Genomic DNA, 51,814 nt, shown 5'->3' with positions numbered 1-51,814 from the left:
GTGTTAAAAACCTAACTTGATGGCAATGCAGGTTTCTTTATATATATTTAAAATTTAGTAAAAAGATTGATCAAAATCAGCCAATCATGCTCGATTTTAATCAATCTTTTTTTATTAAATGTAAAGTTGACGAATATATCATTAAATGATATATTCTATTTAATGATATATCGTTTAATGATATACGTGAGGAGGGATAAATAAAATGGCAAGAAATGATTCATTAGAGACGGGAGAGCTTACAGATACTTCTTACTACATTTTATTGTCTTTAGTTGATGCAAAACATGGATATTTGATTATGAAAACAATTGAAACGATGACAAATAATCGTTTTTCTATTGGACCTGCCTCGATGTATACGACAATTAAAAAACTATTATCAGCTGGATTAATTAAATTACTTGATGATGAAGATAAAAAAAAGACATATATAGCAACAGAAGAGGGGATTGAACTTCTAAAGAAAGAAGTCCAGCGCAGACGAGAAATGGTCAAGCATGCGGAAGAAATATTGAAACAAAAAGGAGGCATATAAACATGAAGAAAACAAAATACATTTCTAGTGGCGGAGTAGCGTTTGGCGAAGAAAAAGAAATGAAAAAGCTTGGTGAATATGCAAAAAAAGGATGGATCTTAGAAGGATTTGCTCCGCTTGGCTATAAGTTAAGAAAAGATGAACCTAAAAACATACAATATTCACTCGATTATCAAAATGGTGCAGATGAAGAATACTTTATGTATTTTGAGGAAGCGGGATGGTCTCATGTTTGTTCATCTGCAAATGCAATTCACATATTTTGTGCACCTGTCGGAACAAAACCAATTTATTCGGACAAAACGACTATTATTGAAAAATACGAGCGAGAAAAGAAGCTGATGGGAAAAGTTGCGTTACCACTTCTGATTACTACTGTTATACTCTGTTTACTTAGTATTTTGAGTTCCTACAATTGGATACCTGAAATTGTTGGAAATATAGCTAGTTTTTTAGGGTTTGTCTCATTGGTGATTTTAGTTTTCCCTGGAATGCCGTATATTGCATATTGTTTTAAAGTGAACAAATTACGAAAATAAATGTTTAATTTAAAGTAAGTTAAAGTAGAAATGGCACTTTAAATTCATAAAATATAATATTTTTAAAAGGAAATAACATAACCGTCTTGAAATTATAATGATGGGGAGATGTGTGGTTCATGACACACATCTTTTTTCTATGTAACGATCAGGAATGGGGAGATAAGATGGGATAGAGAAAGAAAAAATCGAAGTACATGATAAGCGGCAGGAGTTTTTAAAAGGAATGAAGCAAATTTTACCGATTGCCTCTGCAAGTGTTGTCGATGGACTCATTTTTGGTATTCTTGCTTCATTAACAATTCCGCTTGTTCTGTTTCATGAAAAGGGAGGATTGTGGAGTCCTGAGTATATAGTTGCAGGGATTGTAGCATTTGGTGTAGGCGTATGGAAAAGACAAGTTGTATTTTCGTTATTAACGGGAGTAATTACACTTGTGTGCTGGAGAATATTTGTAGGGTGGTAATAGGATTGCAATAGTCTGAATATTATGATTGTAACAGGGCAATCCCTATACTATAATGAAAATAAGCAACATGAATACACATTCATTTATTTTAGAACGGGCGTGCCGTTAAAGCGGAGGAATTACGCTTTTATAATGTAGAGAAGGGGGAGTTCGAATTGGAAAAACCATGGCTGCAAAATTATCCAAAGGAAATTCCGCACACGATTTCCTTTGATATGAAGCCTCTTCATGTGTATTTGCAGGAAGCTGCTTCACAATACCCAAAAAAGAAAGCGCTTCATTTTCTGGGGAAAGATATTACGTTCACAGAGCTAGATCGTAAAGTTAGGCAATTTGCCAATTATCTTCGCAAGCTTGGGCTAGAGAAAGGAGACCGAGTTGCGATTATGCTGCCAAACTGTCCGCAAAGTGTTATCGGTTATTACGGAACACTATTAGCTGGCGGTGTTGTCGTGCAAACGAATCCGCTTTATACAGAAAGAGAGCTTGAATACCAACTTCATGATTCAGGTGCGAAAGTTATTCTTTGTCTCGATATCGTATTTCCGAAAGTCAGCAATGTTCAGTCCGCAACGAATATTGAGCATGTCATTGTGACACGCATTGCCGATTATTTACCATTTCCGAAAAATGTATTGTATCCATTTATACAAAAGAAACAAACAAAACTCGTTGTTCATGTAAAAGAAAGTAATAATATTCACGTTTGGAAGTCTATTGAACGTGCAGAGGATACAGCGGTAGATGTACCGTGTGATCCGGAAGAAGACTTAGCTCTCCTGCAATATACAGGCGGGACGACAGGGTTTCCAAAGGGCGTTATGCTTACTCATAAAAATCTTGTGTCCAATACAAGGATGGGAATTCATTGGCTTTATAATTGCCGGGCAGGTGAAGAGGTTCTTCTCGGAGTATTGCCGTTTTTTCATGTATACGGGATGACCGCTGTTATGAATCTGTCAATTATGGAAGCGTATAAAATGGTCCTCATTCCGAAATTCGATATTAAAATGATATTAGAAGCAATTAAAAAACATCGCGTTACGTTATTTCCTGGAGCTCCGACGATTTATATTGCGCTATTAAACTATCCTGAACTTCATAAATATGATGTTTCTTCTATTAGCGCATGTATTAGCGGATCAGCTGCTCTTCCGGTTGAAGTGCAAGAACAGTTTGAACGTGTAACAGGTGGCAAGCTTGTAGAAGGATATGGTTTAACAGAATCGTCTCCAGTTACACATGGTAACTTTTTATGGACAAAGCGAGTGCCCGGAAGTATTGGTGTGCCGTGGCCAAGTACAGATGCGCGTATTCTTTCACTAGAAACAGGTGAACCGCTCTCGGTAGGTGAGGTTGGCGAAATTGCTGTGAAAGGCCCGCAAGTGATGAAAGGCTACTGGAATAAGCCGGAGGAAACAGCAGCGGTGCTGAAAGATGGGTGGCTGTATACGGGTGATGTTGGCTATATGGATGAAGACGGCTTTTTTTATGTGAAAGATCGGAAGAAAGATATGATAGTGGCAAGTGGGTTTAACGTATATCCGCGTGAAGTAGAAGAAGTATTATATGAACATGAAAAGGTGCAAGAAGTTGTTGTTCTTGGTGTGCCTGACCCGTATCGCGGTGAAACGGTAAAAGCGTTCGTTGTTGTGAAAGATAGTGTAATATGTTCAGAAGAAGAATTAAATGCGTTTGCTCGCAAATATTTAGCAGCGTATAAGGTGCCGAAAGTATATGAGTTTCGAAAAGAATTACCGAAAACGACTGTTGGGAAGATTTTGCGTCGTGTGCTAGTTGAGGAGGAATTGCAAAAGCAAGATGATGAGCAAACGGGCTAATGCCCTTTCTTTTTTTGAGTGAATAGCATTGACAATATTTGAAATAGTCAGTATTATTAAAATGTGAATGAATCATCATTCAGTCATCTTCTTGAAGGGGATAGTACTGTGAAAAAGAATCGACCTAAATATAACCAAATTATTGATGCAGCGGTGATTGTCATCGCAGAAAATGGATACCACCAAGCCCAAGTTTCCAAAATAGCAAAACAAGCTGGTGTTGCCGATGGAACGATATATTTATATTTCAAAAATAAAGAAGATATATTGATATCTTTATTCCAGGAGAAGATGGGAGAATTTATCGAAACAATTCGGCAAAAAACAGCAGGAATTGGAAGCGCTGTAGAGAAGTTATTTATGTTGGTAGAAACACACTTCTCTTTACTTTCGCAAAATGACCCTCTTGCTATCGTTACGCAACTAGAACTTCGTCAATCCAACCAAGACTTACGCCTCAAAATTAATGAAGTGCTGAAAGGATACTTGCAAGTCATTGATGAAATTTTAGAAACTGGCATACGACAAGGAGAATTTCGTACGGATTTAAATGTCCGCGTGGCAAGACAAATGATTTTCGGAACAGTAGATGAAGTTGTCACCAACTGGGTAATGAGCGATCATAAATATGATTTGGTCGCAATTTCGAAAACGGTGCATGAGCTATTAGTAGCAGCTTGTGGTTACCGCAATTAATGGGGAGGGAGTACATTTGAATTTCCTATCTGTAACGGTGGAGGATTACATAGCAATTGTAAAGATTAATCATCCGCCAGCAAATGCGATGTCTTCACAAGTTATTAGTGAAGTTGGTGAACTACTTGATGCAGTAGAAACGGATGAGAATGTGCGCGTTGTACTTGTTCATGGGGAAGGCCGTTTTTTCTCAGCGGGAGCGGATATTAAAGAGTTCACTTCTGTTGAAGAAGCAAAGGAGGCAGCGAAATTATCACAACATGGACAAGTGATCTTTGAACGTGTTGAAAAATTCTCAAAGCCAATTATTGCGACAATTCACGGCGCAGCGCTTGGCGGGGGATTAGAACTTGCGATGTCTTGCCATATGCGCTTTGTAAGTGAGACTGCAAAAATCGGTTTGCCGGAGCTAACGTTAGGATTGATTCCAGGATTTGCGGGGACGCAGCGCTTACCGCGTTATGTTGGGAAAGCGAAAGCTTGTGAAATGATGTTAACAAGCGATCCGATTTCAGGTGTGGAAGCAGCTGAGATTGGGCTTGCAAACCGAGCATTCCCTGAAGAAGTATTGTTAGAAGAGGCGCTGAAAGTAGCGAAAAAGATTGCTGGAAAAAGCGCAGCATCTGTCCGCGCTGTATTGGAGCTCTTGCAAACAATGAAGTCTTCTCATTATTATGAAGGAGTCCAACATGAAGCGCAGTTATTTGGTGAAGTGTTCACTAGCGCAGATGGAAGAGAAGGAATAGCAGCGTTCTTAGAAAAACGAAAGCCTTCTTTTAGCGGCAGGTAGTTCTCTGTTTTTTTAATATAAATTAACAGAATATTAGAATTAACCAAATTTTCCTTTTAAAAAAACAAGGGGGTAAATAGAATGAACATCTACGTACTCATGAAACGAACTTTTGATACAGAAGAAAAAATCGCAATTAAAAACGGTGCAATTTACGATGACGAAGCGGAATTCATCATCAACCCTTACGATGAATATGCGATTGAAGAAGCAATTCAAGTAAGAGATGCACAAGGCGGTGAAGTGACAGTCGTTACTGTTGGCGGTGAAGATAGTGAAAAAGAACTTCGTACGGCACTTGCGATGGGCTGTGATAAAGCAGTATTGATCAATATTGAAGATGACGTTGAAAATAGTGATCAATATACAACAGCAAAAGTGCTTGCTGAGTACTTAAAAGAGAAAGATGTTGACTTAATTTTAGCTGGTAACGTAGCGATTGACGGTGCATCTGGACAAGTTGGACCACGTGTAGCGGAAGCGCTGAATATCCCATATGTAACAACAATTACAAAGCTTGAAATTGATGGTACAAACGTAAAAATCGAGCGTGATGTAGAAGGGGATACAGAAGTCATTGAAACATCGTTACCTCTTTTAGCAACAGCGCAGCAAGGTTTAAATGAACCGCGTTATCCATCGCTTCCAGGTATTATGAAAGCGAAGAAAAAGCCGCTAGAAACGTTAGAATTAGATGATTTAGATTTAGATGAAGATGATGTAGAAGCGAAAACAAAAACAATTGAAATCTATTTACCTCCTAAGAAAGATGCTGGAAAAGTGTTACAAGGCGAACTGCAAGATCAAGTAAAAGAACTTGTATCGCTATTGCATACAGAAGCGAAAGTAGTTTAAAAAATACTAGGATATCCAGGAGGGAAAACATATGGCTCGTAAAGTATTAGTAATGGGAGAAGTTCGTGACGGTTCTTTACGTAACGTTTCATTTGAGGCAGTAGCAGCCGCAAAAACAATTGCAGAAGGCGGAGAAGTTGTCGGTCTTTTACTAGGTGAAAGCGTCGCTTCATTCGCACAAGAACTCATTTCTTACGGTGCAGATCGCGTTGTGACAGTTGAAAGCGATAAATTAGCTTCGTATACATCTGATGGATATGCGCAAGCATTTCTAGCAGTGTATGAAGAAGAAAAACCAGAAGGAATTGTGTTTGGACATACAGCATTAGGAAAAGATTTATCACCAAAACTTGCAGCGAAATTAGAGGCAGGTCTTGTTTCTGACGTGACAGCGTTAGAAGTAGCTGGTGGTAATGTTGTGTTCACACGTCCAATTTATTCTGGTAAAGCATTTGAGAAGAAGATTGTAACAGATGGTGTCTTATTTGCGACAATTCGTTCAAATAACATTGCACCGCTTGAAAAAGATGAAGCACGTACAGGCGATGTTTCTTCTATGACAGTCGATGTAAAAGATTTACGTACAGCCATTAAAGATGTTGTTCGTAAAACAGCAGAAGGCGTCGATCTTTCTGAAGCAAAAGTAATTATTGCGGGCGGACGCGGCGTGAAAAGTGAAGATGGTTTTAAACCGTTAAAAGAACTAGCAGATGTGCTTGGCGGAGCAGTTGGTGCGTCCCGCGGAGCTTGTGATGCAGAGTACTGCGACTATTCACTGCAAATTGGGCAAACAGGTAAAGTTGTAACGCCAGATTTATATATTGCATGTGGTATTTCTGGTGCGATTCAACATTTAGCTGGTATGTCTAACTCAAAGATTATTGTAGCAATTAACAAAGATCCAGAAGCGAATATTTTTAAAGTAGCTGACTATGGCATCGTTGGTGACTTATTTGAAGTATTGCCGCTTCTAACAGAAGAATTTAAAAAGTTAAAAGTACATTCTTAAGTTGCGTATAATGAGTTCCTAGTAAGTAATTACCCCTATATAAATAATGAAAAGCGAGAGGTCCCCTGCTTCTCGCTTTTTCGCTCGAAAGAATTTTAGCTAGTATAAAGGTTGAGTTATTTGTTAAAATACTTAACGATACATATTATTCGCCACGTATATAAGATGATGATATACTTTGGTTAGAAAGTTCATAAAGGAGGAAATAACATGGCAATTGTAAACGCAACTGACCAAACTTTCGCAGCTGAAGCAAGCGAAGGTGTTGTATTAGTAGATTTTTGGGCACCTTGGTGCGGCCCTTGTAAAATGATTGCTCCTGTATTAGAAGAAATTGATGCAGAGTTAGGCGATAAAGTAAAAGTAGTAAAAGTAGATGTGGATGAAAATCAAGAAACAGCTCGTAAATTCGAAGTAATGAGCATCCCAGCTCTTTTCGTATTAAAAGATGGTCAAGTGGTTGATCAAGCATTAGGTTACAAACCGAAAGAAGCGTTAGCTGAATTAGTATCTAAACACTTCTAATTCCGAAAGCCCAGCAGATGATGCCGGGCTTTTTATATTGGTTAAAATTACCTTGTGTAAATATGACAACGGATACAAAAATATTGTTGACACTTGTTATCTCTGCTTTTATAATCAAGCTATCAATAATGAAAATCACTATCAATGAGTTCTAGGGGGACGTAATCCATGACGTTAAAGTTAAAAGTATTATCTGCAGCAGCAGTAGCATCTTTACTTTTTGCAGGTTGTGCGAAAGAGGAAACGAAAAAGTCTGAAGCACAAGAGAAAAAGACAGAACAAACTGCTAAAAAGGAAGAAACAAAACAACAAGAAGCAGATTTTGTACAAGCTTACAAAGATGGAGTAGCGGAGCTTGAAAAAGCAAAAGACGGCAAAGAGGTTGACTTTGATAAAGTAACAAAGTTATATAAAGAAAAATTACAACCTCTTGTTCAACAACGTGATGGAGAATTTAGCGAGCAAATTGATCAAACAATTACAGCTGCATTAGAAGCAGGGAAAAAGAAAGAAATGGAACCAATGGTTGTAAAACAACTATTTGATAAATTAATGCAAAAAGAATTCTTCCAATCTATGCGCCATGATTTCAAAGAGGTTGATACAAAATGGGGCAAAAAAGATGAAGTGAAAAAAGAAATGGAAGAAGCACTTGCGTTTTATAAAGGTGTAGAAGGTACAGTTGGAAAGCGTGATACGGCATACGGTACACAAATGGCTTCTACAATTAAAGGCGGCTTTGATGAAATGAACGCAGCAATTGATAAAGACGACAAACTTGCGTTTTCTCTTGGCAAGCAAGTTGTAGATAAAACGTTAATGAAAACATTCTACTTGGCAACGGGCGCTGAGCCGCACGGTTATGCTACAAAAATGGTAGAAGAAGCAAAGAAAGATGAGAAAAATGCAAAAGTTGAGCAAGCTGAGGGATGGGCATTTTATCAAGCTGTCTATCCATATGTGAAAAAAGCAGCTCCTGAAGAAGCAGACTTTATTTTAAAACAATTTGATTTAAAAACAGATGTGAAAACAGTTGATGCAAAAGCGGTAAATAAAGCGTTCGTACGTGGATTTGCAAAAGTTGCATTAGGTGAATATAAAGAGAGCCAAGAAAACTTTGGAAAAGATAAAGGTCCTGTTACAGCATTAGAAGGTGCTTTATTCATTAACATGATTGAAAATGATTTAAAAACAGTACTTGGCGAGCAGCAAACAGCAGAGTTAACAAAAACAGCACAATCTTATTTAGACGCAGTAAAAGCGAAGAAGAAAGAAGATGCAGACAAGTTATTGCCGCAAATTGAATCCACATTAAATAAAGTTGTGGAAACAGCGAAATAAAGTGAAACTTCCATCAGTGGGGGGCTTCATCCCCCACTGATGGAAAGCCTTCACCAATCAGGCTTTTACGGACAGTTATCCCCCACCTATCTTCTTCGCTTTTCTCTGAATCTTGAGGTGGGGGGGGCTTACTGTCCGTTAATGCGGGATAAGATCGAAACGTCTATATTCTTTTGAAGAAACCTTGTCTTGACAAGGTTTCTTCTTTTGCATAGGGTTGTAGAAGGTGGTGAACAAAATGAAAGTATTAATTACTGGAGGAGCGGGGTTTATCGGAAGTCACCTTGCGTTGAAATTATTAGGGCAAGGTAAGCAAGTTGTGCTTCTTGATAATTTTCATTCTTACTATGCAAAGTCTAGAAAGCTTTTTCAATTAGAACAAGTACAGAAAGCTGGAAAGATTCCATTTTATGAGTGTGATATTTTGCAAAAAGATGATGTGAAAGCTGTTATGCAGCAAGAAAAAGTCGATGCGGTGATTCATTTAGCGGGCTTTCCAGGCGTAAGACCATCGCTTGAAATACCAGGGGCTTACGTTGATATTAATATAAAAGGGACAAGTAACGTATTAACTTGTGCCGGAGAAGAAAATGTGAAGCATGTTATTTTTGCATCGTCTTCTTCTGTATATGGGGAGCAGACAGGAGTGCCTTTACGAGAGGAAATGGCAAACGGTAGTGTTCTTTCACCGTATGCTGCATCCAAGTACGGTGCAGAATCTCTTTGTCATGCGTATCAATATATGTACGGATTTCAAATGAATATTTTACGATTCTTTACTGTATATGGACCGTGGGGACGTCCGGATATGGCAGTTGCAAGCTTCATTCGAAAGTTATTAAACGAGGAAGAAATTGTTGTGTACGGAACAGGTACAGGCCGTGATTATACGTATATCGATGATATTACAGAAGGAATTGCTCTTACATTACAATCACATCATAGTGATGTATATAACCTTGGATCTAACGCGCCTATTTTAATGACAGAATTACTCACGCAGTTAGAAACACATTTCCCGTTTATGCGTGTAAGGCAAGAAGCGCATAGAAAAGGGGACGTAACATCAACGTGGGCAGATATTTCAAAAGCGCAAGAACAACTTGGATATAGGCCGCGTGTATCTTTTGCAGAAGGGTTGGAGCGAACCGTTGCTTGGGCGAAACAATATCCGAATATTGTTTAATGTTTTCGGTGTTTTCTTGCTATGTATCTTTTTACTTTTGTCATGGCGGTCGTTTGAAGCATCCTCATTATGGAAACATTTTCAGGATTTATGGAGACAGCCTTATACCATTATGCTTCTCGTTATGATGTATAGCATCGCTTTTTTATTTCGCGCATATGCGTGGAAATTGTACCTCCATCATCGTATTACGATGAAAGAGGCGCTATATGGACTGTTGTACAGTTTATTCATTAATCATGTTTCTCCGCTAAAAGTGGGAGATGCTGTTCGCATTGCTGTGATTACAAAAGAGAAGAAAGTAACATTAGGAGAGGCGACGCAATCTGTCGTTGTACTTCGTATACTAGATTTGTTTATTCTCGGTCTGTTTGGAGCAACGGGAATGTTACTATTATGGAGAAATATTTTGCTTAATGTTCCTGTTATTCTTGCGTGTGTCTGTATAGGAAGCGTGCTGTTATTTCTCTTATATAAGAAAGTACCTCAATTTGCAGAAAAGCAGTGGAAGCAACTGAAAGAGTCACTATTTACTCTACAAGGTGGAATGATTCTCTTTCTTATTATGCTGAGCTGGATTTGCGAGGGCTTTGTAATTTATGAGATCGCTAAGCCTTTATCATTTTTGCAAGCAGTTTGGGTAAATAGCGTGACCATTGCTGGCCAAGTGTTTCAACTAACACCTGGCGGAATTGGTACGTATGAGACCGTTATGATATTTGCATTGCAAGCAGTAGGAGCTAAGCAATCTGATGCATATCAATGGTCGTTAATGAGTCATGGTTTTAAATTTATATTTTCTTATGGTGTGGGCGTAATGCTATTACTATTGTATCCGATGGAATTACGCTCATTTTTCAGTCAGAAAGGAGAAGACGATCGTTGGAAGAAGTAAAGAAAGCGTCAAAATTTGAAAAAGTAGCGGCGCGCTGTTGGAACCTACTAAATGAAGGGAAACCATTTACACCGATTTTTGTATTCGGCACATTTTTGTTGTTTTCTATTTCACAGTTTGGACAACCAGGTTTTGTCCCAGCTTTTTTTAGTAGTTTTTTATTCATTGTTCCGCTGCTCGTTTTATATTATTTGTTTGATTTTCCGTTGTTTTTACGGAATTACTTATGGCTACCGTTCGTTGCCTATTTAATCGTCTTTAAAACGGTACATATACCGTTACTATTATTTGCATTAGGATTATATTTTTTCTTTACAATCCTATTTTGGGGAACGTTATATTATCATTTGCGTATTGGAACGTCTTGGCTAAACTTTACACGCTTTTGGAAACTCGTGTTAAAGAATAGTGATTCTACAAGTGGTAATGCTCAGGAGCAAATGCCAAAATTTTTACTATTGTTATCGCTTTGGTATTATTATTACCTTTTCTTCCAAGAAGGCGGTACGTTAGGTGCAGTAGATTTGAAAACAATTCTTACGTTTTACGGTGCTCTTGCCCTGTATACAATTATCTTACATCGTAATTTATTTGACTGGCAGCCAAAAGCAATTCCAACTTATACGGAAAATGTGCATGAAAATAAAGAAGCGCTGAATGAAAAAGTAGTTGTCATTGTGATTGACGGTATGCGTAAAGATCGTTTTGAAGCAGCGCATACACCGTATTTAGATTCTCTTCGAAAAAAAGGGACGGAGTTTTTAAACATGGAAACGGTGTATCCAGCTCGTACTGTTGTATGTTTCTCATCTATGTTTACAGGGACATATTCGTTTGAGCATGGCATTAAATCGAACATGGTTTGGAAGCATGGTGTGAATGTAGAAAGTATTTTTGATTCGCTTCGAAAAATAGATAAAACAGGAAAAATGCTAGCTGTTGCGCATTTAGTTGATGCGTTTGGTGACGATGTTGAGACATTTACAGCTGTTATGAAAAATGATGTTGTAGATGGGAAGATTATGGAGAAGGCGAAACAAATCATGGATGAACAAGACCCAGATCTTTTTATTGTACAGCTCATTTCAACAGATCAAACGGGGCATAGCCGCGGCGTATTATATGATGAGTATTTACAAAAAATTTATGAAGCAGACCAGCATGTGAAACATTTTATTGAGCATTTAGAGAAAACAGGAAAAGCAGAGAATACGACGTTTATCATTTGTGCTGATCATGGACAGGCAGATGGAATTGGCGGTCATGGTCATTTAGATGAGGGAGAACGTTTTGTGCCATTCTTTATGTACGGTCCCCATATTAAACAAGGTGTGAAAATAGAAGAGAAGAAAAGTCTCGTTTCTATGGCACCAACACTTGCTTATTTATTAGGGGTACCGTATCCATCACATAGCCGTGGTCCTGTGTTAGTGGAAGCGTTAAAGGAGCAGGAAAAGAAATGAAAGTAATTGTGTTTATACCAGCCCTAAATGAAGAAGACTCCATTGCGCATGTTATTCGAAAAGTACCGCGTTATTTTCATCCGAGTATAACAGTAGAAGTTCTTGTCATTGATGACGGTTCAACAGACAGAACGGTAGAAGTTGCAAAAGAAGCAGGAGCGGATCATATCGTTTCGTTTGCAAAAAATGGCGGTTTAGGTGCATCTGTTCGAGCAGGCCTCAAGGAGAGCTATCGATTAGGAGCTGATATTAGTGTGATGATTGATGCGGATGATGAATATCCAGCAGATGAAATTCCAAATGTATTGCAGCCCATATTGGAAGGGAAAGCAGATTATACAATGGGGTCGCGTTTTCGCGGCACCATTAGCGGTATGAAACTGCATAGACGGCTTGGAAACTATTGTTTTACGATGTTGCAATGTATATTACTGCGTAAATGGATTCGTGATGGTCAATCAGGAATGCGTGCTTTTTCACGGCAAGCGATGGAGCACGGAGAAATTGTGCATGATTATAACTATGCACAAGTGATTACACTAAACTTAGTGCGAAAGGGATTTCGCGTTCAAGAAGTACCGATTACGTATAAAGTACGTGAAACAGGGGAGTCGTTTATTTCGTTTCGTAAGTATATGACGCGCGTTTTTCCCGCGATTTGGAAAGAGATGGGACGTCCCGTAGAGAAAGTTAGGGTTGATTATGAAGCGCATGTATTAGTAGGAGAAAAGAAATGCTCATAGTGAGTATTTCTTTTCTTGACATTGAAAGTGATAATTATTATCATCTTTTTTAGGAGGAGCGTTTATGAAAAAAATAATTACTTCATTATTTGTCGGTATTTTCTTACTATTCTCGGTGAATTCAACCGCATTTGCTTATTCGTACGGAAATCCGAACGAAGAAAAGGTTGCAGAGGCATATAAGCAAATGGTCACGAAATTAGATGAAAATCCGCCAAACTTTACAGAAGCTAAGAAAGCGTATGAAAATGTGCGAGAAGAAATTGATCAGCACATGGGTAAAGAACCAACGAAAGCAATTATGAACGATTTTGATAAGAAAAATAAAGAAGATCTTATTGCTGATATGCAAAAAATTCTTGCTCTTAATATTAATCGTCGTTTAACAAATGTTGATGAACAATTTAAAGATTATGATACAAGTAAACGTTTATTAGCAAAAGCATTTGCAACATATGAAGCGGTATCACCAGTTGTTGCACAGCATAATAAAGAGTTAGATACAAAATTAAAAGATGAGTTTAATAAAGCGCTGGAGTCTCTTGGGAATCCAGGATTGTTTGGAGTAGGACAAAAGGAAGCAAATCAAGATGCTTTCAAGAAAAGTAAAGATGTTATTTTAACAAGTTTACAAAAAGAATTTAAAATTAAAGATTTCAAAGTTGGCCATTTTGATGCGAGCGGAAAAGAAGAAGCTTCAAAAAGCGTAGGCAAAACAGAATGGACAGATTTAAGTAAATGGAAAAACTGGGCTCCAATTGTGGTGATTGTACTTATACTTGTTGGAGTTATTGTATACGCAGTACGAAAACGTAAGTAAGAATGAGGAGGAAGAGCGATGCAGTTACAGGCATTTCTCATTACATTTCGTGAAGTATTAGAAGCATTGCTCATTGTTGGAATTATTACTACATATTTAAAACGTACGGATAATAAGCAGTATGTGAAATATGTTTGGGTAGGAGCAGGCCTTGCGGTTGTTGCAAGTTATCTTGTTGCTCTTGTCTTCCAAGTTGTGTTTACGGGCTTTGCCGCAATGGGAAGTGAGATGTATTTAAAAATATCAATTATGTTCATTTCCGCTATTTTGCTTACGCAAATGGTATTTTGGATGGCCGAACATAGTAAGAATATGAAAGCCAACATGGAAAATAAAATGAGCAAATATATTACGGCTGGAAACGTAATTGGAATGGTCGCACACTCCTTCCTTGTTGTGCTGCGAGAAGGCGTTGAAACGGTGTTCTTCTTTGCTGCGATTACAGGTGGAAATATTGAAGCGGCAATGCAAGGCTGGGGAGCAATTACAGGAGTTCTTGTTGCAGCTCTTGTCAGCTACTTATTCTTTAAAAGAACGATGCGTATTTCACTAAAAGTGTTCTTTAAAGTAACGGGAGTATTTATTGTCTTTATTGCAGCGGGACTTCTTGTGCAAGGTATTTCCATGATGCAAGATTTAAAAATACTTGGCAGTGTGATGCCGCACGTATACGATATTACGTGGCTACTTCCAGAGCATCCGATTGATTATGATCATTACTTGCGTGATCACGGTACTGCACCGCTTCTTTCCGGTGATATCGGTATTTTCTTAAAAGCATTTTTAGGATATTCTTCGATGCCATCGCTTGAAGAAATCCTTGCATATATCGGTTATTTTGTTGTCCTTTATATGTTAATTGTCTTTAAAAAGCCTGTTAAAAAAAAGGGAACAGTAGTCGAAGCAAATAAATCAGTAAGCTAAAAGTACAAGGAATATTCCTTGTACTTTTTTTGCAGAAAGGAAATGAGATGAAACGAGTATTATGTATATGGGCAATTCTTCTGTTTTCGAGTGCGATTGTTATTCGATTTTTTTATGCAAGTCCGTTTGCTGCAACGTGGGATGAAGTAGACTTTTCGCTTGCGCTAAAGCAATATGACATATTAGCGATGCAACCTCATTTCCCGGGTTATCCGTTTTTTATTTTAGGGGGAATGATGACGCATCTTTTTATAGAAAACCCTGTGCAATCGTTAGGGATTTTTAATGCGGTTATGGCACTTACTGCGGCTTTTCCAATGTATTGGATTGCACGTCGTTATGTAAGTAAAACGAGTGCCCTTATTGTTGTAGCTACACTGCAAACGAGCGGTTATTTTTCCATTTTAGTAACGCAGCCAATGTCAGAAGGAGCAGCATTAGCAGTGCTATGGTGGTATATGTGGAGTGTAGATCGAGCATTTCGGACGAATGAATTTCGAGCTCAATTTTGGCCGGTCATTTTCTTCGCGGTATTGATGGGAATACGTGTATCCTATGCACCGTTTGGAATAGCGCTTATTGTATTAGTATGGCAGCAGTGGCATGAAGAAAAATGGCGGTTTATTATCATATGCTGCACAGCTGTTCTTTCGCAAATTGTGTGGATTGGAGCACTTATTTGGAATATCGGCGGCTTGGCGGGATTATGGAAAATTTCGTTCGGATTTGTAGAAGGGCATTTTACAGAATGGGGCGGTGCGGTTACAGAAACGAGTGAACCGCTTATATCACGTCTATTTCGTTTGCTTTCCGAGAATATTGTATTTGCAGGAATCGGTGTTCATTCGTACGTTCTTGTAGGTTTCTTTCTTTTCTTTTTCCTTCTTTTTGTTTTACAATGGAAGAACATACGTTGCTATCCGAAATTATTTATAGCACTTGGCAGTGTATATTTTCTTTGGAATTTACTTGGACAAAATATCGATAAGCCGCGGCATTCTTATCCAATTGTAGCGATAGTACTTTTCGTACTTGCTATTTCATGGTTAAAAAGACATGGCGGAATTTTACTGCTGTTATTTGCAACGTTTCAACTTGTTGTTAGTATACCGCTTATGCAAGAACAAAAAGAAGCTGTACCTGCAATGTATCAGTTGGCGTCGTATTTACAAGAAAAACAGCAGCCGTTCATCGTATATACATGGGAAGAGACACGGGTTATGGAATATTTGCATGTACCATATGAACATAAACGTTTTTACACATATGACTATTTTTTACAAGATAAAAAATATCATAAGGATGATACAATATACGTTACGAATCATTTAATTGAAGGGTTTCAAAAACAAGGAATCGATATAAAAGGACAGGTAGAAGAAGTTGCCGTCTTTTGTTCTAACCCGTTATTTGATCCTGTTTATAATAAAATAATTTTATACGAGTGGAAGAAGTAAGAAAGGGGAAGTAGCGTGCACGATCATTTAAAAGAAAAATTAGCAATTTTACCAGATCAGCCTGGTTGTTATTTAATGAAAGACAAACAGGGTATAGTTATTTACGTTGGAAAAGCGAAAGTGTTAAAAAATCGTGTGCGCTCATATTTTACTGGTTCACATGATGGAAAGACACTCCGTCTTGTTGGAGAAATTGTTGACTTTGAATATATTGTCACCTCCTCGAACTTGGAGGCTCTCATTTTAGAGTTAAATTTAATTAAAAAATATGACCCAAAGTATAATATCCAATTAAAAGATGATAAAACATACCCATTTATTAAAATTACAGCTGAAAAAGAGCCGCGTTTGCTTATTACGAGAAATGTAAAAAAGGATAAAGGGAAATATTTTGGCCCATATCCAAATTCACAGTCAGCTCATGAAACGAAAAAGTTGTTAGATCGCATGTATCCGCTTCGGAAATGTACAAATATACCAGATAAAGTTTGTTTGTATTATCATATGGGACAATGCTTAGCGCCTTGTGTACAAGAAGTAACGGATAAACAAAATAAAGAAATTGTCGATGGAATTATTAAGTTTTTAAATGGTGGACATAAAGAAATTCGTTCGGAATTGGAAGCAAAAATGTATGAAGCATCAGAAAAACTAGAGTTTGAACGAGCGAAAGAATTGCGAGATCAAATTGCTCATATGGATGCAATAATGGAAAAGCAGAAGATGATTATGAGCGACTTAGTCGACCGCGATGTGTTTGGTTATGCGGTTGATAAAGGTTGGATGTGCGTGCAAGTATTTTTCGTTCGAAAAGGAAAGTTGATTGAACGGGATGTTTCGATATTTCCGATTTATGATGATCCGGAAGAAGGATTTCTAACGTTTATCGGACAATTTTATGAACAAAATAATCACTTTAAACCGAAAGAAATTGTTGTACCAAGCAGCATTGATCATGAATCGATTGGAAAGTTTTTAGACGTAGAAGCAACGCAGCCAAAACGGGGCCAGAAAAAGGAACTTGTCGACTTAGCGAGTAAGAATGCTACAATTGCACTGCATGAAAAATTTTATTTAATTGAACGCGACGAAGAACGCTCCATTAAGGCGGCCGAAAAATTAGGAGAACAGCTAGGGATAGAAACGCCTCATAGAATTGAAGCATTTGATAATTCTAACATTCAAGGGACAAATCCGGTTTCCGCGATGATTGTATTTAACGATGGAAAACCTGCCAAAAAAGAGTACCGTAAATATAAAATTAAAACGGTGCAAGGACCTGATGATTATGAATCGATGCGTGAAGTTGTGCGCCGTCGTTATACACGTGTTTTAAAAGAAAGCTTACCACTTCCAGATTTAATTGTAATTGATGGTGGGAAAGGTCATCTCGCTGCAGTATGTGATGTGTTGGAAAATGAACTCGGTCTTTCTATTCCAACAGCAGGGCTCGTGAAAGATGATAAACATCGCACGTCACATTTAATAATCGGTGAACCACCGGAACCTGTTTTATTAGAGCGTAACAGCCAAGAATTTTACTTATTACAGCGTATTCAAGATGAAGTGCACCGCTTTGCGATTACATTTCATCGTCAAATTCATGGGAAATCTGTCATTCAATCGGCATTGGATGATATACCAGGAGTCGGAGAAAAACGGAAGAAAACACTTTTAAAACATTTTGGCTCTCTTAAGAAAATGAAAGAAGCGTCTGTTGCAGACATTATAGAAGCTGGAATGCCGCAAAAAATAGCCGAAACTATTCATACGTATTTAACAGGGAAGACATTGTAAGTGGCAATGTCTTCTTTTTTTTGTAATCCAAGAATGTCACAAATAATAGAAAGTGACTGTTTATATTATAGAGAAAGTAAAACTTCCATTTCCTACAAAGGAATAAAAAAAGTCAACTGGACGTCATGTCTAGTTGACTAATGAATGTGCATTATACTTCGACAGGATCTTTTACATCCCATTGCACAAGAAATGTAACAGAGCTAGAGCGCTTTTTCTGTTCTTCGTAAGATTCCGCAATCACACTGCGTTGCTTTTGAATTTGCTCAGCGATAAAACCAGCTTCTAATTGGTAAGAAGAATGTCTTTTTTGTTGCTCACGTTCTTCAATAAGAGCACCTGTTAGTTTAAATTGCATTTCACGACGTTTATGTTCAATGATTGTTAAGTCGCCCCAACCAGCTGTTGTGAAAAATTGGATGATCTCATCAATTGTTTCTAACGGGTATTTTCGTGCTAAATTCCTGCCCGCCCAATATAAAATGGCATCTAGTTCTTTCCCTATTAAATCAGGGAGTAATTCTTCACGAAGCAATTCATAGGCAAACGCATTGATTGAAATATTTTGTAAAGATTCGCTCTCAATTCTTTTTGTACTCACAATATTCCCCACTTTCTATACTGCCAATATTATATACCATTTTATATATATAAACACAGCTATTTCTTTGGGGAAAATCTGATGTAGAGAATGAAAAAAGAATGTAAAAATTATATGCTGATTATGTATACGTTTTCTTGACGCTTCGACAAAAATAGGAGTAAAATGAACATGTTATCAAATTATGCTGAAATATTGCGAATAATTTTTTCAGTTTTTCTTATAACAATAGTGGTAAAATGCTATTGTTATAAAGTAATGCGACAAACAACAGTCAAACATTCGAGGGGGTAATGGGGACATGAAAGGCCGCGAGTATACATTTCGCAAGTGGCACTCGTTACTGGGTGTCATTCCAATTGGCGTCTTTATGACGCAACATTTAGTAATTAACAATTTTGCAACAAGAGGAGCAGAGGCTTTTAATAATGCTGCTCATTTCATGGAAGTGCTTCCATTTCGGTACGCATTAGAAATCTTTGTGATTTTCTTACCGATTTTGTACCATGCTGTATATGGTTTATATATCGCATTTACAGCAAAGAACAATGCAACATCTTACAGCTATTTCCGCAACTGGATGTTCGTTCTGCAACGATTTACTGGAGTAATTACACTTATATTCCTATCTTGGCATATTTGGGAAACTCGCATTCAAGCTGCGCTCGGACAAACGGTAAACTATGATATGATGGCAGATATTTTAAGCAATCCATTTATGTTTGGCTTCTATTTAGTTGGGGTTGTATCAGCTATTTTCCACTTTGCAAATGGATTATGGACATTCTTTATTAGCTGGGGTATCACAGTATCACCACGTTCACAGCGTATTTCTACGTATGTAACATTAGCAATTTTCTTAGCATTATCATACGTAGGAGTGAGCGCGTTATTTGCGTTCATTAATCCGAATCTAGCAAACTTGTAAGGAGTGGGAGAGCATGAAAGGGAAACTTATCGTAGTTGGCGGTGGATTAGCCGGCTTAATGGCAACGATTAAAGCAGCGGAAGCAGGCGTGAATGTAGAACTATTCTCTTTAGTACCAGTGAAACGTTCTCACTCTGTATGCGCACAAGGCGGCATTAACGGTGCTGTAAATACAAAAGGTGAAGGGGATTCTCCGTGGATCCACTTTGACGATACAATTTATGGAGGGGACTTCTTAGCGAACCAACCTCCTGTAAAAGCGATGTGCGATGCAGCACCTGGTATTATTCACTTAATGGATCGCATGGGTGTTATGTTTAACCGTACGGAAGAAGGATTACTAGACTTCCGCCGCTTCGGTGGAACGCAGCATCACCGCACAGCATTCGCTGGTGCAACAACAGGACAGCAATTATTATATGCGTTAGATGAGCAAGTACGCCGTCATGAAGTAGCAGGTCTTGTTACGAAATATGAGGGTTGGGATTTCTTGCGTGCTATTGTAGATGACGAAGGCGTATGCCGCGGAATCGTAGCACAAGATTTACAATCTATGGAGATTAAAAGTTTTCCAGCTGATGCCGTAATTATGGCAACAGGGGGCCCTGGTATCATTTTTGGGAAATCTACTAACTCTATTATTAATACAGGTACGGCAGCATCTGCTGTATATCAACAAGGTGCACATTATGCAAACGGTGAGTTCATCCAAATTCACCCAACAGCAATTCCAGGCGATGATAAATTACGTCTTATGAGTGAGTCTGCACGTGGTGAAGGTGGCCGCGTTTGGACGTATAAAGACGGAAAACCATGGTATTTTCTTGAAGAGAAATATCCTGCATACGGAAACCTTGTACCTCGTGATATTGCAACGCGTGAAATTTTCGATGTGTGCGTTGAGCAAAAACTTGGTATTAACGGCGAAAACATGGTATATCTTGACCTTTCTCATAAAGATCCGAAAGAGCTTGATATTAAACTTGGTGGTATCATTGAAATCTATGAAAAATTCATGGGTGACGATCCACGTAAAGTACCGATGAAAATCTTCCCAGCGGTTCACTACTCAATGGGTGGACTATGGGTGGACTATAAGCAAATGACAAATATTCCAGGATTATTTGCAGCAGGTGAGTGTGATTACTCTATGCACGGTGGTAACCGACTAGGTGCTAACTCATTATTATCAGCGATTTACGGCGGTATGGTAGCGGGACCAAATGCAATTGAATATATGAAAGGTCTTTCAAAATCATCAGATGCTGTTTCATCTTCTGTATATGAGCAAAATGAATTAATCGAAACGGAAAAATTCAACAATATTTTAACGTTAGATGGCAATGAAAATGCATATGTTCTTCATAAAGAGCTTGGAGAATGGATGACAGATAACGTAACAGTAGTTCGTGAGAATAAAAAATTATTAGATACAGATGCGAAAATCGTAGAGTTAATGGAGCGTTATAAACGCATTAACATTAACGATACAGCGAAATGGAGTAACCAAGGTGCTTCGTTTACACGTCAACTGGCAAATATGCTTGAATTAGCTCGTGTTATTACAATTGGTGCATATAACCGTAATGAAAGTCGCGGTGCACATTATAAACCAGAATTCCCAGATCGTGATGATGAGAACTTCTTAAAAACAACAATGGCGAAGTTTGAGGGAGCAGGACAGGCACCAACATTCCATTACGAAGACGTTGATATTTCACTAATCCAACCACGTAAGCGCGATTATTCTTCAAAACACGACGTAGCTGCTAAAGGAGAAGAGAAGGGGGATAAGCAACATGTCTGAGAAAACAATCCGCCTTATTATTACAAGACAAGACGGCCCAAACTCACAGGAGTATGATCAAGAGTTTGAAATTCAATATCGCCCAAATATGAATATTATTTCGGCATTAATGGAAATTCGTCGTAATCCTGTTGATACGAAAGGAAACAAGACAACACCTATTGCTTGGGATATGAACTGTTTAGAAGAAGTGTGCGGTGCATGTTCGATGGTAATCAACGGAAAGCCACGTCAATCATGTACAGCGCTTATTGATAAACTAGAACAACCAATTCGCTTAAAACCGATGAAAACATTCCCGGTTATTCGTGACCTGCAAGTGGATCGTAGTCGTATGTTTAACGCGTTAAAGCGTGTAAAAGCATGGATTCCGATTGATGGTACGTATGACTTAGGTCCAGGGCCGAGAATGCCAGAGAAGAAGCGTCAGTGGGCATATGAATTATCAAAATGTATGACTTGCGGTGTATGTTTAGAGTCATGTCCAAACGTAAACAGCAAATCTGACTTTATCGGTCCAGCACCGCTTTCACAAGCACGCTTATTCAATGCGCATCCAACGGGTGAAATGCATAAAGCGGATCGTTTACGTGCGATCATGGGTGATGGAGGACTTGCAAACTGCGGTAACTCACAAAACTGTGTACAATCTTGTCCAAAAGGAATTCCATTAACGACATCGATTGCTGCATTAAACCGTGATACAACGATTCAATCTTTTAAAGATTTCTTTGGTAGTGACAATAACTATTAATTTAAATTGCCTCTTCAGTTTTGAAGAGGCAATTTTTGTAGTTATATAAAGACAAGTTGAAAACACAACATACCCCCCCTTTTCTCTTAGGGTGGGCGAGAGCATCTAGCCATGAATAGATGCGGTCAAGGCCTTTTCTACCACTGGCGTTGGTAAAACAAAGAGATGAAACGAGTGCAGGTTATTTTTTGTTTTGCATAGCAGTGCATTTTGGTTTTAAATTTCCGAAAAATCAAATAATATTAAAGGGAGTATATGAGAAGGAGATGGGTGTTTGTGAAGAAGGTTCATTATATTGAAAACTTTGAAGAGTGGGCGAGTGCATTTTCATTTTATATTCCTATAAAGGTTCGTTTTTGTGAGACAGATATGTTTGGACATATGAATAACGGTGTTGCATTTACTTATTTTGAAGAAGCTCGTATTGAATTTTTTAAAGAACTCGGTTTTATGCAAGAATGGGTGCATGAATCATCAGAAACGATGATTGTAGTAGCGGATTTACAATGTAATTTTTTGAAACAGGTGTTCTTTGACGAGAACTTAAAAGTGTATGTAAAAGCGGAAAATGTCGGGAATTCGTCTTTAGATTTACACTATATGGTGAAGAACGAGGCGGGAGAGATTTGCTTAGTGGGACGCGGTGCGATGGTACAGGCTTCTAAAAAAACCGGAAAAGGAGTACCTTGGTCAGTAGAATGGAAACAAAGGTTATATTAAAAAAATAAGAGAGTACAAAACTCTCTTATTTTTTGTCTTCCGTTGCTTCTTCTAATGTCAGGTGATGTGTATATAAATATGTAGCATGCGGATTGCCGACAAAACGAAGATGCCATGGCTCATAAGCATATTCTGTAACGTTTGTTTTATCTTTCGGATAACGGATAATAAATCCAAATTCGTGAGCATGCTCCGCTACCCATTTTCCTTCAGGTGTTTCTCCGAATACAGGCTCCAATTGGCAATTTGCCGAATTAGAACTAATATCCATAGCAAGTCCCGTTTGATGCTCGCTTGTTCCTGGAATGGCACTTAACGCATCAGCGGCTTCTTTTCCTTGCCGGTTTACGTATGTGTTATGTAATGATTGTTGTCGTTTATAAGAACGAAATCCAGATACAGCCGTAAGTTCAATTCCTTGTTTTTTTGCTGTTTCAAACATTGTTTCTAGAGCATCCGCTGCGGGCTTACGAAGCAATGATTTTTCTTTATCTTTCGGGTTTAAAAACGGAACATTTGGTTTTGTTAAATCATCTGGTGTATATGAGTCTGGTAGCTTTCGATGCTTATTGACTAACACAAGTAATGAATCAGGATTATTGACAAGGCTAAATTGATCATCTGTTTTTTTAGCTGTCGCACTCGCTTTTGGGAACGGAGGAATCTCTTCTTTTGGATGTTCAGTATGCTTTTTTATTTCAACTGCTTCTGCTTGGTTATTTCTCAAAGGTTTGGAAAGAACATTTATTAAAGAAACAACAATGAGAATAACAATCGAAATTAAAAGGGTCCTTTTTATAATTCTTTTTTTCATCATTTTTGACCGATATATTCCTTTCGTTCTTACTTAAATATCTTTTTACATTATAAATCTATCTTCTATAAAAAGGAACAAAGGAGTCGTGACGTAATGAAAATGAAAAAAATTTGTAAAAAAAAGTCGATTTTTATGTTGTTTTTTTAATTGATACAATAATAATCTTCCCCAATTGCTATTTTTTATGTAATATATATATAAAAGGATATAACAATTAAGTTTCGTTTAAATTTTTAATTGTATCGAACGATTTAGGAGGGAACAAAGATGGATTTAACAACGATTATTGGAATTATTCTTGGGATAATTGCTGTTGTAGTAGGAATGTTTTTAAAGGGGGCTGCCCTTAGCGCTTTATTAAATCCGGCAGCATTTACAATTATATTTATTGGGACAACTGCAGCAATTTGTATTGCTTTTCCGATAAATCAACTAAAAAGAATTCCTAAGTTACTCAAAGTTATTTTTGGTAGGAACAAAAAAGAAATGACGTATGAAGAAATGTTAGATTTATTTGTTCATTGGACGTCAGAAAGTAGAAAGTATGGTATTTTATCTTTAGAACAGCAATTGGATAAAGTGGAAGATGAATTTCTGATGAGGGGTTTGAAATTTGTAATTGATGGTGTAGCATCAGAGGATCTTGAGCAAATATTAGAGTCGGAAATTGAAGCGATAGAAGAGCGACATAGAAAAGGAGCTAGCATTTTCTCACAAGCTGGTACATATGCACCGACACTTGGTGTTTTAGGGGCTGTAATTGGTCTTGTAGCTGCACTTGGGAATTTATCAGATATTGATAAATTAGGTCATGCGATTTCTGGTGCATTTATTGCAACAATTTTTGGTATTTTCTCTGGGTATGTTTTGTGGCATCCATTTGCAAACAAATTAAAACAAAAGTCTGCACAAGAAATTGAAAAGAAACGTTTAATGGTCGAATGTTTATTAATGCTTCAAACTGGCACTTATCCGTTTGTTATGAAGAATCGTATTTTAGGTGCACTCTCTGAAACTGAGCGTAAAAAGCTAGAACAGGGAGCGGAAAAAGATGAGTAGAAGAAAGAAAAAGGAGAAAAAGCATGAAGAGCATATCGATGAAACTTGGTTAATTCCATATGCAGATATGTTGACTTTGTTATTTGCACTATTTATTGTTTTATTTGCAATGAGCAGCATTGATGCAGCAAAGTTTAAACAAATGGCTGTTTCCTTTAAAGATGAACTTTCAGGCGGAACGGGTAAGAAAGAGTTTTTAAGTGATCAAAAACCAAAAGCTGAGAAAGATTTATCTGAAAAACGTCCTGAATCTGAAAAAATCAAACAACAAGCAGAAGCGGAAGTAAAGCAGCAAGAAATGAATGAGTTAAAAGCAGTACAAAAAAATATTGATAAATACATTGAGGAGAAGGGGCTTCAATCTTCATTTAAAACAGAGCTCACAGAACGTGGATTAATGGTAACAATTGAAGATAAAGCACTTTTTGACTCTGGACAAGCTACTGTGAAGTTAGAATCGCTGAATATGGCGCAAGAGATGTCCTCATTATTAGTTGCAGCATCTCCTCGAGAAATTACTGTATCAGGATATACGGATAATGTTCCAATCTCGAATGCGAATTTTGCTTCTAACTGGGAGTTAAGTACGCAGCGTGCCGTTAATTTTATGCAAGCACTGCTCAAAAACAAGCAATTGCTTCCGCAAAAATTTAGTGCGATTGGCTACGGAGAATATCGTCCTGTCGCATCGAATGACACTCCGGAAGGAAGAGCAAAAAATAGACGGGTAGAAGTATTTATTTTACCTCTTATAAAAGATAAAAAATAAAGGATGGCATTGTGCCACCCTTTATTTTTTATCTTCAAATGATTTTAAGTTGTCTCTGCGAATTTTATCTTTATCTGCATCAGATTTTTTAAAGTCATAGTCATATAAAGAACCTTCCCAGTCACCATACATAGGATTTGGGAAAACGATAAATTTCTCACCGAATTGTGCTTTTAACTCTTCTACCTTCTTATTACGATCTTGCGTCGATAATCCATCAAAACCAATGAAGTCTGATAAATTATCACCAAATAATAAGACGATATCATGCGTTTGTGAAACGAGTTCACGACGTTTTTCTTTTCCTTTTTCTTTCGGCTCTTGTAGTAAAATGTGTTCTTTCGTTGCTTGCGGAGCACCGATACGTTCTAAATTTTTAATCGTCGCATCTAATTGATTCGTTTTACGGTTTGAAATGTAGTAAATATCTACACCTTTTGATTCTGCATGTTTTAAGAAGTCAATTGCACCAGGAAGAGCTTCCGCTTCTGCTTTATTAATCCAGTCATCCCACTTATAAGGATAGCCTTTTCCTGTTTTCACAGACATTGCCTGATGTGGACTGTTATCAACAACAGTTTCATCCAAGTCTAGTACAACAGCTGGTTTCTTGCTTGTCCCCTTAGCAAGAGCTGCATCTAGCTTTTGTGTACCGATGTTGTAGCCTTGGTGGTATAATGCTTTTGCTTCACCAGATGTCTGATACCATAAGTCAGCCATCAATTGTTGATCTGTTAGTTGGACTTTTTCTTCTTTTGCTTTTGCTGATGTCTGTTCTGCCGAGTTGCATGCTGTTAAAGTTGTAGATAACAATGCAACAGATAATAGTGTTGTTAATGTTCTCTTTTTCATGGTGTCCTCCTAAAAAATATATATTTTACTTATTAATTATATCACGATAATGTGATAACAAAATAAATAAATGCAATTTTGCATATTGATATACGTATATAATTTAGTATGTGCAATGTTATAATAAAATATGGTAAAAATATACGTATTTTGAATATTATTAAACCGATAGGACTAATTTTAAGGAGAGAAAAGTATGACATTGCAGATTCAACAATTAACCAAGCAGTTTGGTGAAAACGTTGCAGTGAATCATCTAAATCTTACTTTGCCGAAAGGTGAAGTATTAGGACTGCTAGGACGAAACGGTGCAGGAAAAACAACGACCATTAAAATGCTGTTAAGTTTATTAACGCCAAATGGGGGCAGTATTACGTGGGATAAGAAAGAAATCTCAGAGAGTGGTGTAACAATTGGTTATCTTCCTGAAGAGAGAGGTTTGTATACGAAAAGTCGAGTAATTGATCAACTTCGCTATTTTGGAAGATTAGAAGGAATGACAAAAAAAGAAGTAGATGCAGCCATTGATTTTTGGTTAGGAAGATTAGCAATCCCTGAATATAAGTATAAGGTTGCAGGGGAATTGTCGAAAGGGAATCAACAAAAAATCCAATTGATCGCAGCGCTTCTACATGCCCCGGAGTTACTCATTTTAGATGAACCATTTAGTGGATTAGATCCTGTAAATGCTGAAATGCTAGCAAATATTATTGAAGAACAAATTCAAAGAGGGAAAACCATTATTTTATCAAGTCATCGTATGGAACAAGTTGAATCGTTTTGTCAGCATGTGTGTATTTTGAAGCAAGGCGAAGCGGTTGTAGAGGGTCACTTAAGTGATATAAAAAAAGAATACGGATTTCGAAATTTAACAATTGAAGATAACGAAGAAAATAAAAAAGCGTTGGAAACATTACAGATTGTGTATGAGAAACGTCTTGGTTATCTTTATATTAAAGTTCAGGAAGATACAGAAGCCCTATCAATCTTACAAAAATTACAAGACAAAGGTGTGCATTTACGTCAGTTTAAAATGCTGGAACCGACCTTAAATGAAATCTTTGTAGAAAGGGCGAAATAAGAATGCGTAAATTTTTTCATGTGTTTTCATTTTATTTTAGAGAATCATTTCTTTCTAAAAAATCACTGATTACAAGTGGTATTTTATTTTTAGTGGTATTTGGGATTTTTGCTTTTAATCACTTTACTTCTGATAAAGATAAAAATAAAGACAAAGATAAGCTCGCAATCGTAATGGATAGTTCGACGTATATGGTGCAAGAAGAGGTGCTAAATAAAATTCTTCCATCGGCCCAAATACGAGTAGAAAAGAAAGAAAAGTTAGAAACACTTCATAAACAAGTTGAAGAAGGAGAGTTAGACGGTCTTTTTCACGTTATAGAAAAAAATGGAGTTCCCGAAGTAACGTATATGTACAATGGTTTTCCGAGTAAAGAAACATCTACTATTATAGCAAGCTATTTAAAACAGCAATATACACAAGTGATTCTTTCGAACCATAAGGTGCCGTCTGATGTAGCGCAGCAGTTACAAATGGATGTTTCGGTGAAAGAAGAAGCGATAAAAGATCGTGCTTCCTCTTTCGGTATTGCATATGTGTTTATATTTGTACTGTATATGTTTATCATAGCGTTCGGAAATACTATTGCGATGAATATTGCATCCGAAAAATCTTCTCGTGTTATGGAGATTATGCTTTCGAAAGTGAAACCACTGTATATGATGTACGCTAAAATTCTTGCTGTTGTTACAACGGCGTTACTGCAAATTGCTATCCTTGCATGTGGTGTTCTCGTTCCGGTTTTAATTGGATGGATAGATTTAGATAATGCATCTTTATTTGGGCTTCCGATTGATTTTGCGAAGTTAGATGCAAAAGTTATTAGTCTGTTTATTGTATTTTTCATTACTGGCTATTTATTATATGCGATGATGTATGCGGCAGCTGGAGCTGTTGTATCAAAAACAGAAGACTTACAATCCGTATCATTTCCAGTTGCAATTTTAATTATGGCAGCGTTTTTTATAAGCATGAAATCACTATCAGATCCAAACAGTACAATTGTTGTGATTAGTTCATATATTCCTTTCTTTACACCGATGGTTACATTCTCACGGGTTGTAGCTGGAGAAGCTGGTGCTTTAGAAATTAGCACTGCCTTATCGTTATTACTTGCGACAATCTTCCTTTTAAACTTTATTACAAGTCGCATTTACGTAAACGGTGTTATGAGCTATTCCGATAAAGTGAAGTTTAAAGATCTTGCTAAATTTATAAAGCGTCATTAATTTAGGGAAATCCTGATTCTTTCGTAAGTAAATCAGGATTTTTTCTCTGTCTTTAGAATGCTTTTATTTTATATACTGATGGAAGTTTCACTTTATATAACGAAAGAAAGTGGTATATAATAAAAGGTACGTTATTTTTTATGAATGATAGAGAATGGTATAAAGGAGGGGAATACAAGTGGGGATTAGTAGTCGTTTTACGGTGGCTGTTCATATGTTAACATTGCTAGCAGTTGATAAAACTTCACGTTGTACGTCTGAATGGATTGCTGGTAGTGTTAATACAAACCCAGTCGTTATTCGCCGAATTACAGGGATGCTAAAAAAAGCAGGACTTGTTGATGTGCAAGCTGGAAAAGGCGGTACTTCTTTAGCTCAGGATTTAGATGAAGTGACGTTACTTGATGTATACAAAGCGGTTGAAGTTATGGAAGAAGGACATTTATTTTCTTTTCACGATAATCCAAACGTACAATGTCCGGTTGGAGCAAACATTCAAAATGTGTTAGAAATTATATTATTGCAAGCGCAAGAAGCAATGGAAAATGTACTTGCAAATGTAAAAGTAAAACAGCTGGTTACGAATTTAGAAGAAAAAATAAAACAATAAAAAAGAACCTAGCCTTCTATCATGCGAGGTTAGGTTCTTTTTCATTAAGCGTTACGCACTGTGAAGCGTTGACGTAGGAATTGAGGAGTTTCTACTTCGTCTAATAAAGCAACAGCGTAGTTTGGAATAGAAACGCGGCTTTCGCCGTTTTCATCTGTTAATAATTGATCTGTACCTGTTACATATTTGTCTGTGCGTTCCCCTGGTTCGATCATTGCAGCAGGACTTAAATTTGTCCAGTTAAAGTCCGATTGTTTATATACTTCTAATGCATCGCGGTGCGCTAAAGCGATTGGTTTCCAATCTGCAGGAAAGTCTGGTGTATCCACAACTTGTAAGCCAGGGGCTACTTCTAAGCTACCTGCACCTCCAACTGATACAAGACGAGAGACGCCAGCTTGTCTTACCGCTTGTAATAAAGAATGTGTTGCTTCTACAAGTTTCTCCTCTTCACCATGTTTAGGACCAAATGCACTAATTAATACGGCATGATTTGCTGCTTCTTTTGCAATGCTGTTTGCATGGAAGATATCACCTGTTACAACATGTAAATTTTCATGTGTTGTTTCTACGCGAGATGCATCACGCACAATCGCCGTTACTTCGTGCCCGCGTGTTAAAGCTTCCTCAATGATTTGTTTTCCGATGTTACCAGTTGCGCCTACTACTGCAAGTTTCATGTTTATTCTCCTTTTCACTTTGTTTTATATAAAAGTGTATTTATCTGCGAATGAGTTGTAACTATCTTGATTGCAACTTTATGTAACTATTATAGTTACACTATTTCTTCTTTGTCAATACAAAAAACAATTTGGGAAAGGAGAATAAAATATAGAAAAGGCACCGCAAAAAGCAGTGCCTTTATTCATAAGAACTTGGCATGAGCAATATAAGAATGAAATAAGCTAAAAAACCTGTTCCGAAACATAAGATAGCGATTAGCCAAAGAATGCGAATCATACTTGTGCTTACGCCGAAATATTCTCCTAAACCACCGCATATGGCGAGAAACACTTTATCTGTTGAAGATTTACACAATCTTTTTTCTGTCATGAACGCCTCTCCTTTTCATGATTGATCATTTTTTATGTAGAAATGAACAGGAACTATCGAATTATAATGCGCTTTTAGGGAGGAGATGACTGCATTATCCTGCATTAGAGGACAATGCTTCTGGAAGTGAAAATAAATTTTTATAAATACATGCAATTTCTGCTTAATTGTATTCACCACGCCTTGTTTCTATTCATACAATATCTTGACTAAATAAACACCCAACTTACACACATACAGCTCTGGCTTAAGCAAGGAGGGTTATACCAATTGAAGGAAAAAGAATATCAATCTAAACCGTTGCTCACAAAAAGAGAAAGAGAAGTGTTTGAGTTACTCGTTCAAGATAAAACAACAAAAGAAATTGCAAGTGAACTTTTCATTAGTGAAAAGACCGTACGTAACCATATTTCAAATGCAATGCAAAAGCTAGGAGTTAAGGGACGCTCACAAGCAGTTGTCGAGCTCCTTCGTATGGGAGAGCTTGAACTATAAAGGATGAAGCCGGCTTTCATGTAAAGAAAAGCCGGTTATTTTTGTATCTTGCAAATTACTAGGAAAAGGAGGAAAATGAAAAGGTCTATTCATGTACATAAGGTGAACCTTCTATTATTCTATGAATGAGTGCACTGTTTGGAAATGTACAGTTAGATTATGAAAGAGAAAACGGGGCGATTGTTTTGAATAGAGCGATTGGTGTAATTGATTCAGGTGTTGGTGGTTTAACCGTAGCGAAAGAATTAATTCGGCAATTACCGAAAGAGCGAATTATATATTTAGGAGATACAGCACGTTGCCCGTATGGTCCGCGATCTCGTGAAGAAGTAAGACAATTTACATGGGAAATGACAGAGCATTTACTAGCGCAGGATATTAAGATGCTTGTAATTGCTTGTAATACAGCAGCGGCAGTTGTGCTTGAAGAAATGCAAAAGGAATTACCTATTCCGGTTGTAGGTGTTATTCATCCAGGTGCGCGTACGGCACTTAAAGTGACAAATACGTATCATGTGGGTGTAATTGGAACGATTGGAACAGTGAAAAGCGGTGCGTACGAAGAAGCGTTAAAATCGATTAACAACCGCGTATTAGTAGAGAGTTTAGCTTGCCCGCCGTTTGTTGAGCTTGTAGAGAGCGGGAATTTTGAGAGTGAAATGGCGTACGAAGTGGTAAGAGAAACATTGCAACCATTGAAGAACACGGAAATTGATACGTTAATTTTAGGGTGTACGCATTATCCGATTTTAGGACCAGTTATTGGGCGGGTTATGGGCGATTCTGTACAATTGATTAGTTCAGGTGATGAAACAGCTCGTGAAGTAAGTACGATTTTGTATCATAGTAAGATGCTGTATCATATAGAAGAGCAAAGTGATCATCTTTTCTTAACGACAGGGGAAATTGATGTGTTTAAAGAAATTGCTTCAAAGTGGTTTGGACAACCAATTGAGAATGTGAAGCATATCGCTTTATAAGTAGCTATTAGTGAGGAAAAAGCATTTAAAGGCCATCTTTATTCAGATACATACTGAATAAAGGTGGCCTTTTGTTTGACCGAAAATCATAGTTTAAAGATGAATGAAATCAGGATCAGTGCTTTATTGTCCATAAGAGCTCGTAACCTCTGATGGATGTTTCACTTGATAAGTTGCGGAAGAACAGCTGTTAGTTCTTGTTTGATTCGTTTTGCGAATGCTGGATGTTGACCTGAGGTAGATATACTTACAATATACTCATTATTTCGAATAACAGCAGGTGTGTGAAAAGATGATTGTGTGCCGTCACTTACGATATTAACCCACTGGAAATCATGCGCTACTTGTTTGACCCTCATATTTACATCGTGATGATTTGTTGCGGCATAAATGAGATGAGCATCTTTTATGTCTTCATCTGTAAATGCTTTTTGTTTCCATGTAATATAGGAGAGTTTCTTCATTTCCTCGCAAATGTCCGGACTCACGACGGTGACAAGGGCTCCTGTATCCTGTAATCCGTACGCTTTTCGGTATGCAATTTTGCCGCCTCCGATAATGACAACACGCTTGCCTTGTAGATTACATATAAGGGGATATAAGTTACACATGTACATATTCCTCCATTCGTTCTAATAATGCGGACTTCATATAGGGATCAAATTGAAGGCAGTTACATGTTGTAACGTTCGTATATGTGTGTGCATGGCGCTCAATTTTCCGAAGTAATAATCCGGTAAAGAGAAGGTACGGCATGACATATACGTGTTGAGCCGCTGCTGCTATACGATCAAGTTCTTCGGTAAAAGAAGGTGCTCCTTTTGTTAAAAAAGAGCAGGAAACTGGTATGCCGATTTTCCGCTCAACTGCTGCTCCGATTTGTTGCAATTCATGTATAGGCTGAGAATCACTACTACCTCGGCCGACGAGTAGAATTTCGCTATCTTGTATAGGTATAGCTTGACGTAATCTTTTGATTACAAGTTCAATCATGAGCGGGTGTGTACTAAATGGTGGTACAACTGAAAATGTAATGTGCGGATAGCGCTTTTTCATTTGATCAATTTCGAAAGGAACGTCACGTTTATAATGAGCCGCTGCAAATAATAAAACAGGGACAAGTAAAACTTCAGTTGCTCCATCTAAAATTGCTTCTGTAATCGCATCTTGGACAGTTGGTATTGTGAGTTCAAGAAAGCCGATTTTTTGAATACTTTCACTTCGCTCTTTTATAACGGACTGGACAAAGTGGATGAATTGTTCGTTGCCTTCTTGTAGTCGACTGCCGTGCCCGATATAAACAATTCCTTTCATTGTGCCGTCACTTCTTTCTCGTTAAAAATCGCTTGTAATTCATAATCGATGTTTTGGAATCCGACTTTATTTGCGTACTGTAAAGTTAGTTCATCTGTATACGAGAATGGTAAATTGACAATATGCATGAAACCAAGGCGTTTAACCTCTGCTATAAATGTATCAATTGCGGCGCGCCCTTCAAATACAATGCTATCCCATGTGAATTCAGAGAGCATACGTGTATGAATTTCATCAAAACGATGATCTATTTTATATTCATGTGTCATTATATAAGAACCAGGGCCGATTTTTTCTTGAATAACAGCAATTCGGTTTATATTTCGTCCTAGATACACAGTTGGCTTTGTAGAAAACCTTGCTTGTTCACTGAAGAGTCCGTATTTCATAAGTGCTTCCTCGGCAGCATGATTCATATGCTGGAGAACTCCTTGTAAGGAACGAATATCTTTCCGATGCTGTGCGCATGATTGTAACAAGATTGCTACGCTTTCGGCTGAACAGAAAACGAGACGCTGGGCATCAAATATTTCACGGAGTTGTTCCTGTGTTAACGTGTAATCTCGTTTTTTGAAAGTTGGAATTTGATAAGTTTCTGCTCCGGCTTCTTGTAATTTTTGCTCTGCTTTACTTGTTTTATTTGATGAAGAGGCGAGCAAAACTTTTTTTCCGTGTAATGGCTTATGTTCTTTCCAAGCGATTTGTTTACGTAATGATACGACATCCCCAACAATTGTCATGGAAGGATTGGAAATGTGTTCCTTTTTGACGCTATCAACAATTGTGGAGAGCGTACCTGTAACAACTCGCTGTCTTCCGGTTGTACCCCATTCGATGACTGCTACTGGTGTATCTTTTTTCTTTCCAGTTTGCAGTAAGTTTTCGCAAATGGTCGGTAAGTTTTTAATACCCATGTAAAAGGCGACAGTATCACTATTTAAGAGTGAGTTGTAGTTGACATGATCCTGAATCGGTCCCTTTGTATGACCAGTTAGTAATGTCACGCTATTACTGTAATCGCGATGAGTGAGAGGGATGCCGGCATACGCGCTTGCGGCGATGCTAGATGTAATACCTGGTACAATCTCATATGGAATGTTTTCTGCTGCTAAAGCAGCTGCTTCTTCACCAACTCGGCCAAAAATGGAGGGATCTCCTCCTTTTAAGCGGACAACAGTCTTACCTTCTTTGGCAAATTGAAGTAAATGCGTGTTAATCATTTCTTGGCGCATCACATGATTTGTTGGCATTTTTCCACAATAGACAAGTTCGCATGTGGACTTTGTATAGCGAAGTAAATTTTGATTCAATAAGCGGTCATATAAAACAATATCTGCCTTTTGTAAGCACTCGATTGCTTTTTTTGTAATAAGCCCTTCATCACCAGGTCCTGCACCAACTAAATATACGTATCCGTTCATCTCTACACCTCATCTGTTTTTACTGGAAAGGAAGCCGAGAAGGGGCTTCCTTGTGTAAGTTACATGTATATATAAATATCGCCATCAATAATTTGTACTTCGTACGTTTGAATACAGCCATCATCAGGTTTTTGTACTTCACCTGTTCGTAATGAAATTTTCCAATCGTGCAGCGGACAAAAGACAAATTCGCCAGAAACAATTCCTTCCGCTAATGGGCCATTTTTATGAGGACATCGATTTTCTACAGCGCGAATGTCGCCGTTTGCTAGGCGAAATAAGGCAATAGACATGTCCTTTATGCGAACTTCCTTACCGATTTGTACAGGAAGATCCGCGGCAGGCATAATTTTTACTTTTTCTTTCGTTAGTAACATATGAATCGCTCCTTATTTTACACTCTCTACTTCATACATCGTTTTTAGTGATTGTGTTTCTAGTGCTTGTCCCCAAGCTTCTTCATAGGTATTTCGTGCTGTTTGGAAGCGTTCGTTTAATATAGCGACCATATTTTCATCTTGCAGCACTTCTTTTATTTGATTTAAGCCTATTCGTTCTACCCAAGGGGCTGTACGCTCGCCGTAAATACCAGTTTCACGGTAGTATTGCACGTAAGCTGTGGCGATGCGAAGTACATCTTCTTCCGAAGGGACAATCATTACAAAATCAGCTTCACGTACTTCTGTACCGCCGTTACCTCCGATATAAAGCTGGAAGCCATTTTCAACACAAACGACGCCGAAGTCTTTCGTTAATGCTTCTGCACAGTTACGCGGACAACCTGTTACACCCATTTTCATTTTATGTGGTGTATCTACCATTTCTAATGACTGCTCAAGCAACATGCCAAGTCCTAATGAATCTTTTGTACCGAAGCGGCAGAAGCGGGATCCGACGCATGATTTTACATTGCGAAGAGACTTCGAATAGGCGTAGCCAGAATTCATATCAAGATCAGCCCACACTTTTGGTAAATCTTCTTTTTTAACACCATATAACCCGATGCGGCTTGCACCTGTTATTTTCACGAGCGGGACGTCGTATTTCTTCGCAACTTCTGCAATTTTCATTAAATCATCTGCTGTTGTAACGCCGCCATACATACGTGGAATCACAGAAAATGTCCCGTCATGCTGAATATTTCCATTCATTCTTTCGTTAACGAAGCGGGATGCTTTATCATCGGCATACTCTTCTGGACAAATCATCCGTAAATAGTAATTTAGTGCAGGGCGGCATTTTGAACAGCCTTCTTCGTGCGAGAAGTTAAGGACGTTTCGTACTTCTTTCGGTGACTTTAACCCTTTCTCGTGAATTGCGGCTACAAATTCATCGCGAGATAAGGTTGTACACCCGCACATGCCTGCAACTTGGACAGAAGCATCAAAGTTATCTCCAAGTGTATGAGATAAAATTTGTTCCACAACTGGGCGACATTTACCACATGATCCTGCAGCTTTTGTACACCCTTTTACTTCTTCAAATGTTGTTAAGTCTTGTTCTAAAATAGTGTGAACAATCGTTCCTTTTGTGACGCCATTACATCCGCAAACCGTTTCATCAGCACTCATACTTGCAACGTCAAGTCCGTTCTCTTCACCAGCTTTATGTAGAAGAGAAGCAGGTGTGTATTCTTGTATATCTTCTTCTTTTTTTAACATGCTGAAGAGGCGTGTGCCGTCAGTTGTATCACCATATAAAACAATACCAACAACTTTATTGTCTCGGATGAGTACTTTTTTATAGGAACGTGTACATTCGTCAAAAATGAAGATTGCTTTTGTTATATCATCCTCATAAATTTGACCAGCAGAGAATAAATCGCATCCTGCAACTTTTAGCTGAGTCCCGACGATGCTGCCGGTATATCCATCAGTTTGTGCATTTGTAATGTGTTTTGCTAATACAGCACCTTGCTCATAGAGCGGTGCAACAAGACCATAAGCGATCCCTTTATGCTCTGCGCATTCACCAACCGCATAGATGGATGCATCATTTGTCTGCATATAGTCATTGATGACAATACCGCGGTTCACAAGTAAATCAGCATCTTTTGCTAACTGTGTATTTGGACGTATACCAACAGCCATGACGATTAAGTCACATTTTACAATATCGCCATCTGCAAATTGAATGCCCTCAACGTGGTTTGTACCGAGAATTTTTACTGTTTTCTTTTCCATAAGGAACTTCATGCCTTGTGATTCTAAATCTTCACGCAGTAGTGAAGATGCCTTAGCATCGAGTTGTTGCTCCATTAAGTGTGATGTTAAATGAACAACGTGCACGTCCATTCCTAAGTCAATAAGTCCTCGTGCGGCTTCTAAACCGAGTAATCCACCACCAATGACAACTGCTTTTTTATATTGTTTAGCGGTATCCATCATGAATTGTGTATCTTCAATTGTACGAAAACCTGTTACACCGGGAAGATTTGCACCTTCCACAGGTAAAATAAAAGCACTGGATCCTGTTGCGATAATGAGTTTGTCGTACATAACAAGACGATTCTTTTCTGTAACAATGACTTGTTCTTCCCGATCAATTTGCAACACTTTTTCATTTGTATACAACGTAATGTCATTTTCTTCGTACCAATTGTATTCGTTCATAATGATATCTTGCATGTTTGTCTTTCCTTGTAGAACGTGGGAAAGCATAATGCGATTGTAATTTGGATGCGGTTCATCACCAAAAATGGTAATGTCATATAAAGTATCGTTTTGTTTTAAAATCTCTTCGATGCAGCGTATTCCGGCCATCCCATTCCCGATCATGACTAAACGTGTTTTCATATTCATTTCCCTTCTTTTATGTGAAATGTTTAACAAACTTTTATACTTGTATTATAAAAGTTTTGGAAAATAAGGAGATGTGATATTTATCACATCTGTGGAGGATTCATAAATTGTTCAAAATTGCACATCATTTGCTACTAGCCCGCCGACCTTTTAAAGGGGCGGCTTCAATTAATGAAAATAAGATTTTGACGATGACTTTTTTGAAAAGATAAGTTGTCATCGCTTGTTCTAAAGTGAAACTCGGGCTCGTATATATATAGTACAAACTTAGATTTTTTAGGGGGAAAGCGTATGCCTAGATCGACTTTCAAATGGATTGTTTGTGCTACATTAAGTACAGTTTTATTAGCAGGATGCGGTTTGTTTAGTAAGGAAAAAGCAACAGAGCAAATTGATCCGCCTAAGAAAGTAACGTATACGGATGGTGAGAAGAAAGAAACTGCAAAACAAGGGCAAACGAAAAACTTAGATTTATATCTTGTAGATAAAAATGGTTATGTTGTGCCGCAAACGGTGCAGTTACCTACTCCAAAAGATAACGCGGTGATTAAGCAATCATTACAATATTTAGTGAAAGACGGACCAGTAACAAACTTATTGCCAAATGGATTTCAAGCTGTGCTCCCAGCGGACACAGAAATGACAGTTGATGTGAAAAAAGACGGAACTGCAGTTGTTAATTTTTCAAAAGAACTGAAAAACTATAAAAAAGAAGAGGAACGACGTATTGTAGAAGCAGTTACTTGGACGTTAACGCAGTTTAAAGAAGTAAAGAATGTGAAGTTCAGCATGAATGGGCAAGATTTAGCGAAAATGCCTGTTGCTGGTACGCCGATTGGTAATGGATTAAGCCGAGCAAATGGTATTAACTTTGATGATGAGCAAGTTGCTGATCTTGCAAATACAAAACCAATTACGCTGTATTTCATAGCGCAAAATAATAAACAAAGTTATTATGTACCAGTAACGCGCCGCATTGCCGAAGGGAAAGAAAACGAAGTAGCGACAATTGTAAAAGAACTTGTGAAAGGGCCGTCGCAGAAATCGGCGTTAACATATGATTTTAATCCAGATGTGAGGTTAATCAATGAACCAAAACTTGAAAAGGGAACAGTGACATTGAACTTTAATGAAAATATTTATGCGAATAAAGATAAAAGTGCGATTTCTAACTATGTACTGCAGTCGCTTGTATTATCTTTAACTGAAAAACAAGGCGTGGAAAATGTTTCCATTCAAGTGAATGGAAAGGCAAATCTTGTTACGGAAAAAGGTGATAAATTAATAAAACCGGTCGTTCGGCCACAAAACGTGAATACAGGTGGTTTTTAAACAGAAATAATTTGATATACTGAATGTAGGAAGAGAAGGGGAATACATCTTATTCCCCTTCTTTTATTTAGATACATAACATAAATTTTGAATGGGCTATACTAACAAGTAGTAGTTACAAGGGGGTTATTTTTATGCGAGTAGATGGTAGACAAGCATCGGAGCTGCGCCGTATACATATTCAAACGAATTATTTAAAACATCCAGAAGGTTCGGTACTAATTGAAGTTGGTGATACGAAGGTGATTTGTACGGCCACGATTGAAGATCGAGTTCCTCCGTTTATGAGAGGAGAAGGAAAAGGATGGGTTACAGCAGAGTATTCCATGATCCCTCGTGCAACGGAACAGCGTACGATTCGTGAATCAAGTAAAGGGAAAGTAACGGGGCGTACAATGGAAATTCAACGTTTAATTGGACGAGCATTGCGTGCTGTTGTTGATTTAGAAGCACTTGGTGAAAAAACAATTTGGATTGACTGTGATGTCATTCAAGCTGACGGCGGAACGCGAACAGCTTCTATTACTGGTGCGTATGTAGCGATGGTATTAGCGTTTGAGAAGCTTGTAGAAGCAGGGAAAGTGTCAAAACTTCCAGTGAAAGATTTCTTGGCGGCAACGTCTGTTGGAATCGTTGATGAGCATGGTGTTGTATTAGATTTAAATTATGCAGAAGATTCTAAGGCGAATGTTGATATGAATGTCATTATGACAGGAAAAGGACACTTTGTTGAAGTGCAAGGTACAGGAGAAGAAGCAACATTTAGCCGCGGTGAATTGAACGAGTTGCTTGATGTAGCAGAACAAGGGATTTTACAGCTTGTTGAAATGCAAAAAGAAGCATTGGGTGATATTGTTACTCATATGGAATAGAGGTGGAAATATGAAACAAGTTGTCGTAGCAACAAAGAACGCTGGGAAAGTACGCGAATTTGCGGAGCTATTTGAAAAGTTTGATTTAGAAGTAAAATCACTTTATGATTTTCCTCATATTGAAGAAGTAGAGGAAACTGGTGAAACGTTTGAAGAAAACGCAATTTTAAAGGCGGAACATCTGTGTAAACAGCTAAATGAAATTGTCATTGCCGATGATTCTGGTTTAATTGTAGATGCGTTGCAGGGGAAACCGGGAGTACATTCTGCTCGTTATGCAGGTGAGGAAAAGGACGACCAAGCTAACATTCAAAAAGTGTTAGACGGATTAAAGAATATTTCAATGGAGAAACGTACGGCACGTTTTTACTGTGCATTAGCTGTTGCATTCCCGCAAGAAGATAAACAACCATTGCTTGTAAATGGAACGTGTGAAGGAAAGATTTTAGAGCAGCAGCGCGGAGAAAATGGTTTTGGGTATGATCCTATTTTTTATGTAGAACAGTACAAAAGTGCAATGGCGGAATTGTCGTCAGATGAGAAAAATAAAATTAGTCATCGCGGACGTGCGCTTCGTAAATTAGAAGAAAAAATTCCAGTTTGGTTTTTAGGGGAAGAATAAAGTGAAACTTCCATCAGTGGGGGGCTTCATCCCCCACTGATGGATAGTTGAAACAATCGGGCTTTTACGGGCAGTTGTCCCCCACCTATCTTCTTCGATTCTCTCTGAATCTTGAGGTTGGGGTCTTATTGCCCACGAATAGCGGGATAATAAGGGAGCGAAACCGATGAAGGCGTTAATTGTGAGCGACAGTCACGGTTCTGTGAAAGAGCTAAAGCAATTAAAAGAACAGTTCGAGGAAAACGTCGATGTGATGATTCATTGCGGTGATTCAGAATTAACAGCGCAGCACGCTGAACTAGAAGGGTTTCATGTAGTGAAAGGAAACTGTGATTATGCCTTGGACTTTCCAAATGATATTATCACAGAAGTACAAAATACACGGTTTCTTATCACGCATGGACATTTATACAATATTAAAATGACGCTCCAAACCCTTTTATATCGCGCGAAAGAAGCAGAGGCAAATGTCGTTTGCTTCGGTCATTCGCATATATTAGGAGCAGAAATCATAGACGATATTTTGTTTATCAATCCAGGAAGCATTCTCTTGCCGCGTTCGCGAAGAGAAAAAACATTTGCCTTACTTGAAATAAAAGAGGATATAATGGACATTTGCTTTCTTACTTTAGAAGGTACAATCGTAGCGCAAAAAACATTTAAAATAGGGTGAAAAATTCCTCACCCTATTTTTAAAAAATGTTGTTGACTTTCATTGTTATCGATAATATAATGAATATTGTCGATGAGGCGCTAGAAAAAAATTCATATTATGCGGGTGTAGTTTAGTGGTAAAACAAGAGCCTTCCAAGCTCTGGTCGAGAGTTCGATTCTCTTCACCCGCTCCATGTCCCAGTAGCTCAGCAGGATAGAGCAACGGCCTTCAAGAATAGGAGCCTTTATAGGGAAACAAGAACCTATAAAGTGGACGACACTATATCGGTGAAGCCTTAACAGTTCAAGCTGATGGTAATACCGAGGAAACTTACGATCTTTTAAGAAGATTGAGGAGTTTTGAATGATCAAGGAAATACCTTGATGGTAAAAACTCTAAAGTATGATGAAAATCATCGTGAGGTTCCGTAGAGACTACACGTGTCGCACCTGAGATGGTGAAGATATAGTCCAGACTACAAACAGTATTTGCTGGTAGCGAAAGCTATGGTGGTAAGCTAAGCCGTCGGTCGGGAGTTCGAATCTCTCCTGGGACGCTACAAAAACCTTTTGCGGTGACGTCAAAGTCCGCAATATATAAGCTCTCTAATTCGTAAGTTGAATCGTACAATGTGCGGTCGCTAACGAGTTAGGGGGCTTATTTTTTTATGTCAAAAAGACGTGATTCTTTAATGGTTAGCGAAGACTTATCGAATGTTTTTAGCGACAGATTGAAAAGTGATCCACGGAAGAAAGAGACCACAGAGGGTCGCTATACATTTAATTTAACAATCGATAAAGCACTCGAAATAGTTGTGCGTCAAATGAAGGCGACTGGCTTACGTGAGCGTACGATAAATGACTACTATTTACACGTTAATCACTTTATGAAGATAACAGATACGCAATACTTAGAAGAATTAAACGTTAATCATATTTACGAGTGGTTATCGTCTATGAACGTTAGTAATCAAACAAAATTAACTCGTTTGAAGTGTCTAAAGGCGTTTCTAGGACGCTGCCACGATAACGGATGGATTGATATTAACTTTTGGCGCAATGTGAAAATAAAAGTCGATACGCCTGTTAAAGAAGGTGCGACGGATAGAGAAATTAATATCTTGTTATCGGTACTCGATTTAACACGATTCTTAGATTTACGAGATGCTACCGCTATCTTGCTTATGTATCAGACGGGAATACGTGTCGGCACATTGGCGCAATTAGAACATAAACACGTCGATTTAGAAGCGAAAGTATTAAGTGTTGACGGCGGTATTATTAAGAATCATGAATCAATATATCTGCCGTTTGACGACGCTCTCGCACGATTGCTAGACGTTCTTATGAAACAAAACGAAATTATTCGAAGAGAATACAACGTAAAAAATGATTATCTCTTTATTACGAAGAGTGGCGGAAGTGTCGTAACTAGTCCGACGAATAACATCATAACAAAACGAATGACTAAACATGCGAAAGAATACGGGCTTAAAAATATTAACCCGCACGCAATACGTAGGGGATTTGCGAAGAATCTTCTAAAGAAAGGTGCGAATGTTGCATTAATATCTAAAGCACTAGGGCATAGTGATATATCCGTTACAACACGTTATCTACATTTAGATAAGAATGAAGTAGCGGAAAGTCTACGGAATTTCTTGTAAATAAAAAGTCCCCAGCGCCAACTGGAGACTCAAAACAATTCATCGATTAAATAAAAAACTAAATAGCGGATAATCCCGTACATTCAGTCTCTTCATTTTATCGAAAAAAATCGAGGAATGCAAGGTTTCTTAAGTATTGCCTTTTTTAGGTGCTGAGTTACAAGGGGGTTCCAAACATGGAATGACCTAACACATGTAAAACTTGAACAGGTTAGCTAAGCCGATGTCAGAAAGTTAAGCGTATGCCCGCCGAAGTGCTTCCTTGTTTGCGCTGGGTGTAGTCTAGGTGCGAACGACCATTAAAGGTTCGGTGGCTGCTTGGTGTCTTATGGGACGGGTAGCAACGGATAGATGTGAGCTCACAGGACAAGCTTTGTGAGTAGAAAGTCCGTTGAGGGAGAAATCCCTGTGTTTAAACAAGGTGATACAATACGGATACTTCAACAACTCATCCTAGCTCAGTATTAAGACATCTACTTTATGTCGCTTCAACTTTTGTTTTTGAGATGTAAGGTAGATATTTTCTGTCCAAGCCGTTTCTTAATCAATCTAAGCCATGCTCAGTGGTGGTGAGATCTTAAGTCAACACCTTAAATACAAAAATGTGGTAAAATTGAATGATTAAATTCAGGGGATTTTACTGCGGAGGTTTTGGGAGCATGGAGGAAAATGAAAAGTTAGAAGAGCGCAAAGAAAGTACAGAACTAATAGAGAAAATTGAAATAAAGGAAACAGAAAAAACTGAAGTGTTAGAAGAAGTTAATCAAGAAAATACTGAGCAAGCACGCACAGAAATACATACAGAACCATTAGAAAATGCATCTATTCCAAATGTGGGGATCCAGTCTTCTTTAGAGGGTGTTTTGCCAAGAATGCAATCTATGATTTCGGCACAAGAAAAATTAAATAAAAGTATAGAAGTGATGGATAGACCTACTACAGCTCAGAATCAGCTGGCAGAAACTATAAAGCAAATTACAGCCGCAGGAGAACAGGTTGTACAGGTGGTTTCTCCTATAGCGCAACAAATGGCAACTCAGCTACAGGTGATTTCTCCTATAGTGCAACAAATAACAACTCAGATGCAGCAGACGATCTCGCCTATAGCGCAACAAATAACAACTCAGATGCAGACACTAAGTAGCGTCTTTAATTCTGTTGGGATAATTGGTCAACGAATGCAAGAAACACTTAATTCTTTCAATTTCCAAGAACGATTGCATGATTTAAGAGAATTGGCTAAAAGAGCTGAGGAAACAACGTTAAGTTTTAAAACCATTGTGATAGAATTAGGGTTTCCTCCTCACGATTTTATGCCGATTTATAGTATGAAGCGTGTTATTCAATTGTATGAGGAAAAAGGTATCGAATACACAAGGAGATTTCTTGAGCGTTATATGTGTATGTTTGCCTATGGTAAAGAAACATTAATTGAGATTTACAACTCTTGGCAACAGGCGGAGTGGCTAGAAAAACGTTTACCTATTATAAATACTGTCATTGAAGGGCATTTTAATGGTTATTATATGTTGACGGTACCGACTATTCTTGCGCAAATTGAGGGGATTTTAGTTGAGGGTATACTCAAGCTTGAGGCAGTGGACCCAGATGTGAAAATTAAATATGAGCATCAGAAGAATTTTCTGGGACAATTCTTATTGGGGAGTAAGAGTTTGTTTTCTTTTGATGAGCAGATTGAAGAGTTCTACCTAAAAACAGTATTAGCTAATTTTGATAGAGGGAAAGAGGTAGGATCTGATTTAAGCCGTCATGCTATCTTACACGGTGAAGATGTAAACTATGGGACAAAGATTAATTCTTTAAAGGGTATCTTAGTTTTTGATTACCTTTTTGATAAATTGAATGAGGCTTATAAAGATATTGAAAAAAGCAAGTTAGAGGTTAAACGGCAAAAAGAAATAGCTCAAAGTAAAAAGAGAGCCCGTAATGCTTCGGGGAAAAAACCAAAAGGGCATCGTAAAACAGGTAACGGCTAAGTAGAATTTACTAGCCGTTTTTTTGTTCTACAATATATTTAAAGTTGTTGTTTGTAACTACTAAGTCCACAAAGAAGAATAGACCCTGAATGTTAATGCGTTTAATTGAAGTTCTATATTACCTTTAAATAAAATGTATCTGGAAGATATGATAAAATAGTTTCAAGAAAATTTATCCAATAAATAACGAGAGTGCTACGGGGGAGAATCATGGAAATTCAGACAGAGCAGAAGAAATCTAAAAAAGCAGAACCAAAGAAAAATAAAAAAGTACCGTTGAAAGCAGATAAGATTAATTTAATAGTATACACAATTGGAGGGGGCATTGTAGGGAGTGCTTTATTTGCAGCAACTACGTATGGAGCGCAAACTGTTACGAATATCTCTACCCTTATAGGCGGGCTAGGGGGGGGAGTGATTTCGGGTCTACTTACTTTGCGTGGGGTAAGGCATACAATAGAGTTACAAAAAGGTAAAGAGCTGGAAGATTCTAAGCCAGAAAAAATCCGTTCTATACATTTAATGATAAGGTTAACTGAAGAGTATCGATCGAGAATTAGTATGCTAAACGGAGTTGTTAATTCAATTTCTGAATACGGGAATACGGAAAGGCTTAATGGAATGTTGGAGTATTTAGATGAAAATGGAATAGGGAATAATTTTGATAAATTTAGGGATAAGATGATTGAAGAATCTTTAAAAGTTAATGGTGATATATATTTCTCTGTTAAAGAAGAATTGGAAAATGTAAGTTTCCATGATGTTTTGCTAAATAGTTATATTCTTACTGGAAAATTTCATCCAAAAGAGGATTTGCAAGAGAATATTATAGAGTGTATCAAAGAGATATTTGCGGTAGTTAACAAAATAGAGAATGTTTTAGAGCAAGAATTGACTAAATATGAGGAGTCTTTATTTTCACATCAATCTGACGTTAATTCAAGGTGAGTGAAGGCGTTTTTGTGTGATTTTAGATATTGCTCTTTATGATCTCGCAGAAAGTAAAAGCGAAATTGCTAGAAGATTAGCGAAGAAGAAAGGAGGGGCGGACGTGCTTCGAATTAAAATAAAGAAGGGTGGCAAGCCTTCGATAATCCTGTTAACGTTGGCTCTATTCGCTCTATGGGTATCGAATGTAGTCGATAATTTATATGTAGATGCAGTAGCGGTATTATTTACGATGTCCGTAATAGCTGCGGAAGTAACCGAAGTATTTCTAAACTGGAAGGAACGCAGGAGGGGCGATAAGTAGCCCTCCTTTTTATACGCAGGTTTAGAAGTGTCGCCACATACCTATCAAGCTAAGATTTTAAAGTATCCCCTAAAACGGAAATTTTTTATAGCACCGAAGTTCATTTTTATAATTTTTGGGGAAGAATGTGTTTCTTAATTTGATACCGCCAAAAAACAAACAGGAATGACTTAATAGTCATTCCTGTTCCTTAAAGAAACCCTCTATGGTACCAGCAACTTCCTTGAATGCTTCACCTTGGACACTAGAAATTAATAATCCTCCGATTATATTTTTCCACTGTGAATTTACACTATCCCAGTTATCATCCCAATTTTCAGTAATATGCTTATAAGCTTTAAAAGGTTTATCACGACTTGGTGAAACATATCCTAAAATATCCTCTATACACTCTTCTAACATTATTCTCTTATGTTTATTTTCATCACCCAAAGCCTCAAGTATAGGATCATTAAATTGAGATGCCTTTGGTGTATTAATATCCCTATCATGAATAACATAAGGATTAATTCCTAAGGCTCTAAGATATTTCACTAGAGAAATAATTATTGCCTTACCTCTAGCTTTTACAATTTCCCAATCATATGAAAATATTTTTCTTAATTCCTCAGGCATTCTTGAAATAGTTTCTTTAATAACAACTTCCTCGGTATCTCCTTCTATAATCAAAACATTTTTTGCAAAAAATACTTTAGCAATACTATCATCAACTTTTAGTAGCATTTTAACATAATTTTTATCATCGTTTACTAATTCTTTAAATGCTTGACCTACATTAAAAGGATTTGCCATTACTTCATCTATAAAGAAATCCGTTTCTTTATACTTTGATTTTACTGTATAAAGAGAATTTAAAACTTGAGACGAATTTTTACTTAAATCAATCATATAAGGAGAGTGAGTAGTCGCCACAATTTGATTATTAAGATCAGATGACAATTCATAAATAGTATCTCTCATTTGTTGAGAAGCTTTAGGATGTAAATAAATCTCTGGTTCTTCAAAAGCAATTAATAAAGGTCTCACATACTCTTTATTTTGACGTTTAAGATTATTTTCCCTCATACTTCTATATCTTAACATTGCAAAAATTGAAGATCTAATAACACCAGCACCTTGATTATCAACACTAGTATTTACATTACTTCCTAACTGAATATCAAATTTAGGAGTTATAACTTCATCAGGATTAGAAAGATTTGCTTGAGCAAGAAAAGTTGTCTCTGGAAATACATCACCAACCACCTTATTCAATCCAGAAAGCATTTGAGCAAATTCACTTTCTTCATCTTTAGGATCTAATTCTTTTGCTAATTCCTCTAAATAATATTGTGCTTTCTCGAAATTTGAAGATGAGTTTCTTACATCTTCAAATAAACTATTCAAGGTTGTTATCAAAGCACCTTTGTTCCCTGAAAGTTCCTCAGTTTTAGCTTGATCAGGTATTAACAAAAATTTAGGTAATTTAGTTAATACATTCCCAGAAATTCCTCCTGGATTTTCAAACCATATCGTTTCACTTTTATTAATATCAAACAACTCTTCAGGAGCAATATCTTCTAAATCTTTTAACACACTACCTGTAATTTTTTGATTTTTAGTTTTTCCAATGAAAAATTTTTCAGCATCTTCTTCACTTAAACCAGCATCTATGTAATCTTGAACTTTACTACAATTTAAAAATTGTGCTTTCAATTCAAGTTTATATTGTTGCATTTCTATTATAGGAGCTTGAGATCCTAATTTATATGTTTTACGATAATGGATTTTTAAGCCTGTTTCATTAGAATCTTCAGGAACATCATACTCAAATAAACGTTGTCTATTAAATCCTTTCCATTCTACGGCTTCAATGGGTACGTTTCTAAATTCAGCAGTAATTACAACTTCATCCGTTAATCTTTGATTTTCTTTATTTTCATTTAAAATACAAAAATAATCATGCTCTGAAATTTTTTTCTTATCTGTCAGTAAATAATCTAAAGCTTTTAAAATTGAACTTTTACCAACATTATTAGATCCTATCAAAAAAGTAGTGTCTGAAAATAAAATTTCTGTTTTAGTATGTCTACGAAAACCTTCAATACAAATAGAATGCAACTTCATATTAATCCTTATCCCCTTTATCGTCAGATAATTACAATAAATAAATTATACAGGAAAAATAAGGATTAAAAAATTAATAATAATTATCTGTTATTAATATAAAACAAAAAAGTAAGATGGAATTTTTGTTTTTGGGGTTAATCTATTTTCTTAGTTTGATGGGCATGTGGTGGCACTCCTATTATGGGTGTATACATTACATACGCCCTCTTTCCGATAATTCAACGGATTAGACTATACGTATAACACGAATTATATGCGTATGATTGTCGTTATATCTGCGCTATTGTTCGGAATACACCGTACACCAATGTAAACTATATCGTACATATTGAATGTAATGTGAATAATATTGGTGTAACAACGTTGGTTACGTTGATGTATATTGGAAATATGTGTACATTCATTTACAAAAAAGCGATGTCACGGAGTAAAATGTCGTCAGATTGACGTGTATGTGGCGCTGTGATTGGCGGTAATGTAATATGTATGCGGGCGCATAGTATCGAAGCGAATGCTATATAACTGCTGCTCGTTCTGCTGGGGAAGGGTCTTGAAATTTCGGGGGGGTGACAAATAAAGAAAAACACCGACCTATTCCGCCGATGCCTCTTGCTGGTCACGCTGCTTTCTAGCAAATCTTTGTAGCGTACTCATGCTAATATCCGTTGCATCCGATAGCTGGCGGAATGAGTAGCCCATTTTCTCCTTCATACGCATAGCTTCGATTAGCTTTTTATCTGAATGCGACTTCGGACGACCTTCCTTGTAATTCGGATTCTGTCTAGCCACTATCTTACCTTCCTGCGTTCTTTCTAAGATTAGGTTACGCTCCATTTCTGCGACTGCTAATAACGTTTGTAAGAAGAATCGCCCCATTGTCGTATCTTCTAGTAGTCCTACGTTGAGAACGTGAACCCTTATGCCTCTCTTGAATAGCGCTTCAATTATCTCGATACCTTCCTTTGTATTACGTGCAAGGCGGTCTAGCTTCGTTACTGTCAGTGTATCCCCTTCGCTTAATACTGCGAGTACCTTCGATAGTTCGGGGCGGTCTGTCGTCGTTCCTGTGAACTTTTCCGAATAAATGACATCGCACCCCTCTGCGTTTAACGTTTGTAATTGTGATTCTAAATCTTGAGTTATCGTAGAGACACGAGCGTATCCGTATTTCATAATAAATCCGTCCTTTCTGCGTCACTACTTTTGACACAAAGTTATGACATAAGATGATGGTGCTATATTACTACACTTTAAAATCTATGTCAAATCTCGAGAGTTATGACATAATGACATCGGACGCACTACCCACTAGCGCATTAATATAGAAATACCCCCGCATATGTTTCCGCATTACCGCACCGATATATCTAGTCGATACTACTGCGACCAATAAGGCATATGTACTTTGACCACACCACAATACCTATACACAATACCCCGACATACCTAGCCGTTATACCATACCATACCATACCATACCATACCATACCATACCACACAGCCACATACAGGCGCTATATACTTCACTACTCTTATACTACTGTGATGTTACTAGAAGCTGATAGACAAAGTGCTAGGTGCGTCACAGGCTGCCACTATACGCCGACATAAGCCAGCACACTACCACTACCAGCGCATGACCTAGTACTATATGTATCTGCATGAGTGTCTTCGATATATTGTTGTCGTTGTTTCTTTGTATGATCTTTTTATTTATTGTGTTAAAAGATTAGCGAGAAGTTGTTTGTTTAGTTTCTTATTCAATTGTTGTTGCAATTAAGTTCGTGAAGTAATTCGTTTGTGAATTATATTTGAATCGTAAAGACTTCGAAGTGAATCAAATTGAGTTGAGTTTATTCGATTGATTCGCATTGAGTTCGTTAAGTGAATCGAATTGAGTTGAATTGTTATTTGTTTTGTTTTTGCGATTAAAAGCGAAGGAAGAAAAGAACGTTCGTTTTAAAACGTCTCTTGTTGCGAATGAGCGAAGTTAAAAAGCAGAGAGGGTCATAACACCACCCAAAGTGAAATTACCCGACCCTCCAAGCGGGGGGCTATAGCGGCTGCAGCTGCTGTATAAAAATAGCGCAATATATTTTTTAAACCGAGGGGTTAAGCAGTCGCCACCACCTTGCGCATTATCTATCGAACCTCTTCGAATCCCACCGAAGAGTATAGCGCCGCTCTCACGTTTACCCAAGCCTTTCATAATATCGTAATTCTCGCATCTGAAAAAATTCGCATATAGATTTTTTAGAATCGAGGTGGTATTGCTACTTACTTCTATTATATAAGCGAAGGGCACGAGCAATTTATTTTTAAATTTATCGCAGTAGGATACCAGCCACAAGCTACTAATGCGCCTATAAAAACGAGAGGGCAATGAGAGAAAAGGTAATTTTAATAGAATCGCTCTTTCTTCGAATGCTAACGCACCTATATATACGAAGGCGTTAAAAATTAATTTAAAGAAATATCGCAGAATCATACCAATTACAGACGGTTGCCGCGCCAATCTGTTTGTAGGGGTTAAATCGACGCAGCAAGAAAGATCAGCGGCGGGGATATTACTTCATAAGGTCTTAGGCTCTTATATTATTGCGTAGTCTTTTAAGTTCTTATGGTATCTATTAATGCGTAATAGAGCAAGGATACGCTCTTTTGTATCCGACGCTCAAATGTATTTAAATCTGTATAACATCTGTATAAGAGTAAATCTGTATTCCGTATAGCACACGCACGGTCTTGACGTTGAGCCAGCTTACCGTCTAAAAAAGCGTGTATGCAACGAGGGGAAATATTACCAATTGAAAACCATAAAGGAGGACTAGGGAAAACATGACAAAAGGGAGAGCAAAGGAAAGAAGAGAGCAACAAAAAGCATTAAGGAGCGAGTTGAAATCTATAAAAAGAGATAGTGAGCCGAATCCATTATACGACAAGGAAGACAAGGAGAACGGCGTTGACTTCGTTAAGATGCCAGCAACTATATTCGAGTACTTATCATTACATGAGTACGGATTCAATGCAGATTCAATCCTAATCTATCAAATAATTATCAACTGGTATAACAGAAACGAAGGCGCTGCGTATCCCTCGCAGTATGCTATGGCACGAGTGTTAAAGAAAAGCGTACCGACCGTAAAGAAGCATATTGCATTGCTGGAAGAAGTCGGTTTAATCGAAATCGAGCGTAGAGGGCTAGGGCGAACGAATCTATATAGACCACTACGACCACTCGAAAGACTTGCTTTATTAGACCGATACCCACGAGCAAGCAAATTCGATATTGAATTCTCGCAGCACATCGAAGAGTACAAGACGAAGGACATGCAGCGGGTTAAAAAAGACGCAGCAACAAGCTAATACTGCAAACAAATCGGAATAAGGAGGCGTAGCGAATGTTTCTAGGATACATAGAGATTCCAAAGAGCCAAACACGGTACTTAGACCTATCAGACGAAGAGAAAGCGGAGCTAATGCGTAAGAAACGGCGGGGCAAACCTACATAACTGGGACTACATCGCTAACGACTTTAAAACTAATTAAAACCAACTAAAACAACTAACCGGAGGTAATGGAAAATGGGAATCAAAGCAGAAGACATCGTAATCGAGGAAAATTTCGGAGATTTAATGCCGAATCAAGCAGCAAAACAAGAAGTAGCAGTAGTAACACACGAAGGGGAACTACTAGACCCTGCAAATATAGCACAGCGTGAGAGATATATCGAGAGAATCGAAGTATTAGAGAAGGTAGGTGGCTTATTACTGCTGCCAAATATGGAAATGGCGACTACAAAGCAAGTTGCAGCATTCTACGAAGTTCCCGTGTCTACTATATCAAACTTAGTCACAGAAAACCGTGACGAGATAAAGCAAGACGGATATGTATCTATGTCTGCTGGAGATATTAAAAATAGTGTCTCTCGGGTAAACAGTGAGACAGTCGTAGAAAACAAAGTCGGTCATTACACGATAACAGACGGAGATACAGTTCACGAACTATCTTACAGTAAAACAAACCTATTCCCTAGACGTACAATTCTAAGAATCGGCATGCTTTTACGAGACAGCATAGTAGCTAAAGAAGTTCGTACCCAGTTGCTCAATATCGAGGGGAATACGAGT

At 37.7% G+C, this 51,814-nt stretch carries 50 protein-coding genes, 1 tRNA gene and 2 pseudogenes; 40 read left to right on the top strand and 13 right to left on the bottom strand.

Annotated features, from left to right (window positions below; all coding sequences use genetic code 11):
- Positions 1-205 precede the first annotated feature (205 nt).
- The 18 genes from V7024_RS02455 (at position 206) to uvrC (ending at position 17,888) form a co-directional block, all read left to right on the top strand.
- A complete protein-coding gene (locus V7024_RS02455) occupies positions 206-538 on the top strand; it encodes a PadR family transcriptional regulator (RefSeq protein WP_335515165.1) in 333 nt (110 codons plus the stop codon).
- Positions 539-540: 2 nt separating this feature from the next.
- Positions 541-1,077, top strand: a complete 537-nt coding sequence (locus V7024_RS02450) for a DUF2812 domain-containing protein (protein ID WP_335515162.1) — start codon at positions 541-543, stop codon at positions 1,075-1,077.
- A gap of 226 nt (positions 1,078-1,303) precedes the next feature.
- Entirely contained in the window at positions 1,304-1,543 is a 240-nt protein-coding gene (locus V7024_RS02445) for an AzlD domain-containing protein (protein WP_335515159.1), read from the top strand.
- Between the two features lie 158 nt (positions 1,544-1,701).
- The gene (locus V7024_RS02440; RefSeq protein WP_335515157.1) at positions 1,702-3,387 is read left to right on the top strand and encodes a long-chain-fatty-acid--CoA ligase; all 1,686 of its coding nucleotides are present in this window, start codon (positions 1,702-1,704) and stop codon (positions 3,385-3,387) included.
- 108 nt (positions 3,388-3,495) lie between these two features.
- Positions 3,496-4,083 (top strand): TetR/AcrR family transcriptional regulator, encoded by a 588-nt coding sequence (locus V7024_RS02435; RefSeq protein WP_438824427.1) that lies wholly within the window; start codon positions 3,496-3,498, stop codon positions 4,081-4,083.
- Between the two features lie 16 nt (positions 4,084-4,099).
- Complete coding sequence (locus V7024_RS02430; protein ID WP_335515149.1) at positions 4,100-4,873, top strand: enoyl-CoA hydratase; 774 nt, start codon at positions 4,100-4,102, stop codon at positions 4,871-4,873.
- Positions 4,874-4,954: 81 nt separating this feature from the next.
- Complete coding sequence (etfB, locus tag V7024_RS02425; RefSeq protein ID WP_335515146.1) at positions 4,955-5,728, top strand: electron transfer flavoprotein subunit beta; 774 nt, start codon at positions 4,955-4,957, stop codon at positions 5,726-5,728.
- A gap of 31 nt (positions 5,729-5,759) precedes the next feature.
- The gene (locus V7024_RS02420; protein ID WP_335515141.1) at positions 5,760-6,737 is read left to right on the top strand and encodes an electron transfer flavoprotein subunit alpha/FixB family protein; all 978 of its coding nucleotides are present in this window, start codon (positions 5,760-5,762) and stop codon (positions 6,735-6,737) included.
- A 210-nt stretch (positions 6,738-6,947) separates the two neighbouring features.
- On the top strand, positions 6,948-7,262 hold the full coding sequence (trxA, locus tag V7024_RS02415) for a thioredoxin (RefSeq protein WP_098914164.1): 315 nt from the start codon (positions 6,948-6,950) through the stop codon (positions 7,260-7,262).
- 168 nt (positions 7,263-7,430) lie between these two features.
- The gene (locus tag V7024_RS02410) at positions 7,431-8,603 is read left to right on the top strand and encodes a hypothetical protein (protein WP_335515136.1); all 1,173 of its coding nucleotides are present in this window, start codon (positions 7,431-7,433) and stop codon (positions 8,601-8,603) included.
- 238 nt (positions 8,604-8,841) lie between these two features.
- Positions 8,842-9,789 carry an SDR family NAD(P)-dependent oxidoreductase gene (locus tag V7024_RS02405; RefSeq protein ID WP_335515133.1) on the top strand — a complete coding sequence of 316 codons (948 nt, stop codon included), beginning with the start codon at positions 8,842-8,844 and terminating at the stop codon, positions 9,787-9,789.
- Positions 9,755-10,684 carry a lysylphosphatidylglycerol synthase transmembrane domain-containing protein gene (locus V7024_RS02400; RefSeq protein ID WP_335515130.1) on the top strand — a complete coding sequence of 310 codons (930 nt, stop codon included), beginning with the start codon at positions 9,755-9,757 and terminating at the stop codon, positions 10,682-10,684. The genes V7024_RS02405 and V7024_RS02400 overlap by 35 nt, the downstream gene beginning before the upstream one ends.
- Complete coding sequence (locus V7024_RS02395; protein ID WP_335515127.1) at positions 10,672-12,147, top strand: alkaline phosphatase family protein; 1,476 nt, start codon at positions 10,672-10,674, stop codon at positions 12,145-12,147. Before V7024_RS02400 ends, V7024_RS02395 begins: the two co-directional genes overlap by 13 nt.
- Entirely contained in the window at positions 12,144-12,890 is a 747-nt protein-coding gene (locus V7024_RS02390) for a glycosyltransferase family 2 protein (protein ID WP_335515124.1), read from the top strand. The genes V7024_RS02395 and V7024_RS02390 overlap by 4 nt, the downstream gene beginning before the upstream one ends.
- Before the next feature lie 64 nt (positions 12,891-12,954).
- The gene (locus V7024_RS02385; protein ID WP_335515121.1) at positions 12,955-13,710 is read left to right on the top strand and encodes a hypothetical protein; all 756 of its coding nucleotides are present in this window, start codon (positions 12,955-12,957) and stop codon (positions 13,708-13,710) included.
- A gap of 18 nt (positions 13,711-13,728) precedes the next feature.
- Positions 13,729-14,634 (top strand): FTR1 family iron permease, encoded by a 906-nt coding sequence (locus V7024_RS02380; protein WP_335515118.1) that lies wholly within the window; start codon positions 13,729-13,731, stop codon positions 14,632-14,634.
- Positions 14,635-14,681: 47 nt separating this feature from the next.
- The gene (locus V7024_RS02375) at positions 14,682-16,091 is read left to right on the top strand and encodes a glycosyltransferase family 39 protein (RefSeq protein ID WP_335515115.1); all 1,410 of its coding nucleotides are present in this window, start codon (positions 14,682-14,684) and stop codon (positions 16,089-16,091) included.
- Between the two features lie 15 nt (positions 16,092-16,106).
- Positions 16,107-17,888: an excinuclease ABC subunit UvrC gene (uvrC, locus tag V7024_RS02370; RefSeq protein ID WP_335515112.1), complete on the top strand. Its 1,782-nt coding sequence runs from the start codon at positions 16,107-16,109 to the stop codon at positions 17,886-17,888.
- A 151-nt stretch (positions 17,889-18,039) separates the two neighbouring features.
- Here the strand turns inward: uvrC and V7024_RS02365 are convergent, their stop codons facing one another.
- On the bottom strand, positions 18,040-18,489 hold the full coding sequence (locus tag V7024_RS02365) for a YslB family protein (RefSeq protein ID WP_335515108.1): 450 nt from the start codon (positions 18,487-18,489) through the stop codon (positions 18,040-18,042).
- 301 nt (positions 18,490-18,790) lie between these two features.
- Here V7024_RS02365 and V7024_RS02360 point away from each other — a divergent pair, with 301 nt between their 5' ends.
- From V7024_RS02360 to V7024_RS02345, 4 genes are all read left to right on the top strand, one after another.
- Positions 18,791-19,417: a succinate dehydrogenase cytochrome b558 subunit gene (locus V7024_RS02360; protein ID WP_098914143.1), complete on the top strand. Its 627-nt coding sequence runs from the start codon at positions 18,791-18,793 to the stop codon at positions 19,415-19,417.
- A gap of 13 nt (positions 19,418-19,430) precedes the next feature.
- On the top strand, positions 19,431-21,224 hold the full coding sequence (gene sdhA / locus V7024_RS02355; RefSeq protein WP_335515104.1) for a succinate dehydrogenase flavoprotein subunit: 1,794 nt from the start codon (positions 19,431-19,433) through the stop codon (positions 21,222-21,224).
- The gene (sdhB, locus tag V7024_RS02350; protein WP_098914139.1) at positions 21,217-21,978 is read left to right on the top strand and encodes a succinate dehydrogenase iron-sulfur subunit; all 762 of its coding nucleotides are present in this window, start codon (positions 21,217-21,219) and stop codon (positions 21,976-21,978) included. The genes sdhA and sdhB overlap by 8 nt, the downstream gene beginning before the upstream one ends.
- Before the next feature lie 276 nt (positions 21,979-22,254).
- Positions 22,255-22,698, top strand: coding sequence for an acyl-CoA thioesterase (locus V7024_RS02345; RefSeq protein ID WP_335515097.1), 444 nt, complete (start codon positions 22,255-22,257; stop codon positions 22,696-22,698).
- A 25-nt stretch (positions 22,699-22,723) separates the two neighbouring features.
- Here V7024_RS02345 and V7024_RS02340 read toward each other — a convergent pair whose 3' ends face one another.
- Positions 22,724-23,515, bottom strand: coding sequence for a M15 family metallopeptidase (locus V7024_RS02340; RefSeq protein WP_335515094.1), 792 nt, complete (start codon positions 23,513-23,515; stop codon positions 22,724-22,726).
- Positions 23,516-23,782: 267 nt separating this feature from the next.
- On the opposite strand from V7024_RS02340, the gene motA reads away from it, so the two are divergent.
- Complete coding sequence (gene motA, locus V7024_RS02335; RefSeq protein WP_335515091.1) at positions 23,783-24,574, top strand: flagellar motor stator protein MotA; 792 nt, start codon at positions 23,783-23,785, stop codon at positions 24,572-24,574.
- The gene (gene motB / locus V7024_RS02330; RefSeq protein WP_335515088.1) at positions 24,567-25,343 is read left to right on the top strand and encodes a flagellar motor protein MotB; all 777 of its coding nucleotides are present in this window, start codon (positions 24,567-24,569) and stop codon (positions 25,341-25,343) included. The genes motA and motB overlap by 8 nt, the downstream gene beginning before the upstream one ends.
- A 21-nt stretch (positions 25,344-25,364) precedes the next feature.
- Here motB and V7024_RS02325 read toward each other — a convergent pair whose 3' ends face one another.
- Positions 25,365-26,195: a 5'-nucleotidase, lipoprotein e(P4) family gene (locus V7024_RS02325; protein ID WP_335515082.1), complete on the bottom strand. Its 831-nt coding sequence runs from the start codon at positions 26,193-26,195 to the stop codon at positions 25,365-25,367.
- A gap of 196 nt (positions 26,196-26,391) precedes the next feature.
- On the opposite strand from V7024_RS02325, the gene V7024_RS02320 reads away from it, so the two are divergent.
- The 3 genes from V7024_RS02320 (at position 26,392) to V7024_RS02310 (ending at position 29,115) form a co-directional block, all read left to right on the top strand.
- Complete coding sequence (locus V7024_RS02320) at positions 26,392-27,276, top strand: ABC transporter ATP-binding protein (protein ID WP_335515080.1); 885 nt, start codon at positions 26,392-26,394, stop codon at positions 27,274-27,276.
- Between the two features lie 2 nt (positions 27,277-27,278).
- On the top strand, positions 27,279-28,505 hold the full coding sequence (locus V7024_RS02315; protein WP_335515078.1) for an ABC transporter permease: 1,227 nt from the start codon (positions 27,279-27,281) through the stop codon (positions 28,503-28,505).
- Positions 28,506-28,683: 178 nt separating this feature from the next.
- Entirely contained in the window at positions 28,684-29,115 is a 432-nt protein-coding gene (locus V7024_RS02310; protein ID WP_335515076.1) for an Rrf2 family transcriptional regulator, read from the top strand.
- A 44-nt stretch (positions 29,116-29,159) separates the two neighbouring features.
- On the opposite strand, the gene V7024_RS02305 is transcribed toward V7024_RS02310, so the two are convergent.
- Together V7024_RS02305 and V7024_RS02300 are read right to left on the bottom strand one after the other, a co-directional pair.
- Entirely contained in the window at positions 29,160-29,795 is a 636-nt protein-coding gene (locus V7024_RS02305) for an NAD(P)-dependent oxidoreductase (protein WP_335515073.1), read from the bottom strand.
- Positions 29,796-29,976: 181 nt separating this feature from the next.
- Complete coding sequence (locus tag V7024_RS02300) at positions 29,977-30,168, bottom strand: PspC domain-containing protein (RefSeq protein ID WP_335515070.1); 192 nt, start codon at positions 30,166-30,168, stop codon at positions 29,977-29,979.
- A 270-nt stretch (positions 30,169-30,438) separates the two neighbouring features.
- On the opposite strand from V7024_RS02300, the gene gerE reads away from it, so the two are divergent.
- Together gerE and racE are read left to right on the top strand one after the other, a co-directional pair.
- On the top strand, positions 30,439-30,663 hold the full coding sequence (gene gerE, locus V7024_RS02295) for a spore germination transcription factor GerE (RefSeq protein WP_020060005.1): 225 nt from the start codon (positions 30,439-30,441) through the stop codon (positions 30,661-30,663).
- Between the two features lie 179 nt (positions 30,664-30,842).
- Positions 30,843-31,643 carry a glutamate racemase gene (racE, locus tag V7024_RS02290; RefSeq protein WP_335515363.1) on the top strand — a complete coding sequence of 267 codons (801 nt, stop codon included), beginning with the start codon at positions 30,843-30,845 and terminating at the stop codon, positions 31,641-31,643.
- A gap of 161 nt (positions 31,644-31,804) precedes the next feature.
- Here the strand turns inward: racE and V7024_RS02285 are convergent, their stop codons facing one another.
- From V7024_RS02285 to nirB, 5 genes are read right to left on the bottom strand one after another with little or no spacing between them, the layout of a single operon-like run.
- Positions 31,805-32,254 (bottom strand): precorrin-2 dehydrogenase, encoded by a 450-nt coding sequence (locus V7024_RS02285; RefSeq protein ID WP_335515067.1) that lies wholly within the window; start codon positions 32,252-32,254, stop codon positions 31,805-31,807.
- Positions 32,247-32,957 (bottom strand): sirohydrochlorin chelatase, encoded by a 711-nt coding sequence (locus V7024_RS02280; protein WP_335515065.1) that lies wholly within the window; start codon positions 32,955-32,957, stop codon positions 32,247-32,249. Before V7024_RS02280 ends, V7024_RS02285 begins: the two co-directional genes overlap by 8 nt.
- Positions 32,954-34,378 (bottom strand): uroporphyrin-III C-methyltransferase, encoded by a 1,425-nt coding sequence (locus V7024_RS02275; protein WP_335515062.1) that lies wholly within the window; start codon positions 34,376-34,378, stop codon positions 32,954-32,956. Before V7024_RS02275 ends, V7024_RS02280 begins: the two co-directional genes overlap by 4 nt.
- Positions 34,379-34,437: 59 nt before the next feature.
- On the bottom strand, positions 34,438-34,755 hold the full coding sequence (gene nirD, locus V7024_RS02270; protein ID WP_335515058.1) for a nitrite reductase small subunit NirD: 318 nt from the start codon (positions 34,753-34,755) through the stop codon (positions 34,438-34,440).
- Positions 34,756-34,767: 12 nt separating this feature from the next.
- Positions 34,768-37,173 (bottom strand): nitrite reductase large subunit NirB, encoded by a 2,406-nt coding sequence (gene nirB, locus V7024_RS02265; protein ID WP_335515055.1) that lies wholly within the window; start codon positions 37,171-37,173, stop codon positions 34,768-34,770.
- Positions 37,174-37,470: 297 nt separating this feature from the next.
- Here nirB and V7024_RS02260 point away from each other — a divergent pair, with 297 nt between their 5' ends.
- The 9 genes from V7024_RS02260 to V7024_RS02220 all read left to right on the top strand — a co-directional run bounded on the left by V7024_RS02260 (position 37,471) and on the right by V7024_RS02220 (position 45,575).
- Complete coding sequence (locus V7024_RS02260; RefSeq protein ID WP_335515052.1) at positions 37,471-38,511, top strand: GerMN domain-containing protein; 1,041 nt, start codon at positions 37,471-37,473, stop codon at positions 38,509-38,511.
- 134 nt (positions 38,512-38,645) lie between these two features.
- Positions 38,646-39,383, top strand: coding sequence for a ribonuclease PH (rph, locus tag V7024_RS02255; RefSeq protein WP_335515051.1), 738 nt, complete (start codon positions 38,646-38,648; stop codon positions 39,381-39,383).
- 10 nt (positions 39,384-39,393) lie between these two features.
- Positions 39,394-40,005, top strand: a complete 612-nt coding sequence (locus V7024_RS02250; RefSeq protein WP_335515048.1) for an XTP/dITP diphosphatase — start codon at positions 39,394-39,396, stop codon at positions 40,003-40,005.
- A 166-nt stretch (positions 40,006-40,171) separates the two neighbouring features.
- Entirely contained in the window at positions 40,172-40,678 is a 507-nt protein-coding gene (locus tag V7024_RS02245) for a metallophosphoesterase (RefSeq protein ID WP_335515044.1), read from the top strand.
- 101 nt (positions 40,679-40,779) lie between these two features.
- Positions 40,780-40,853 (top strand) — tRNA-Gly (locus V7024_RS02240).
- Between the two features lie 474 nt (positions 40,854-41,327).
- The gene (locus V7024_RS02235) at positions 41,328-42,326 is read left to right on the top strand and encodes a tyrosine-type recombinase/integrase (protein WP_335515041.1); all 999 of its coding nucleotides are present in this window, start codon (positions 41,328-41,330) and stop codon (positions 42,324-42,326) included.
- 659 nt (positions 42,327-42,985) lie between these two features.
- Positions 42,986-44,323: a hypothetical protein gene (locus tag V7024_RS02230; protein ID WP_335515038.1), complete on the top strand. Its 1,338-nt coding sequence runs from the start codon at positions 42,986-42,988 to the stop codon at positions 44,321-44,323.
- A gap of 210 nt (positions 44,324-44,533) precedes the next feature.
- Complete coding sequence (locus tag V7024_RS02225) at positions 44,534-45,271, top strand: hypothetical protein (RefSeq protein ID WP_335515035.1); 738 nt, start codon at positions 44,534-44,536, stop codon at positions 45,269-45,271.
- Positions 45,272-45,287: 16 nt separating this feature from the next.
- Complete coding sequence (locus V7024_RS02220) at positions 45,288-45,575, top strand: hypothetical protein (protein ID WP_335515033.1); 288 nt, start codon at positions 45,288-45,290, stop codon at positions 45,573-45,575.
- Positions 45,576-45,752: 177 nt separating this feature from the next.
- Here the strand turns inward: V7024_RS02220 and V7024_RS02215 are convergent, their stop codons facing one another.
- From V7024_RS02215 to V7024_RS02205, 3 genes and pseudogenes are all read right to left on the bottom strand, one after another.
- Entirely contained in the window at positions 45,753-45,962 is a 210-nt protein-coding gene (locus V7024_RS02215; RefSeq protein WP_335515360.1) for a hypothetical protein, read from the bottom strand.
- Positions 45,963-46,067: 105 nt separating this feature from the next.
- Positions 46,068-47,681 (bottom strand): annotated as a pseudogene (locus V7024_RS02210) (AAA family ATPase); the annotation flags it as partial.
- 594 nt (positions 47,682-48,275) lie between these two features.
- Positions 48,276-48,857 carry a recombinase family protein gene (locus V7024_RS02205; protein ID WP_335515031.1) on the bottom strand — a complete coding sequence of 194 codons (582 nt, stop codon included), beginning with the start codon at positions 48,855-48,857 and terminating at the stop codon, positions 48,276-48,278.
- Positions 48,858-50,522: 1,665 nt separating this feature from the next.
- Here V7024_RS02205 and V7024_RS02200 point away from each other — a divergent pair.
- Both V7024_RS02200 and V7024_RS02195 read left to right on the top strand, forming a co-directional pair.
- On the top strand, positions 50,523-51,050 hold the full coding sequence (locus V7024_RS02200; protein ID WP_335515028.1) for a helix-turn-helix domain-containing protein: 528 nt from the start codon (positions 50,523-50,525) through the stop codon (positions 51,048-51,050).
- 218 nt (positions 51,051-51,268) lie between these two features.
- Positions 51,269-51,814: pseudogene (locus tag V7024_RS02195) on the top strand (hypothetical protein); the annotation flags it as partial.

The organism is Bacillus sp. JJ864 (assembly GCF_036963045.1).
In the GTDB taxonomy this organism is placed as follows: Bacteria; Bacillota; Bacilli; order Bacillales; family Bacillaceae_G; genus Bacillus_A; species Bacillus_A pseudomycoides_C.
Note: the sequence above shows the minus strand (reverse complement) of the source record. Positions and strands in the feature narration are given on the sequence as shown.

Excerpts from the sequence above, each read along its gene's own strand:
- nirD (WP_335515058.1), bottom strand. The coding sequence starts at position 34,755 with ATGTTACTAACGAAAGAAAAAGTAAAAATTATGCCTGCCGCGGATCTT.
- V7024_RS02315 (WP_335515078.1), top strand. The coding sequence starts at position 27,279 with ATGCGTAAATTTTTTCATGTGTTTTCATTTTATTTTAGAGAATCATTT.
- V7024_RS02275 (WP_335515062.1), bottom strand. The coding sequence starts at position 34,378 with ATGAACGGATACGTATATTTAGTTGGTGCAGGACCTGGTGATGAAGGG.
- V7024_RS02305 (WP_335515073.1), bottom strand. The coding sequence starts at position 29,795 with ATGAAACTTGCAGTAGTAGGCGCAACTGGTAACATCGGAAAACAAATC.
- V7024_RS02375 (WP_335515115.1), top strand. The coding sequence starts at position 14,682 with ATGAAACGAGTATTATGTATATGGGCAATTCTTCTGTTTTCGAGTGCG.
- sdhB (WP_098914139.1), top strand. The coding sequence starts at position 21,217 with ATGTCTGAGAAAACAATCCGCCTTATTATTACAAGACAAGACGGCCCA.
- motA (WP_335515091.1), top strand. The coding sequence starts at position 23,783 with ATGGATTTAACAACGATTATTGGAATTATTCTTGGGATAATTGCTGTT.
- V7024_RS02455 (WP_335515165.1), top strand. The coding sequence starts at position 206 with ATGGCAAGAAATGATTCATTAGAGACGGGAGAGCTTACAGATACTTCT.
- V7024_RS02200 (WP_335515028.1), top strand. The coding sequence starts at position 50,523 with ATGACAAAAGGGAGAGCAAAGGAAAGAAGAGAGCAACAAAAAGCATTA.
- etfB (WP_335515146.1), top strand. The coding sequence starts at position 4,955 with ATGAACATCTACGTACTCATGAAACGAACTTTTGATACAGAAGAAAAA.
- V7024_RS02450 (WP_335515162.1), top strand. The coding sequence starts at position 541 with ATGAAGAAAACAAAATACATTTCTAGTGGCGGAGTAGCGTTTGGCGAA.
- V7024_RS02205 (WP_335515031.1), bottom strand. The coding sequence starts at position 48,857 with ATGAAATACGGATACGCTCGTGTCTCTACGATAACTCAAGATTTAGAA.
- V7024_RS02250 (WP_335515048.1), top strand. The coding sequence starts at position 39,394 with ATGAAACAAGTTGTCGTAGCAACAAAGAACGCTGGGAAAGTACGCGAA.
- V7024_RS02360 (WP_098914143.1), top strand. The coding sequence starts at position 18,791 with ATGAAAGGCCGCGAGTATACATTTCGCAAGTGGCACTCGTTACTGGGT.
- V7024_RS02445 (WP_335515159.1), top strand. The coding sequence starts at position 1,304 with ATGAAGCAAATTTTACCGATTGCCTCTGCAAGTGTTGTCGATGGACTC.
- V7024_RS02410 (WP_335515136.1), top strand. The coding sequence starts at position 7,431 with ATGACGTTAAAGTTAAAAGTATTATCTGCAGCAGCAGTAGCATCTTTA.
- V7024_RS02320 (WP_335515080.1), top strand. The coding sequence starts at position 26,392 with ATGACATTGCAGATTCAACAATTAACCAAGCAGTTTGGTGAAAACGTT.
- V7024_RS02340 (WP_335515094.1), bottom strand. The coding sequence starts at position 23,515 with ATGATGAAAAAAAGAATTATAAAAAGGACCCTTTTAATTTCGATTGTT.
- V7024_RS02390 (WP_335515124.1), top strand. The coding sequence starts at position 12,144 with ATGAAAGTAATTGTGTTTATACCAGCCCTAAATGAAGAAGACTCCATT.
- V7024_RS02420 (WP_335515141.1), top strand. The coding sequence starts at position 5,760 with ATGGCTCGTAAAGTATTAGTAATGGGAGAAGTTCGTGACGGTTCTTTA.
- V7024_RS02225 (WP_335515035.1), top strand. The coding sequence starts at position 44,534 with ATGGAAATTCAGACAGAGCAGAAGAAATCTAAAAAAGCAGAACCAAAG.
- motB (WP_335515088.1), top strand. The coding sequence starts at position 24,567 with ATGAGTAGAAGAAAGAAAAAGGAGAAAAAGCATGAAGAGCATATCGAT.
- V7024_RS02300 (WP_335515070.1), bottom strand. The coding sequence starts at position 30,168 with ATGACAGAAAAAAGATTGTGTAAATCTTCAACAGATAAAGTGTTTCTC.
- trxA (WP_098914164.1), top strand. The coding sequence starts at position 6,948 with ATGGCAATTGTAAACGCAACTGACCAAACTTTCGCAGCTGAAGCAAGC.
- V7024_RS02380 (WP_335515118.1), top strand. The coding sequence starts at position 13,729 with ATGCAGTTACAGGCATTTCTCATTACATTTCGTGAAGTATTAGAAGCA.
- V7024_RS02260 (WP_335515052.1), top strand. The coding sequence starts at position 37,471 with ATGCCTAGATCGACTTTCAAATGGATTGTTTGTGCTACATTAAGTACA.
- V7024_RS02405 (WP_335515133.1), top strand. The coding sequence starts at position 8,842 with ATGAAAGTATTAATTACTGGAGGAGCGGGGTTTATCGGAAGTCACCTT.
- V7024_RS02280 (WP_335515065.1), bottom strand. The coding sequence starts at position 32,957 with ATGAAAGGAATTGTTTATATCGGGCACGGCAGTCGACTACAAGAAGGC.
- V7024_RS02245 (WP_335515044.1), top strand. The coding sequence starts at position 40,172 with ATGAAGGCGTTAATTGTGAGCGACAGTCACGGTTCTGTGAAAGAGCTA.
- V7024_RS02285 (WP_335515067.1), bottom strand. The coding sequence starts at position 32,254 with ATGTGTAACTTATATCCCCTTATATGTAATCTACAAGGCAAGCGTGTT.
- V7024_RS02325 (WP_335515082.1), bottom strand. The coding sequence starts at position 26,195 with ATGAAAAAGAGAACATTAACAACACTATTATCTGTTGCATTGTTATCT.
- V7024_RS02230 (WP_335515038.1), top strand. The coding sequence starts at position 42,986 with ATGGAGGAAAATGAAAAGTTAGAAGAGCGCAAAGAAAGTACAGAACTA.
- sdhA (WP_335515104.1), top strand. The coding sequence starts at position 19,431 with ATGAAAGGGAAACTTATCGTAGTTGGCGGTGGATTAGCCGGCTTAATG.
- V7024_RS02385 (WP_335515121.1), top strand. The coding sequence starts at position 12,955 with ATGAAAAAAATAATTACTTCATTATTTGTCGGTATTTTCTTACTATTC.
- rph (WP_335515051.1), top strand. The coding sequence starts at position 38,646 with ATGCGAGTAGATGGTAGACAAGCATCGGAGCTGCGCCGTATACATATT.
- V7024_RS02235 (WP_335515041.1), top strand. The coding sequence starts at position 41,328 with ATGTCAAAAAGACGTGATTCTTTAATGGTTAGCGAAGACTTATCGAAT.
- nirB (WP_335515055.1), bottom strand. The coding sequence starts at position 37,173 with ATGAAAACACGTTTAGTCATGATCGGGAATGGGATGGCCGGAATACGC.